Here is a 56,377-nt window from a genome sequence, read left to right on the forward strand (position 1 = left end):
CTGGCCGGTTACCGACGCCTGACCATCCGCTACGAACGCCGCGCCGATGCCTTCAAAGGCTTCCTCGCCCTCGCCGCCGCACTGACCTGCTTCAAGAAGCTCAAACAAGCCAAGTGAGACACGCTCTTAGACGACGGTTCACTGAGTGAGCACAAACGGCGCCGCCAAGCCTCGTTCGCAGAGTTGGGTGCGAACTGGGATGAAAATCCTACGTTTTCGCTGGCATGCGCGGCGACCTTACGAAGTCGTACCCGCTGGATGCGGTGTCGAACCGACATAAGAAGATGGCCAACCCGCCTCGATACTGAAACAAATAAACTCATGCCCTGCGGCGCTACTCGGCAACGGAACTGCTGACGGCTCGGCGTGTGCTAGCGCTTCCATGCACTGCCGGACGGCTGATATCAGTAGACTGCACTTCTCGATTCGGACTTCCGGCCATTGAGCATCGTGTTCGTGGTGAATCTTGACCGACTCAGTGAATCGCTCTCGTTTCCAGGCAAGCTCCTTATCTTTTCTGGCGTTATAAGTGTTGATGAGGGAGCTTACGATCGGCCCGGCTGCCCCTAATGCTGCGGCGGATAGCATGGCGAGGACGGCTAGCCAGAGCGGCGCCTCTACGGCCTTCACGCGAGCAGGATATTATGCAGCGTTAGCTGTATTCCTAAGGGAAGCTACACCTCGGTCTGTACTCCCCCAGATGGTTTGCGGTGGACTGAACAACGGGGCGGCCCAAGTGAGCCGCGTAACCTGTGCGTCGTGAGTGATAAGCGCGGTTCATGGCAGACGTTTGGTGAGCGGTTCGTCTATGACAACCGGTGGGTGCGGTTGGGGTTGGTTGACGTGCAGGCTCCCAACGGCAACCGTTGGGAGTACCACGTCGTTCACCTGGCCCGGATCGCGATTTCCCTGGTGGTGAATGACCGCGACGAGGTACTGATGCTGTGGCGGTACCGCTTTGCCACGGACCAGTGGGGTTATGAGCTGCTCGGTGGTCTGGTCGACGAGGGCGAGGACTCGGCTGCCACGGCTGCGCGGGAGGCGGCTGAGGAGAGCGGTTGGCGTCCGCTGGGGGAGGGTGAGCACCTCGTCAGCTTCGAGCCACTTCCAGGCCAGGTCACCGCGCCGACGGACATCTACCTGTGGCGCGGTGCCGAGCACATCGGCGACCCCACGGATACCGAGGAAGTCGGCCGCGTCGAGTGGGTGCCGCTGTCACGGGTCAACGAACTCGCCCAGCGGCAGCAGCTTCTCGGTTCGGGCACGTTGGTTGCGCTGCTGTACTACCTGAACTCACAGAAGTCGTGACCCGCTCGTCGGCAACACCAGACCGCGCAGTCGCCGTAGGTGCCGGTCGGACCTGATCTGCCTACCGAACTACCGCGCTTGGAGGGCGTATTGCTGAGCTTGGTCGCGGTCGTCGGAGGCGGCGTGCGCGAACGCGAGGAACGCTCGCCTGCGAGACGTGCGAACGTTCCGCCAGTTCGCGTTGGCGCAGCCCGAACTCGTGCATGCGCTCGTTGATTGCCCTCGCGACCGCCGCCCAGTCTTCGGTCACCTATTCCTCCGTGGTCCGCCTCGGAGGCGAGATCAACGCCCAGGCCAAGCCGCATGGGGCCGACCTCGCAAAATCGGCATCCGCCTGTCCATTTCACGCTGAAATCACTTCTTTCGCTGAAATCAACCCGAGCAGGTCACCGCGCGCTACCAGGTCTCCACGGGCCGGTAGGTGCGGCGAGCGAAGTGGTTCACACTCGCGGCGACGTATGTCAACCGTTGCGGCGCAAGCTATTCGCCGACTACCTAACCGACGCGCGGCAGACATGGACGCCCGGCGTGACGAGCTCTCTGGCATGGGTTCGGCAGGTCCCCGACTGCTCGCGTGGGTTGTCGTCGCGGCTGGCGGACGCACTCGCGGCCGAGGTAGAAGGCGGGGTGAAAACTCGTGAACGCTGACGACCGGGAATTCGTGAACACCTCGTCGCTCGTGCATAGGGGCCGTGCGACATGGAGGCTGCGGACCCGGTGGTGGATGGCGGAACACTCACGGGCCACGCAGCGGGGGAGGACACCGCACTCAGCATCGATCATGCGGCCGTGGTGAAAGCCATCGGCGCGGGCAGCGATCCTGAACCGGCGGCGGGCCTCCCGGAACCGCTCGCCTCCGTCGTCGAGTACCTCGACACGCACACGGACGACCGGGAGTTCGTGCCCACGGCCGAGCTGGTCGACGCACTCGACGTCGAACCCAACGCATTCGGACGGCAGATGAGCGACCTCGGCTGCTCGTCACAACGCAAGCGCGTCCCCACCGAGGACGGCAGAACACGGCAGGTGCGCGGCTACCTCATCGCCGACATTCGCGCTGCGGTCGAGGATTTGTGAGCCGTCACAAGCACTGGGCTCCCGTCACACCTGCCGTGACGGGAGCCCAGTCGTTTCTACCTGCGGAAACGGCGTCTGTGACACCTGTGGCGCCACCAGCGAGAGCCGTCACGATCACCCTTGGAGGGCCGTTCCGGTTGTGTTCGCGTGTCGTGGGCGGCTGTGCCGTCACGCGACTCAGCGAGCGCGTCGGCGAGCGAGTCGAGCTGCCGAACCAGGTGCGCCATCCGCCGCTCGATCGCGGCAAGCCGCCGCTCGATGTTGCCTTCCGGCTCGCTCATGCGCTTGCCTCCTCACCGTCGAGCAGTCGAGGCGGGGGAGCGTTATGCAGGCACGCCACGCACGGCATACCGGTCGGGCGGTCGAGCAACTCAAGCCGGCCCGGACCGAATTCGGTGCCACACAAGGCCGTCAACCGCGTCGGCTTCTCCCCGCGTGGCAGCACGAACACGTGACACACCCGCCGTGTCTCGCCAACGGTGCCCCGTAATGGGCGAGCCAGCACCAGTAGCTCGTCCATGCCTACCGCCTGCCGTGGTGTCCGGCGGACACGGACGCGTCGGGGTCGCAGCCCGTGCCTGCCGGGGAAGGGGTCCGGCCGTTCCGCGTGGAGGGCACCACGGCGGGGAAGGGAACGACCGGAGCTCGGAAACGCGTCAACGCGCGGCGGAGCGCGCCGTGACGCTGCAGCGGAACCGCCGTGGTCTGCCGGGCTGCGAGCAACTCTCGATTGCGCGCGAGACGATCGCTGCACGCCGCGCAGGTCGCCTCCGAGGCAAGCAGCATCGATCCGGGCCGTGTCACGTGCCCGCACACCGCCCGGAACAACCCATGGGCGCGGCGAGGCCCGTGCGCGAACTCCTCGTCGGTGACCGCATGCTCCAGCCCATCGACGTCGCAGCGATGCCAGACGACATACAACGACCGGCCCGTATCCAAGCTGATCCCCTCCCGAAGTTCGCAAGCTGATCACCAGCAGCCACGATCTGTGACAGCCTGAAACCAGCGTGCAATCAGCGGTGACGTCAGCAGAACGACACGGACCCGACACGAGGCCGACATATGGGGAGCACAGACCAGCCGGGCGCATCCGAGCCCTGGCGTCCGCGTACTGTCTTGGACCACCAGATACGCGACGTGCGCAAAGAGACGCTGCAGGAGTTCACCGAGTACGCCGAACGCTTCGCCCGCGACCACGGCGAACCCGGAACCCTCAGCCAACGACACCTGGAACGATTGGTCGCAGGCCAGGGACCGAATGGCAGACCCCTGGGCAAGCCCCGCCCGGCGACGGCACGGCTGCTGGAGCGCATCTTCGGCATGCCGATAGACGTCCTGCTTTCGCCGTACGTGCCGGGTGATAACCAGGCCGAGCTGGACACCAAAGAACAGGAGTTCCGTGCCCGACTGCGAACCTCAGCGCGTGTGGACACCGGAGTGATCGAGGTACTGCGGCAACAGCTCAACCTCATCCGGCGGCTGGACCGTCAACTCGGAGCCCGGGCAGTCCAGGCCGAAGTAGCGGCGAAGGTGCAGCAGGCCACTGAACTGATGCAGCACTCGACCATGCCGAGCACACGTGCCCGACTAGCGGCCTTGCTGTGCGAACTCTGCACCCTCGCAGGCTGGCAAGCCCTCGACCGCGCACAGATGGCCACCGCGTGGCGATACTACGAACAAGCCAAGGCCGCCGCGCGGGAGTCCGGAGACAAGTCGTTCGAAGCGCACGCTACGGCAGAACAGGCGTTCGTCCTGATCGATATGGGCGAGACTCAGGACGCGGTCGAAATGCTTGAACGTGTCCGTAAGGATGCGCGGCGTTACGCGCCGCGCATCCTTACATCGTGGCTGGCTGCTGCGTGCGGGGAGGCATACGCGGCGGACCACTGCTGCGTTGCAGCCCTCCGAGCCTTCGATGACGCCGACGAGTTGCTCTGTCCGCAGCCGCACGATGTGGCGGGCCCTCACGTCACGCTAGACGAGGTCCATCTCAAGAGGTGGCGCGGACATGCCCTCGCCCGTCTCGGATCGATTGAGGCGATTGTTGTGCTAAAAGATTGTCTCAGCCGCCTCGACCAGACTTTCGCCCGCGCACATGCTTCCTTGCAAGTGGACCTTGCCATTGCTATGAAGGGCAACAATATAGATGCTCGTCGACAGTACGAACGCGCATCTGTTCTAGTGAACGAGCTAGGGTCAGCACGGCAATGGCGAAGGCTGGCGAGTATGGTTTGATATTCCGATCAGGGATGCGAGACATCCTTGTCGTTGATTCCTTAATTCAGCTCGATCGCCCCCGTTGCCCCCATTTCAAGTAGTATGCAAATAGGGGTCAGAAATGTGAAGGGTAGACATTTCTTGAGTGGTTGACGGTGCGGGCTCTCCACCAGCAACGTCCCGCCTCCATCGGCTTGAGGTGGCCGGCCGCAGTGCGAGCGTTTGCCAAGCTTGCGCTCCCCGGTCCCGGAGCGGCTCGATAGATGAGGCTGGCTGGCTGTCCATGGTTTCGTCCATGAACCCTTGCCGTTCGCTGCCTCCAGAGCCTCACGGCAGTCAACGGGCACCGCTCCTACCAACGGTTACTACTCCTGACGGGTGATTTCGCGGTCTCACGATCCCTTGGCCGCGGGTTGCTGCCGGGGAGGGACTATCCCCGCGTGCCCGGGGCCGGCCAACGGCGAAGTCCGCGCCGACATCCGCTGGAGGGACTATCCCCGTGTGCGCGGGGCCGACGGGCCAGGGATGGGTCGCGGCGGCGCTTCGCGCGGACTATCCCCGCGTGCGCGGGGCCGACCGTGTGAACTGGCGTGACGATCAGATGAGCGTGGGACTATCCCCGCGTGCGCGGGGCCGACCGTGTGAACTGGCGTGACGATCAGATGAGCGTGGGACTATCCCCGCGTGCGCGGGGCCGACTCCGCGCCGGGACGCCGTGCCGGGCAGGAGCGAGGACTATCCCCGCGTGCGCGGGGCCGACACTTGTTGACCTGGGCGTTTACTCGGCCAAGGAACGATTTTCATTCAGTCTGCCACAGGGCGGGTAGGGGCTGGTCGTCGGTTCTCCAGCGGAGGTAGTCGTTGGATGGCGGGGCATGTGGGCGGGATCGACCGTCTGGGCAAGGGCTTGGTGCAACGAGATCGTTAGCATGCGGGGCTGACACATTCCCGGAGCTCTTCCCCCGACTTGCATGCAGCCGACGGTATCGCGAACCTCAGCGCGCGTGGTACCGAAATGATCGACTTGCCTGAGGCAACGTCTCAACCTCATCCGGCGTCTGAACCGCCAACTGAGAGCCCGAGTTGTGCAAGCCGAGATGCTGAGGGGGCAGCAGGCCACCGACCGCAAAGGCTGTGGAGGTCGCTCCGTCCGGAGCGGGACTTCGACGCGCTACGTTGCTGCCGAATCCAGGACCGAACAACGCCACGTTCCACCGCGCACACGATGCTGTGCCGAAAGGTGGTGGCGAACGTGGCGGCCATAGAACTCGGCCTGATCGTCGGATTCCTGACTATTGCGTCGCTCGGTACTAATTATGTGTGGACCATCTCTACTGGAATCTTGGATCTTGCGCAGGCGGTGCCTGCTTCGAGGTATCGCTGCGAGGGTCGACCGCCAGAGTCTGCCTCATGGACGTCGACCAGTACCAGGCATACCTCGACGGCGATGAGTACGAGTGGTTCGGTGGCTTCTACGACGTCAGCCCGGTTGTCTTGGAGGTGCCCTACGACGACCATTGGTACCTCGTCGTTGACAGCAACTACCGGAAAATCAAGGTCAAGGTCACCGAGATCTTCGACTGATCACTCACAACCCCTCCGCGATGAGAGACGACGCTGACTGCCGCGGTGGGGCAGCCATCGAAGAGACCGCAGGACGGTTGTTCACGGTTCGATCATGAATTCGTGACGTACTCTCTGCCCCGGCGCGAGTCATGCCTCAAAGCGTGGGGTCACGACCACGGCGTGTGGGGTTTGATCGGCGTGGGGATCGTCGCGGGAGCCGGGCATGCACGCTCGACTTGCGTCGACCGGGAAGGGCGGTTCGGGCGGCCGTGGCAGCGGCAGCCCGAGCGGCATGGCTACAGCCGTCGGAGACCGGCGAGCACATTTCGTACAGGCTCAGCCGCGGTGTAATGGGCTGATACAGCGCCGCCCGAGCTTTCCGTGGTGTCGGAGTCGGCGGTGGGGCACATGGTCGGCGTGGGGGCGAGGCATCGGAGTGGTCGCGTCGGGCCGTCGTCCACCACGGCACTGAGCACAGCGGTCGGGGCATCATCCGGCACCTGCCACCACCGTGCCGTCGAGTTCGTCGGCGCGAGTGATCATGTCGTCAGCCAGCATGCGTAGCGCTTGGCCGACTTCGCGGAGTCCGCGGGCGGGGAGTTCGCCGCCGTCCTGGGCGGCCATGAGCGCGAGCACGACTTCACCGATGCTCGCGTTCACTTGCCCGAGCCGCGCCAACAGCTCGCGGTCGCGGGCGATCACTGTTCACCACCCTCGTCACTCGACGCCGCGGCCGTGATCTCCTGCTCGTCCTCAGACCTGGTCGTGGCCGGCGTCGGTTCCTGCCCCGTCCACAATGCATGGCCCCCACCACGGCACGATCCGCTGTTCCAGCTCATACATGGAACGTAAGCCCGCACCGTCATGTCGTAGTAGGACGGAATGTTTTACTACCCGACCGGGCTATCCAGTGACGGAGAGGCGGCGGGCAAGGCTCCGAAGGCGCGACTGCCGGTCACGTTCCAGCAGCTCGCCGACGATGCGGCGTGGCAGCGTCTGGTGTCGAATCCAGTCGGGCCCCATCGATTCGGCCGTCAGCAACGCGTCCACGGCTTGTTGGGCATGGCCAAGACGGGCGTGCGCGAGCGCCTGGTCGGCGAGGTGCCGGCACCGGGACGCCAACGGCAGCGTGGTGCCACGCGGCATCCGTTTCGCGGCGTCGAGCGCGCCCGCGTAGTCCTCGGTGACCACGCCGACATCGACGGTCTGCATCACAACCTGGGACGGGCCGAAGTAGGTCTCGTAGTCGTGGCGGTCCACGCCCATGCGGCCTGCCACTGCGGTGGCCTGACTGACAAGGTGCTGCGCTTCACCGACGCGCCGCGCGCGGCCGGACGCTGTGGCCGCGGTGATGATGAGGCTGCCGTACGCGGACAGGTGCGGCAACGGAACGTCCCCGCGGGGGCTCGATCGTCTCTGCAGTGCGGACAGCGACGCGGTGGGACTCGTCGTAACGGCCCTGCACGAGGAGCTGCCACGCGATCGACCCGCGGATGGTGGCGGCAAGGAGCTCGTCGGAGCCGTGACCGCTGGTGTCGTGGGCGAGACGGATGGACTGCCAGGCGATGTCGGTCTGGCCGAGATGGACGAGGGTGCAGCCGGTGACCCAGTAGGCACGAGCAAGCAACTCAGCCACGGCGGATCGCTGGGCTGCATCGGCAGCGTGCATGGTGGCTCGCAACTGCGGCAACGTGGACGGCAGGATGGTGGCGAGGTGGTCGTACTGGCCACCCCAGTACGCCGACCAGGCGTAGTCGACGGCGCGGCGCGCATCGTCGAGCGTGATGGGCTCGCCTGTGATGTCGCCGATGAGGTCGTCGACGGGAGAGAGGGCCTGTCGAAGTGCGACCACGCCGCCGTCCGCTTCACCGGTGGGTACGGAGGCGCGCTGTCCGAGAAGCTCGGGCAGGGACACGTCGAGAGCGCGGGCGATCTTCGTGAGCGTGCCGATCGCGGCGGTCTTGCGGGTGCCTTGTTCCAGCTTGCGGATCACGTCCACCGACACGCTCGCAGCGTCCGCGAGTTGCTGTTGGGTGAGTAGCTTGCCGCGTAGGGCTTTGATGCGTGCGCCGATCTCCTGCATGGGGGTGCCCCCTTCGTCGCGTGGCCGGGACTCCTCCGCGTCGCCCCAGGGTTCCTCATGCGGGGCGCATCACGCGAAGGGTCCGCCGCACAGCGGAGCCAGGAGCCGATCGGTACGTCACCCCGAACAGCAAGCGGCCCCGGCACCGTGTGGTGTCCGGGGCCGCTTCGGCGAGCGCGGTTGCCATCTTCGTGTCGCCCACTTGACGAACCGCATGAGCAGGTAAATCACGGCGAGCACGAGCGCGACACGCCCGAGCAGCGGACCGAGCGAGTAACTGCCATCACTGTTGATCGCGACGACGACCAGGAACACGACGGCAGCGGCGATCACGAGCAGGTACAGCCCGTTTCCGATGATGTTGAGCAGCGCCTTCCGTTTCGCTTCCGGAGTGGGTGTGGAGTGTGCTCTCAGTGCTCCAGTGGAACGAGCACGTCCCAGAGTGGCCGTGGCGATCAGGGATCGAAGCGCACTGCGTCAGGACATCCCCGGGTGCGCGGGGCCGACGCCTTCATGACACCGACGTCGTCGGCCCGGGCCGGACCATCCCCGCGTGCGCGGGGCCGACGTGATCCAGCAGAAGCGCGTGGTGATGTAGGTGGGACCATCCCCGCGTGCGCGGGGCCGACTGCCCGGCTGGTGTGGACCAGCCCGAACGCGACGGACCATCCCCGCGTGCGCGGGGCCGACTCGGTCGTGGGGATGGCCACGGCCGGGTTTCTGGGACCATCCCCGCGTGCGCGGGGCCGACGCCGAGGCTCAGGCACATCAGCCACGGCCGAGCGGACCATCCCCGCGTGCGCGGGGCCGACCCACACGAACTCCTCATCCCGGTAGATGGCCAGGGACCATCCCCGCGTGCGCGGGGCCGACACTTGTTGACCTGGGCGTTTACTCGGCCAAGGAACGATTTTCATTCAGTCTGTCATGGGACGGGTAGGGGCTCATCCGTTCTCCGGCGGAGGTAGTCGTTGGTTGGCGGGGCATGGGCGGAGGTCGATCGCCTGGGCAAGGGCTCGGTGCAGTGAGCACGCGGGGCTGACACGTTCCCGTAGCCCCGACTTGCATGCAGCCGACGGTATCGCGAACGTCAGCGCGCGTGGTACCGAAATGATCGATGTCCTGAGGCAACGTCTCAACCTCATCCGGCGTCTGAACCGCCAACTGAGAGCCCGAGTTGTGCAGGCCGAGATATCGGCGGATGCAGCAGGTCACCGAGAGGCCGCGTCGGACGGTCATCGACCACGGCGGCTTCGGAGCGGTCGGGGCATCACTGAGCACCGACCACCGCCGTGGTGTCGAGTTCGTCGGCGCGAACGATCATGTCTTCGGCGAGAGTCCGCAATGCCCGGCCGACTTCGCGAAGCTCAGCCGAGGGAAGTTCGCCGCCGTCCTGCGCGGCCATGAGGGCGAGCACGACCTCGCCGATGCCGGCGTTCACCCGTCCCAGTCGCGTCAGGAGTTCGCGGTCGCGGGCGATCACCGTTCACCGCCCTCGTCGCTCGACGACACAGCCGCGACTTCCTGCTCGTCGTCAGTGGTTGCGGCCGGTGTCGGTTCCTGTCCCGTCCACATAGCACGGCCCCCGACGCGACATGATCCGCTGTTCCAACTCATGCGCGGACGGTAGGCGGGGCGGACGACCGCGCGCGGTACACGCCAGCACCCCACGTGGAGGGGGACATTCTGTCCCCTCGCACGGTCAGGTGAGAACGCCGAGCTGCGACGCGAGGCTTCGTGCGTCTTGCTGGATCAACCGGCCACCTGATGTCACCAACTCGGCGGCCAACCCCCGGGACAGCGGATGACAACGCATCGACTCCGTGCTCGCTGCCGTGGCGCGTTGCAGCGTGTGGAGCGCGCCGGTGTAGTCGTGTCGCTGGGCATACGCGCGGGCGGTTTCCAGCCACAGTCGGGCCTGACGATCACGAGACGGGATCGCGTCCGGGTCGACGGCGTCGGCCTTGTCGAGCGCAGTTCCACCCTTGCGGAGGTCGACGGCGACCGACACTCCGGTCAGGTCAGTGTTGGCGCGGCCGAACAACGTCCACGGATGCGCATAGCTGTGAGGGAGCCGCGGCACGATCGTGTCGGCGTCGTCGAGATACCGGAACGCGTCGCCTTCACGGCCGAGTCGCGCGGCCGTGATCGCCGCGTGCAGTCGACACGCACCCCACAGGGCACGAACGGTGTCGTCCTCGCCATCGAGATACGGTGCGAGCACGGCGGCCGCGTCGACCGCGAGCTGCAGCGCGTCTTCCTCACGGCCCGTCGCCCGCCACACGTTGCCCACAACCCATGCTGCGGCGGCAAGGCTCACCGGGTCGTCGGCCTGCTCGGCGGCCGTCAGGCACCGGTCAGCGGACAACCACAGCAACGCCGAGTCGGACACCCATGCCAACGCCTGCTCCGCCAGCGCGTATGCGGCGACGAGCGCGGTGTTCGCCGTGCGACGGTCGGGGCCGGTGAGCACACGGGCGGCCCGACGCGCATCCCGCAACAACGACGGCAGCACACGGCCGACATCGGCACGTGGCGTGGCCGAGGTGTGCCACACCCGCCAGGCATAGGCGGCCCGGTCGACCAGATCCGTCACGTCGTGATGCGCGTCCCGGTCGACCACGAGGACGGTCTCTTCGATCGCTTCCCGAATCGCGGGCACGGCTTCGTGACCTTCCCGGCGGACGGCGCTGACCGTGATCGCCTGATCTCCGGTGAGTGCGGCGACATCGTGCAGGCCGAGCGCGTCGGCCAGCTTCACCAGCATGCCCAGCCGGGGCGGCAGCAGGTGACCGCGCTCGACCTTCTTGAGCCAGTCGGGGGAACGGCCGACCAGACCGGCAAGGACCGGGCGGGACATTCCGCGTCGCTCCCGGTATGCCTGAATCCGGCCCCCAACGGGTTTCCCGGCGAGTTCATCGACGTGCACGCGGATCACCTCGTTCGCGTAGTCGTGTCCTCTTCGCGAAACCCCTGGCCAGGCTGCGGGCACTCTGCGAAGAGAATCACTCGTCAGGTTAGCGGTCGGTACTTGATTGGGCACGTAAAGCGGCCCCCCATCTCCGGGGCTGCGGCGACGAGCACAATCGCTGGTCTCGTGCCGCCCGTTTGACGGGCTGCGTAAGTAGACGGCGAGCGCGAGTGCGATACGCCCGAGCAACCAGCCGCCATGACAAGCGTTATTGCGTTGGGAAGCACGCAGCTGATTGCGCGAGCGACCCTTGGCGGTGGGTCTAGTCCACCGGCGCACAGTCAGGGGAGCAACGGTCTGCGTTGGGTTCGCCGAGAGCGTTTGTGACGAGTCGGTAGTTCGTAAACAGCCCTCGTGTGTGGGTCTGACGCGGTAGCCGCCGACCTCGAAGCCGCGAGCACCGAGTATTTCGGGGCCGCGGGGCCGATTCCTCCAAGGGAGTCAGCGTGTACGACGCGCTGGACCATCCCCGCGTGCGCGGGGCCGATGGCCAGCGGCGCGACCGTGAGCAGGCCTGTCGCTGGTCCATCCCCGCGTGCGCGGGGCCGATTGCTGACGAACGATCCGGAACAAGCTCGACAGTGGTCCATCCCCGCGTGCGCGCGGGGCCGATGGCCGTGGCGGCGTCGGGTTCTACGACGTCACAGGTCCATCCCCGCGTGCGCGGGGCCGATCACCACGACGCAGCGAAGCACGATCCCAAGACGGGTCCATCCCCGCGTGCGCGGGGCCGATTCGGCGTCGACGCGGACGGCGAAAACGAATCGCGGTCCATCCCCGCGTGCGCGGGGCCGATGGATGGAGACCCGTCGGAGATGACCCGGCAACTGGTCCATCCCCGCGTGCGCGGGGCCGATCCGCCGAGGACTCGCGCCAACTCGCCCGCGACCGGTCCATCCCCGCGTGCGCGGGGCCGATGCTCCGCTGTCGGTGACGGAGGCGGCCCTCGAGGGTCCATCCCCGCGTGCGCGGGGCCGATCGCGGGTGCCACGCCGCCCCGGCGGGTACCGGAGGTCCATCCCCGCGTGCGCGGGGCCGATTCTCGACGGGCACCCGCCCACCGGGGCGGGGCGGGTCCATCCCCGCGTGCGCGGGGCCGATCCCCTGATCCACCGCGGGAGAATGATCACGAAGGGTCCATCCCCGCGTGCGCGGGGCCGATCGTGAGCTCGCCCGCTGCTGGGGTCACATCACCGGTCCATCCCCGCGTGCGCGGGGCCGATACTTGTTGACCTGCGGGTTTACTCGGCCAAGGAACGGTTTTCATTCAGTCTGACACAGCGTGGGCGTGGGTTGTGCACGTGTTCTCCGAGAGGTCAACCCCCATGGTCGGGGCTTGTTGCTCTCTACGGTGCCCGATGTCCGCGGTGTGGCGTCGCAGGGGGCCAGTTCGTGTTCTCTTGCGGCGGTGAGAAGGGCTATCGGGCGTTTGTGGGTTTCCCTAGCTGGCTCGGGTGTCTGTGGTCAGTCGTTGGAGTTCGGTGAGTACGGACCGCAGGATCGGCAGTGTCGGCTCGTCGTTCTGGTGCAATGCCGCTTGTGCTTGCGCGATCACGTCGTCGCGCGGGAGGTCGGGCCACTGCCACGCGTCCCGTAGGTGTAGTTGAGTGGTCTGCTCTACCTCGGCCTCGGTTTCACCCGAATCCGCCAGCGGTGTCCTCCATGCACGCGGCCGACGCGCAGCTCGGCATCCTTCGCGGGGCCGACCTGGTATCGCTGCCGAAAGGGCGGACTGGACCATCCCCGCGTGCGCGGGGCCGACTGCCCGCCACACCTCGACCGGAACCTCTCCTGGTGGACCATCCCCGCGTGCGCGGGGCCGACGAGCCACTGGCCATCGGGGCCGCACCACTGCGGGGACCATCCCCGCGTGCGCGGGGCCGACGTACGCGGAGCAGGACGTGGTGATCAAGGGCGGGGACCATCCCCGCGTGCGCGGGGCCGACGACCCGCTCTCGGAGACGCTGGAGGCGCCGACGGGACCATCCCCGCGTGCGCGGGGCCGACACTTCTTGACCTGGGCCTTTATCCGGCCAACCGGTCGTTTTCATTCAGTCTGACACAGCGTGGGTGAGGGCCGTGCATCCGTCCTCCGCCGCATAGTCCGGGGTCCCTCGGTGTTGCCTCAACGGTGCCTGATATTCGTCGGAAGACGACGAGGGGGCGAATAAGCAGCGTTCGTTCTCGGTGGTGATCAGGGTGGAGCGCATGGGCGGCAAATGGAAAGCGTTCCATCGGACCTCGGGCGAGCTGGACGGTTCGCAGGGTTTCCAGCGTCGGTCAGCTGTTCGGTGAGCGCGTGGGAGGTTCCGGCAGCGACATCAGCGCGTCGATCACCTCGGTGAGGCTGCCCTCGGCCGACCAGATCACGTGGCCGTCGGCGCGGTCCCAGCGGCGGCCGGCGGCATCCTCACGGTCGCGCACCCGTAGCCCGTCGACATAACGGCCCGTCGCACGGCAACCGTTGATCTGCTGCAATTCCCCGTCATTGAGCTTGTGCTCGAACTGCCACCCGGCACGCACGAGGTCGCCGAGGCGCTGCAACGCAGGATCGGCGCGCGCCAGCTCGTCAACATTCACCGTGCCTGCCCTCGTCCTCGGCGGCCGTCGGCGGCGCATCCATCTCCACCTGCTCGTCGGCCTGCTCAGGTGCTGACGGCATGGGGTGCGATCCGGTTCTCGTGCCAGTCGGCACACGCCCCGGCCAGGACCGGCACACTCGGCTGTTCTTCATGACCGCGAAAGCTACGAGCAGCAGAAACCGGTCAGCGGTACAGTTCGTACCCTCACTCGTTCGGGCTAGGCAGGTATCCCGACGCGCTCACACAACGCCCGGACGTCGTCGCCGTGCCCGGTGGGCGGGCGACGGCGAAGGTCGACAAGCATCTCGCGGGCGAATCCGTTGTAGCGGATGGTTTCTGTCGCTGTCCGTTCGGCAGCGGCGAGCAGCGCCCACACCGCGTGCCGCTCGTCGCGTTGCTGATAGGCGCGCGCCACCTCGATCAGATGACGGCTTCGCCGTGGCACGGATGCGATCGTGGTCGGGTCGAGGGCGTCGGCCGCGCGGAGTGCTTCGGCTGGTCGTCGGAGTTCGACGCCGAGCGTGACCGCGTGGGCGCTCATCACCGAGCACGAGAAACTGGACTGGACATGCCGATACTCGGGGCCGAGGATGCGCGCGATCTGATCAGCGGCTTCCCAGTGGGCCCACGCCTCGCCATGTCGTCCTCGGCGCGCATGGACGTAGGCGATCTCGGCCTCCAACGCGCCGACCATGCCCCGCCAGTCGGCGGGCGCCGAGTCGAGGTGCGGCAGGAGTTGCCGGATGGCATCGTGAGCGAGAGTGAGCGCTTCGTCCCACCGACCCGCGTCGCGCAGTGCTTGCACCATCGCCCATGCGCCCCCTGCTGCGACGTATGGGTCGTCCGCTTCCTGCCCTTCGGTCACGGCCCGGTCCGCGACCATCCACACCAGTTCGGGCGCGGGCTGGTACGCCACATAGAAGTCGGCGAGCTGATACACGCCGGACAGCACACAGCGGGCGTTCCTGCGCTCGACGCCGCGGAGCAAGCGGACAGCGGCCTGCGCATCACGAATCAGGTCGGGTAGGAGGATGCCGAGCTGTGTCCGGTGGTCCGGCGAACTGTGCCGGACCTGCCACGCCTGGTCGAGCCGGTGCGCGAGGTGGGGCACGCTCGGCGGATCACCGGCAGGGGCCATGCGGTACTGAGTCAATGCGCTCTGCACGGCCGACAATGCGGCATGCCGGGAGCCTGCGAAACGTTCGACCGACACGGCGTGGCCATTTCCCGTGAGATCAGCGAGGTCCTCAAGACCGAGAGCCTGGGCGAGCTTGAGCAGCATCGGCAGCTTCGGCACCTGCAACCGTCCAGTCTCGACCGCCTTGACCCACTCAGCAGAGCGGCCGACAAGCCCCGCCAGCACCGGACGGGACATGCCAACGCGTTCGCGGTATCGCTGAATCCGCCGACCGATCGGGAAGTCGGCGTCCGGCTGCGGCGTCATCGCACCCACACCCTTCGCGGAGTCGCGTTCCCTTCGCAAGAGCCGGGGTTTGCCCGGGGTCTTCGGCTCCGCGAAGAGAGTGACTCAGAGAGTAGCGGACATCGTGTGATCGGTCGCACAACCGGCTCGGGGGCCAGGTGTGCGTCCGTGGTTGTCGCGCGCAGTTGTGGGACGGCGGTTGCAGGCTTTGTCGACGGGCTGATTCTGGGCCTCCCAGTGGAGGCGGGCATGGCAGGTGGGGAGGCGGCGGGCCGACATTCACCGCGTCCGGCGAACAGTCACAACTTCATAAAACATCCCCGCGTGTGCGGGGCCGACTGACTCCACATGTCGGCAGACCACAGGGGCACCGGACCATCCCCGCGTGCGCGGGGCCGACGACTCGGACTGGATGAACTCCGCGTTCGAGTACGGACCATCCCCGCGTGCGCGGGGCCGACCACGCCCTTGACACCGGCCGCAATGAGTACGTCGGACCATCCCCGCGTGCGCGGGGCCGACGGCGCGCGCCCTGCCGCGATCTCGCCGGTTGACGGACCATCCCCGCGTGCGCGGGGCCGACCGTCACCCTGTTCGTCGACGCCACCGACCCCGAGGACCATCCCCGCGTGCGCGGGGCCGACGCATCGTCACCGCGCAGGCACGAACGCACCACGGGACCATCCCCGCGTGCGCGGGGCCGACCGACCCGCACACTGAACTGCTCGCGTTGGAACTGGACCATCCCCGCGTGCGCGGGGCCGACGGCGAGGAAGCGGTCGACGCTGCCGCCCGCGAGGGACCATCCCCGCGTGCGCGGGGCCGACCCGAGGCGCGCGAAGCCGTCCTTGCCGGTCGCCGGACCATCCCCGCGTGCGCGGGGCCGACGCGCCCAGGGAGACGAGACCTCCGCCACCACCGGGACCATCCCCGCGTGCGCGGGGCCGACACTTGTTGACCTGGGCGTTTACTCGGCCAACGAGCGATTTTCATTCAGTCTGACACAGGGTCGGTAGGGCGTGGTCATCCGTTCTCTCCGGAAGGAGACAAGGTCAGTCTTCCCATGGTGAGTTCCCTCGGTGATGTCCCGGCTGACCCTCAGGGAGCGCGTTGCATCGCCGTTGTCATCGTGCCCTAGCGGAGCCTCAATCACCGATGCCTTGCCTCCCTGCCGTCCAGAGCAGCGCTGCGAGCGTGATCCCCGTCGGCGCGCGATCGGGCGTAGCGCAGCGATGACGTCGCCATGCTGTGTCAGCCTCCCGTCGCCGCGTCCTCTACTTCGTCGTCGGGCATGGGGGTGACCACGGGGTCCGGCAACAACTCCGACGGCAGGTCGTCCTTGTGTCCGACGAACGGCGCGCACAGTGGCAGGTGCGGCAGCAGGCGTACGTGCTCGCGGCGGCCGAGGACGTTCGCCGTTCCCCTGTACTGCTTGACTCGGTCGTCGTTGGGTTCCCAGTGGCGAATCCAGGCGACGGTCGGCTCTATTTTCTTGTCGTTGCGGGTCCAGGGAAGCGGGAACTCGACGTCGAGGGTGAGGACCGCCGCCCACCAGTACGGCACGTCGAGACGGACCCGCAGCCACCGGTGCCTGGTGAACGCCCACAGGTGAGTGGTGGCCGGGGGAGTGGCGGGCATCGGTTCGAGGTGGAAGCCGCCGGTGTCGGTCCAGGCCGCGGGCCAGTCCCGCGTGTGTTCGTGCAGCAGCGCCCAATCGGCATGTTCGTGGCGGCCGCTGCCGTACAGGGTCCAGGTGTGGGTCATGCGGCAATCTCCCCGGTGAGGCGGTCGGCCAGTGTGGTCAGGTCCGGGCGGGTCCACTCGGACGTGATTCTCACGGTGCCGAGGCCCGCTGTCGTGCGGCCTCCGATACCGACGAGCCCGTCGTGCAGGTCGGTGAGCACGGTGTCGATGAGCAGGCGGTCGACGTCGTCGAGTGGTTCGAGTGCGTAGACGCGCAGTCGGAATCGGCCCGCGGTGACCACTTCGTCCGTGAAGAGAAGTTGCTCGCGGGCGCCGCCGGTGAAGCGGTCGATGGCCACGTGTGTGCGCAGATCGGTCGTGGCGTTGTCGATGACACTGTCGGAGACGGCGATCTTGGCGCGACGCGCGTTCCGGCTTTCCCCACTGAAGCCGAAGAGGCGACACGGGTGGCACTCACCGCACCGGCGGTCGGCACAGGCTCCGGCACCGACGACGCGGCACACGTACTCGGCTCGCGACCGCAGATTGCCCTTCAGTGTGGAGCCGGGGACGACGAGTCGGCCGTCACTCCGGAGAACCTCGTTGATGATCGGGCGGTCGGAGGTGCTGTCGGCGGTGGGTTTTCCCGCGCTGATGTGCAGGCCGTCGATGATCTCGAACGTGACGTCGTAGTCGGGTTCGAGTGGGCGCTGCGGTTCCGCGAGCGGTTCCGGCGCGGGGTAGTCGTCGGGGAACCGCAGGTGCAGCCAGGTGTGCAGGCCGTGGACCGTGGTCAGGTCGTACTTGCGGTGGCCGAGGCCGACGACGGAACAGCGGCCCGCGTCGTGGCTGGCCCCGCGCCCGAGGCGGGGCCGCCACTCCTGAAGAGCTCGGAGGAACGGCTCTTCGCGTTGATCGGGGTTGTCCCAGCTCAACACGATGTCGAACTCCGTGCCCGCCGGGAGAACGGTGACTCCGTGCAGCATGGTGTTGGCCGGCGCGCCGCGTTCCCGGTCGATGGCGGTGCGGTGTCGCACGGTGCCGTTCGTGTCGCCGAGATACCGGGTGCCCAACACCTGGATGCTCGATGGGATGCGTTCGACGTCGTTGGCGATGCCGAACAGCGTTTTCTCCGGCAACAGCTCATCATAGGTGGCGCAGTGCGCGCGCAGGCTGCCCGCGACCGTGGTGCCGGGGAGATGGGGACGCCCCGTGGTGTCTCTGCGGAGCGGCAGCACGTTGTCCACATCGGGAAGGGCTTCCGGTGCGGTGACTCCGCCGGGTGTGTCCATGCGCAGTTTGACGGTGATCACCATGCTGATCATGTGTGAGCCTCCGGTCGCGGCGGGGCAACATACAGGGCGCCGAACCCTTCGCGGCGCCGGAGTCCGATGCCGCGGGCGGCGAGTGTTCGCCGTGCCTCCGGGCTCGGTGCTTCCGCGCAGCGGATGCGATAGGTGGAGCCGGCGGCCACCGCGCGTTCGACGGGTTTGGGCAGCCCGCTGGCGGCGTGCCAGCCTCCTACTTCGTCCCATCGGGTCCAGGCACCGACGACCTCGAGAGCCTCCACCCCGAGGACGTCGGACAGCTCACGCAGGTCGGGTTGGTCCGCGGGGAACCCGAAGTCGTCACAGAACGCGGCAGGGGCGGCCAGCCGCAGGATGACGTCCTGGCCCACGCACTCGACCGGATCGGGCTCGGCCGTGGTGTCGACGGCGAGGGTGACACTTCCTCGCAGGCTCCGTCGCGAACCGAACGACAGCGTGTGGATCGGCTCGTCGCCGCAGAACAGGGCACGTGTCGCCGGGCCGTGCAACCACCCGCTCAGACGCGCTTGTTCCTTCAGCATGCTCTGGGTGAACAGGTGGCCGTCGCGGGCGACTCCTTCCGCGGTCAGAGCCGTCGTGGTGCGGGTTTCGAGCGGCACACGACCGCGGGCTTGGCCCTTGCTGAAGACCAGCGGGTCCTCGCATTCGTCACACGTCGTGGCGTGCTCGTCGTAGGCGGCGTCCCATTCGCTGCGACAGTTTTCCGACGCGGCGTACTTGTGGCGTTTCACCGACAGCGGCACCGGAAGACTGGCCTCGGAGTGCAGGGGCCCGAAGCTGCCCGCTCCCTCGAACGTCTCCAGGAACTCGGGGAGTTGCGTGACCTCCCGGCCGCGTCGGCGAATCCACGCGGCGGCCAACGCTCCGCGCAGCACCGATCCGGGAACGTGGTTGTGGGTCTCCTGCCGGAAGTCGGCGCGGGCGTTACGGCCCGCGGCGACCGGTTGGGTGAGAGTGACCGTGATACGCGCGTACTCGCTCATGCCGACCTCAGTGCCAGGAAGCGTTCGACAGCCGCTTGGTCCAGTTCCTCGGTGGTGCAGGTGATGGTGACCCAGCCCAGTCCGCGTCGGCGGTCGGCGCCGAGCGAGCGGGTGGCTTGGCCCGCCACGGCGAGCACGAGGCGGTGGGTTTGCAGCGTCGCCTTGTCCAGCGGATGTCGCTGCGCGATCGTGAAACGCGCCGTCTCGGCGCCGATCTGCTCGGTGACGGCGAGCATGTCGGGTTTCGCGGCGTGGGTGTGTGAATCGACTGCTACCCGGGCCGCGGGGCGCGTCTGGTGCCATCCGTTGTCGGGGACGGCGTCGTGCCACAGCCACGGGCATTCGATGCTGGACGAACCGAACACCTCATGGACCACTCTGGTGTGGGGTTCGAGCAGCCGCAGTGCGGTGGCGCGCATGACGCCTTTGAGGCTGCTGCTGGGCAGTGGCCGGTGGGCATCGACTCCGGCGTCCAAACCGGGGCGAGCGTGCCCGGTGGAGACCCGGAACGGCGTGTGGAAGCGCACCTCGAATTCGAGTGTGGACATCTCGGTCATACGGTCCTCCACCACCGCACCATGCCGAGTGCGTCCTTGAGAAGGATGGGGCCTTCGAGGAACCGCTGCACCAGGCCCCACAACCCGAGGCGCTCCGCATGGGATTCCAGACGTTCCAGATCGTTGTCGCTTGCCAACAGGGCGAGGTTGGCGCGCGCTGAGGCGCCGAGTTCGGCCAGCGAATCAAGATCCGCCCAGGCGTCGACCAGCATGTCCAGTGCGGGGGCTTGGCGTTGGTCGGGCACCTGGTGATGGAGTGGGTGAGGTCCGTCGTGTGTGATGTCCTGCCACGCCAGCGACGCCCGCTTGCCGCGATGCTGTTCCTTGGCGTGGGAGAGCAGCTCTCCCGCCAGGTCCACGGCAGCGGACAGCGGGCTGGAACGGTGGTGAAACACGATGGCCGCTGACACCGTGGGCACCGGCAGTTCGACCAGTCCCGCGTCGGCGAGTTCTGCGGCCAGGGCGTCCTGAAACGTGGTTTGGAGTGTGCGCGCGAACGACCATGCTTCGTGCGCGGGGATGCTCACGAGCACGTCGTCTCCGCCCACGAGATGCGCGATGACCGGCATCGTCTCGTCGGTGTCGGCCGACATCCCCTCGATCGCGGCCAGCAGCGCCGACCAGGTGGCGTTCTCGATCGCCGAAGGCAGGTCGAAGGTCGTGCCGATGCCGTCACGCCGCAGGTCGCGAAGTTCCTTGTTGAGCTTGCCGACCGCGTTGCCGTCGGCGTAGACGGTGGCCAGGTGTGTGTTGTCGTTCTCCTTGCCCAGGAGGGCCAGATCCGGGAACTTGTCCGGCAGTGTGATGTCGCGGCCGTGCTGGGCTTTCCAACGCTTCAGCAGGTCGCGTTCGACACCGGGTGTCAATGCCGCGGTCTTGCTGCTGGTGAAGCCGGCGCAGCTGTGGCGCTTTGCGCAGTCCTCACACAACTGCACTTGTTTCCGGTCGTCTCCCGCTCCGACCATGGCTTCGCGGCCGGCAGGCCAGGAGCGGCACCAGTCGCAGGGTTTGCTCGCGGGCCACTCCGACACCGGCGCGGGCCAGTCGCGGGTGACGAGCGGTTCGTCGGCGGCATGCGCGTCCAGCGAGTCCTGCCCCTCCCACCGGGTGGAGCGCAGCGGGGCCGCGGGCAACGCCTCGCGGAGGTAGCGCACCACGTGGTGCTCGACGTCGTCCACGGCGTCGTCGCAAAGGAGTTCCAGCGCGATGACGCCGTCGATGTCGCCGTAGGCGGTGTTGCGTCGCGCCTTGTCGGTGATTTTGGTCAACATCGTGTCCACGGCCTCGGCCATGGTGGCCTCTCGGATCATGCGCGAGGCACCGCGTCGGCCGCGCAGGTGCGGGGTTCTGGCCAGCCAGGACTGGATCTGCACCACGGCCACGTCGAGGAAGAGCGTCACCGCCTGCCTCCCCGCGGCTTGCCGGGAAGTCGTTGCTGGTTGGGCAGCTCGCACGGGTCGGCCTCGTCGATGATCGGGAGCTCCTGGTTGTCGTCCGCGAGATCGGGCAGCGCTAGGAGCGGGTTCCCGCGGCGTTTGCCGTTCTTCTTCTGATACTCGGTGCCCGACGTCTGCTTCCAGAACGCGAACCCCGTGTCGAAGGCCTCGGAAGCCTGCGCGGGAGAGGACGACGAGTCACCCGGCGGATACCAGACCTTGTCGGCTTTGACGGCGTCGGGCTTGAGTGCCTTGGCGAGCAGCGGCCAGGTCTCGACCACCTCGGGGCAGTGCTGCTCCATCCATTCCCGGAACTGGCCGATCAGCGCCTCCATGTCGAGCTTGGCGGACGGGCAGGAAACGCCGTAACGGGTCCCGGTGCGCCACACGTCGCTGCTCGTGAGATCGACGCTGAGGGTGCAGGCGCCGAACCCGAACGGCTTTCCTCCGCCGATGTGCTGCCACACCTTCTCTTCGCCCAACAGGGTCGACGGTTGCAGCGTCGCCAACAGCCCACCGAGTTGAATCTCGTCCAGGTCGCTGAAGACGAGCGTGGCGCTGAACGTGTTGCCCTTCCGGAGGAAGGCGACGTCGGTGGTCAGCTCACTGCTGTGGTGAGGGCGTGCTTTGGCGCGGTAGGTCTGCAGGGAGCTTCCCAGTTCGGTGTGCCAGTAGTGTTTGCGCCCGCGCAGCGGCCGGGGCTGCGGCAGGTCGGCGGCCGAGCCCCATCCCCGCAGCGGCGGATCACCCGCGTTTCCCCGGACACGCTCGTCGTTCACCAGGTAGAACTGTCCTGATCCCGGTCGGGGAGCGCCCATGGGCGCGAGCTTGAGGGTCGCGATCGCGCTGTCCTTGCCCGCGCCGCCCTTCTTTTTCTTCGACTTGGCGCGTTTGACGAGCACCGCGTCGGAGAACCGCACATGCCCTCGGTAGGAGTTCTGCCGGGCTTCGGGGGTGTCCTTGCCTTCGGTGTCGGCCGAGCCGAACACCTGACAGCTCGGACACAGGCGCTCCCACTCTCGGCAGGCGTGGAATCCCGGATCGACGCGTTCGCCCGCGGAGATGCTGCCCGGATGACGCCAGATCATGGACAGTCGCAGCGACTCGATCTCGCCGTCGGAGTCGAGCCGAACCCAGACCGGCTGGCCTTCGTGCAGGCGACGGCTGGCGTAGTGGCGTCGGCCGATGACCCTGCCCTGGAACGTGACGTCCGCGAAGACGTCATCGGGGTCGCGTTTCTTCAGCTGTGCGGTGCGTAGATCGTCGGCGCCGTCGACGGCGTGCAGGAAGTCCTGCCACACCTCGTCGGGAACGGTCCGCGGGACCGCGCCGACCGGGTAGCGGCGCAACTGTGCCTTGTAGTTGCGCTTGTCTCTTTTGGCGGCGTTGCGGACCTTGGCGTCGCTGATGAACACCACCCACTCGCCGTCGTCGTCGCGGTACGCCTCGTCGGGCCTTCCCCTGGTGAACGTCACGGTCAGCCGTTCGCCGGATCTCAGCGGGGGACCGCCGCCCGCTGCCCGGACGAGTAGATCGTGGGGCAGTTTCGGCGGATCGTCCTCGTCCGGACACAGCAGCAGTGTCGGCGGAGCGTCTTCGCTGACGTGTTCGGCCACGATCGCCATCCGCAGCCCTTGGACGGTCTTGGCGGTGACCGAATCCCGGTAGCCGGGCACGAAATCGCTGTCGAACACCCGCAGGCAACTGCCGGTGATCGTTTCGTGCAGGGACCGCAGCGCCCCTTTCAACGACGACCCGGGAATGAACGGAGTGCCATCGGCCCGCCGCGGCACGTCGGGCGTCTTCTCGCTCCCGAAACCGCGAATCAAAACCCCGGTTTCAGTATGGACGGTCACTTTCAGTGTGCCGGACAGCAAGTCCGATCGACCGGAGTGTCCGTGGGGGCGAGCGCGGGTCGGTGGAGCATCGGGAAAGGGAACGAAGGTGTAGGGATTGACGAACTTTTCAGCCATGCCCCTGCCCCCTGCTGTCCGCGTCGCTCTGTCGAATCCGCTTTCCGGTGCGATGCGGTAGGTTACCGAAAGCGCACCGACTGTGAGGGGGTTTCGGTGAGAACCGTGCGCCAGGTCGTCCCGCGGCGGGGGCAGCTTCCCGTCGTGCTGTCGAACACGCTGATCGTCGTCTCCGCGGCTGTGCTCACCGCCGCGCTCGCGCTCGTCGTGGAGGACGCCATTCCCAAGGCAGGTGAGGGCGAGCCGGAGATCGTGCCGTTGCGGGCGGCGCTCCTGCTGGGAATGCTCGTGGTGCTACTGGTGGCGCTGGCGTGGAGGACGGTCGTGCACGATACGCGGGGAACCCTGTTCTACGTGCAGATCCTCAACGAGGGAATGGCCAACCGGCACACGGAGCCGTTGCGCGCGGCCCAGGCCGAGCACATGTCCCTGCGCACGGTGACGCGGTGGATCGACCTGGCCAGCCGCCGGCGGGGCGGTGTGGTGGACGTGGTGGAACCGTGCCACGAGGTCGGCCGGGCGCTGGAGGAGAGCGTCAACACCGACCGCGACGACACCGGCTACACCGTCGCGCCGAACCTGCTGTGGCCGATGTCGCTGGCCGTGGGCGCCCACCTGCCGCAAGGAGACAACCTGCGACTACTGGAGCTGGGGCAGGGATCGGGTGACATCGGGTTCGAGCTGAACTCGCCCGGCACGGGAAAGCTGAAGAGCGAATTGCACCCGGTGCCGGAGCCGAAGGGCGACCGGGTGGGGGTGTGGCTGGCGCTGACGGAGAGCGCGCGGTTTTGCGACGTCAACACGTTTGCCCAGTTCGGAGTGAGCACGGTGCACGTCGTCACCTACGGCGACAAACTCCCCGGACATGACGGTTATCAGCCCCGGTTCGACCGGGACGATCTTGCTTCTCTCGGCGCGGACGCCGCCGAGAAACTAAGGGAGATCAAAGCCCAGGCCGGTTCCCGGGAGCTGGTCGTGATCGCCATGGTGCCCAAGACCACCGCGTTGGCGATCGGTTGGCAGCTTTCCCAGATGAAGAAGTGCCCGTTCTTCCACAGCACCCATCTGATGGCTCACGACCCCAACACCAAGGCGTACGTCCCCATGCGGGTGCGGGAATCGCAGCCGACCACACCACCGACCGAACCGCTCACGGCGCTTCCGCCCAGCGGGAAGGCCGCGGGGAACGGGCATGACACGGAGGCCGCCGGTGCCGGCGACGGTCCGACTGACTCTTGACCTCGCCGGACGGCCACGGATCTACCCGGCGAGGCTGCACGGCGCGGCGTGCGCGTTGCTGGAAACCACCCGCGATGATCATCGCCGGCAGCACAAGCCGTTCGCGGTCGGCCCGCTGTACGACGTCGGCGGCCACACCCGTTGGCGGCTCGGCTGGCTCACCGACCACGACCCGCCACCTCTTCCGCGACTGGTCCGGTTCGGCGACACTCCGTGTCCGGTGTTGGACGTGCGCGTGGAGCAGACCAGCTACGCCGAACTCGCCCGCTCGGAACCTGCTCGTCACGCGCAACTGCGCATGACGAGCCCGCTGTATTTCTCTCGCAGCGGTCGCGACCACCCACTGCCGGATCCGGTGCTCATCGTGCGCAGCGCCGCCCAGCGATGGAACGCCCATGCGCCCGAAATGTTCACCATCGCCGACAAGCAAATCCGAGCGGTGACCGGCACGGTGTTCCTGCACGACATGGAAGGCGAGACGGTACGCACCCCGGTATCGGCGACCATGCACCAGACGGGCTTCCTCGGCTCCGTGAGGCTCGGACTGACCAAGTCCGCCGACCACGCCGCCCGCATGGTGTTCGCCGCGCTCCTGCGCTTCGCCGCCCTGGCCGGTGTCGGGGCCCAAACCACTCACGGCTTCGGCAGCATCCAACTGGAAGAGCTCTCCGCGTGATCTCCGGCAGTTGCAGGACGTCGCAACCGCCCAGTCAGAGGCCGGTACAGATCAACGACGAATCGCCGGAAAACCCGCCGGTCCTCGCAACCGGCATCGCCGCAGGTCAACGCCCTGTGGAAGGCGGAGGGAAGGCTGCCGCCGGACGGCATGTGGATCTTGCTTGTCCCGGTCCTCGCGACCGGCTACCATTTCCGCAGGTCACAAGGGGTGCCAAACCCGACCAGTCGCAAAGCCTCGCCCGACCTGAAGGGCATAGAAACATGTTTTCCGGTAGGCAATCCACTTTCTGCTCGTTGTCGCAAAGCCTCGCCCGACCTGAAGGGCATAGAAACGTTCCACGACATGTGCATGAACAGCGCGATCACGGCGGTCGCAAAGCCTCGCCCGACCTGAAGGGCATAGAAACTAGGAATCCCTGGAGCTCTTTATACAGTCTGTTAGAGTCGCAAAGCCTCGCCCGACCTGAAGGGCATAGAAACTCATGTTCATGATTCGGAGGAGATAACCTCTTGAGTGAAGTCGCAAAGCCTCGCCCGACCTGAAGGGCATAGAAACTCTTCAGCTCCTTGGCGTCGCAAAGCCTCGCCCGACCTGAAGGGCATAGAAACGGTAGAATCCTGCTGTGTCAGTCAGTGGGTTTCGTCGCAAAGCCTCGCCCGACCTGAAGGGCATAGAAACCTTTTATTCGGGAAGACGAAGATACGTCTCAGCAGGTCGCAAAGCCTCGCCCGATCTGAAGGGCATAGAAACGTTCACATCATGCGGAGTCAGGTTGACGATATGCGTCGCAAAGCCTCGCCCGATCTGAAGGGCATAGCTTCACAGTTGAATAGACGGGACGACATCTGACGCGTATCTGGGGGTGCCATGGGGGTGTTGTATTCTCGGGCTTTCACGCAGCAGGCGTTATTGGATGCGTGGGATCAGGTCCGGGATTCGGCGTTGGAGGATGGGCGTCCGGATTTCGAGGTGGAGCGGTTCGAGGCGGACGCCGCCCGGCTGATCAGTAAGTTAGCGGCCGAATTGCGGGAAGGCACGTGGCGGCCCTCGCCCGTGCGGCGGGTGGAGATCCCGAAACCGTCGGGTGGGGTGCGGCGGCTGGGAGTACCCGTCCTGGCGGATCGGATCGTGGAGCGCGCCTTGCTGGCGGTACTGGATCCCGAGATCGACCCGTTGCTGTTGCCGTGGAGCTTCGCCTACCGGCGGGGCCTCGGGCCGCGCGATGCGGTGGCGGCGTTGACCGAAGTCCGCGATACCGGCGCGACATGGGTAGCTCGTGCCGACATCAAGGACTGCTTCGAGCGCATTCCTCAGTGGGAAGTGCTGCGCCGTCTACGGGAAGTGGTCGACGACCAGCGGGTGATCCACCTGGTGGGCATGCTGCTGGACCGCCGAGTCCGAGGCGGCCGGACAAATCCAGACGACCGCGGGCGCGGGCTCCACCAAGGCAGCGTGCTCTCCCCGCTGCTGAGCAACCTGTATTTGGATGTGTTCGATCGAGCGATGCTGGAGGAAGGCTGGCGGGTGATCCGCTACGGCGACGACTTCGCCATCCCGGTCACCAGCCGGTCGGAAGGGGAACAGGCGCTGCGGGCGGCGAGCACCCGGTTGGAAGACCTCCGGCTGGAGCTCAACACTGGTAAATGCCACGTTGCCTCGTTCGAGGACGGGGTTCGGTTCCTCGGTGAGACTCTCACCGCTTCCACGCTGGCGGCCTCGGAGATGCTGTCCCACCCCACCGAGACCGTTGTCTACGTGGACCGCCAGGGCAGCCTCGTCCGCGTGCGAGGAGACCGCCTGATCGTCGTGGACGGCGACGAATCGTTGTTGCGGCTGAATCTGCGGCGGGTACGGCAGGTGGTGTGCTTCGGGCGTGTCGGACTCACCACCACGTTCCTGCACCGGGCAGCACAACGTGGCATCGAGGTCGTGCTGCTCACCGAGCAGGGCACCCTCGGCAGCAGGCTCACACCACCGACGACCTCCGACCCGACAGTGCGCCGCGCCCAGTACCGGGCCGCTGACGATGCGACACGGACTCGTCGCCTTGCCGCCGCCTTCGTCGACGGCAAGATCGACAACATGCGGGTGTCGCTGCTGCGTGCCGCCCGACGCCGCGAAGACGGCGACGCTTCCGCGGCCGCGGAACGGCTGCGCGAAGCAGGACAACGGTTGAGCGATGCCGCAGACCTCGACGCGGTGCTGGGGTGGGAAGGCAGCTCCACGCGGGAATACATGCAGGGGCTGCGGCGACTGCTCGATCCGGAGTGGGACTTCCACGGGCGACGTCGCAGGCCACCGACCGATCCGGTCAACGCCATGCTCTCCTACGGCTACACGCTGCTGTGTCACGAGGCGATCGCCGCAGCGGAAGCCGCCGGACTCGACCCGATGGTCGGTTTCCTGCACCGGCACCGCTGGGGACGGCCCGCGCTCGCGCTAGACCTCATGGAGGAGTTCCGGCCGATGACCGTGGACGTCGCCGTGTGGCGCTGTATCAGCACGCGGCAGGTGCGGCCCGACCAGTTCACCACCGAGCCCGACACCGGATGCCGCATGGGCGACGACGCCAAGCACACCTTCCTCGCCGCCTACGAAAAACGCATGCTCACCCTGATTTCCCACCACGGCACAGGACGCCGGGTCTCCTACCGGGTGGCGCTGTCCCTACAGGCGAAAGCACTCGCCAAATCGCTGCTCGACCCGGACGAGCCGTACCGGGCGCTGCGATGGAAATGAGGAAACAGTGATCGTGGTCGTGGCCTACGACATCGTCGACGACCGGCGTCGCGAGGACGTCGCGATGCTGCTGTCGGGATACGGGCCCCGGGTGCAACTGTCAGTGTTCGAATGCGAGGTGCGCGACCGCGACGAACTCCGTGCCCTGCGCGCCGCGCTCAGAGAATGCATCGACCCCCTGGAAGACCAGGTACGCCTGTATCCCACCACCGCACGAAGCTTCGAAGAGCGCTACATCATCGGAGCTCGCACCGTCGAAGAACGAGCCGACTACTGGATCGTCCGATGAGGTGGTACAGGCTGCCCCGTGGAGGCCGGGATTCGCGTCGGTCCTCGCAAAAGCGTCTGCGCAGGTCAAGCCCGATGAGAACAGTGAGTACGGGGTGGTGGAGTGCGATCCGCCAACCACCGTTGGAGCGGTCCTCGCAACCCGCTACCATCACCGCAGGTCAACACCCGCGCCGGACCCCCCATCCGTCGCAAAGCCTCGCCCGGTTTGAAGGGCATAGAAACGCTCGAGCTCAGCCGGAGTCAAGCTCACTCCGTCCTGTCGCAAAGCCTCGCCCGGTTTGAAGGGCATAGAAACACCTCCTCGCGCATTTCCCCTTGTAGGAATCCCTGGAGCTCGTCGCAAAGCCTCGCCCGATTTGAAGGGCATAGAAACGTCCTTCGCACCTGGTGCAGGTGCAGCAGCCCGGGTGTCGCAAAGCCTCGCCCGATTTGAAGGGCATAGAAACGGTAGACCTCGTCAAACTTCTCTACGAGTTTTCGGGTCGCAAAGCCTCGCCCGGCTTGAAGGGCATAGGGTCTTGTCGAAATCGGTGTCGCATCCGGTGCTTTCCTTTGTTGTAAACTTTGCTGAGGATGAAACTCGCGTGCCCCGGTTTGTGTGTGCAAAAATCCAGGAAGGCCTGATGTGGAAGTGGCTTGCAGCGGCTGGATAGGCACTTGTAGGAGTATCGAAACGATATATTGCTGACAAGTCGTAGTCCGCGTGACTTCTTACCGTAAAGGCGTGTGAACAGCGGCTGCTGCACTGTGTACGGAACCCTCGATGGATCGGGTTCTGGCTTGCCACGCTGGGGGCACTCGACGTGTGAACTGCTGGCACGAAGTGCTTCACAAGGGCGGACAGGTGCAGGTTGTCAGCGCGAAGACGACCTGGCGGGCCGGCCCGCGGGCACCGACAGGGAGCACAGACAGGCCGGACGGTGCATCACCGTGATGCAGGCGGGCAACGCCTTCCGATGTCACTGCTCTCGCCGCAGCCATCCCACTCGACGGAACCGTGACTCGAAACGCACATCCGTTTCCCTGAACACCGTGTTTCTGTTACCGGGATCGCGGTCGTCCGTGCCGGAACGTCGAGTCAGCGTTTGCGGCATGGCACTCGCCGCTTCGCCAAGACCGGAGGAAGAAGGCCGCCGTGGCGCAAGGACTGAACGTTCACTACCTGGTCGAACACGCCGACAACCCCGTCACCGTGAACACGCCCGACGAGGTTCGTACGTCGCTCCGCGCCGTCAGGGACGCCTACCCGGCCGGCCGTCCCGTGCTCCTCACTGTGGTCGTGGCCGATGACCCGTGGAAGTCCGAACTCTCTGTCGGAATCGACGGAGAAGGGCGTATTGCACTACTCCGGGGAGGGCACCCCACCCAACGGCGTTTACAGCGAGAATCCGACCCCCTCCAACCCCTCTCCAGTGATCTACTACTACGTCTCGGCCGACACTGAGTTCCCGGCCAACGCGGAAATCCCATTCTCAACAGTGGAAGCAGCCGTGGTCGAGTACCTGACCACAGAAGGCGAGCAACCGGCAGCCGTGAATTGGCAAACCACCATGTGAGCTGCCACCCCCGAGGATCGGGCCGGAGAGCTATGGCACGAGCTGCTGTAGTCCGTGTAGCAGGCGTTGGAGTGTGGGTAGGTCGGTGGAGTGGGCGCGGCGCAGCGCGTGGCGTGCCTCGGCGGTGGTCTCGTCGGGATCGACGGTCGGCCATGCCGGTAGGTGTCCGAAGTGGAGGCCGGTGGTCGGCTGGGCATCTATCACGGCGGGGATGGTTTCGGTGGTGGGTTCGTGGCTGTCCAGCGCCCAGAACTGTGTGGTGGGCGGGTCGTCGCACTCGGGGTGGAGTACGGCGGTGGGCGCGTCATACATCGACGGTGTCCTGGTGGGTGAGTAGGTGGTGGGCGAGTTCGGCGACGTGGCGGCCGACGGCGTGGAAGTGGCGGGTGTCGTGGGGTGCGGCGTCCGCGAGGTGGGCAAGGGCTCCGATGACTTCGTAGGCGTGGCACCACAGCTCGCGGGCGGGGCCGTCCTCGACAACCGGCGCCCATTCGGCGGGGCGGGCGGCTTCGAGGATTCCGGCGGCGCGGTCGTGGAGGTCCTCCCGTCTGCCGTCCATGGCGCGACACATGTCGGCGAGAGTGTCGGCGAGGGTGTGCCATTGGCTGCGGGTGAGGAGGGCGTGGGGAGTTTCGCGGCCTCCCGTGAGCGCGGGTTGCGGGTTGATCTCGTCGGCGCGGGCGAGCATGTCGGTGCCGAGCGCGCACAACGCCTCGCCCACCTCACGCAAATCCCGTGCGGGGAGTTCACCGCCGTTCTGGCCGGCCATGAGCGCGAGCGCGACTTCCCCGAGGCCGCCGTTCACCCGACGCAACCGCGCCAACAGACGCCGGTCCGACTCGATCACTGCGCGCCCTCCGTTTCAGCGGCGAGGGCCGGGATCTCCTCCGGCGGGAAACCCTCGCGTACCCGCCACTCGCGGTCACAGCGCCAGCAGGTCTGGTCGAACCACATTCCCGGCGCCATGTCCTGAGTCCGGGGCGTCACGGTCGCCCCGCACAAGGTGGTGAGCGGCTGCCCGACCGCAGGTCGCTCGGCGTCGGTGTCGTAAGCGTGCCGCCGTCCGTCGGCCTGCTGCCACAGATATCGCTGCATGGGAGCCTCCGTCTCAGTAGGATCGAGACAACAGTCTTGATTCATGAATCAAGATGGCTGATTCGTGAATCATGTGGCAATACTCCGAACGGCTGAACGTCGTGTGTCTCGATCGTGCTCTATCGTTTGATTCATGAGCGGAATCAACCCGGATGCGTTGGCGTACGTGCTTGGCGGTGAGATCCGTGCTCACCGGGAAGCCGCCCGCCTGGTGCAACGCGAACTTGCGCGCCGAGTGGGTGTCTCGCACAGCATGGTTGTTCGCTGGGAGCGCGGCATCCGTGTTCCCGACGCGGCCCATCTCGTGAAGTTTGCCGATGTGTTGGGCCTCTCCGCAGTTGACCGTGATCGCCTAACGCAGCTCGCCCGCGAGGCCGCAGACGAACCTGTCAATGAGGTGTCGGCGGGTGAGCGTGGTCAGGCCGACGCGCTAACTACGTTGATCGAATTCGAACGTTCGGCAACCGCGATCACGGACGTTTCACCCCTGTTGGTGCCGGGCTTGATGCAGACCAGCGACTACGCGCGCATCGTGCTCGGTCGTGCAGCGGACGTTGAGACCCGGACAGCCGTGCGTGTCGGGCGGCGCGATGTCCTCACCCGCAGGCGGAACCCCGTTCAGTACACGGCGATGATCCTTGAGTCTGTGCTGCACCAACGCATAGGTAGTGAAGTCATGGCAGATCAGCTACGGCTGATCTACACGCTGGCTGATCTTCCGAACGTGTGTGTCCGTATCATCCCCGACGCGGTTGGGCTTACACGGGCGCACATGGGTGCGTTCATGCTGATCGAATTCGCTAAAGCTGAGCCGATCGTTCACCTGGAACACCTGTCGACGACAGCTTTTCTACGGGATCGGGCAGACGTGGAGGCGCACATGGGAGCGCGAACGGACCTTGATCAGGTGGCGATGAGCCCGGACGATTCGATCGAGCTCATCGCGGATGTCATCGAAAAAATGGAGACGACACAATGGCGGTACACGAGGCGTTCGGCGAATGGCGTAAATCGTCGTTCAGTGGCGAACAGACGAACTGTGTGGAGTTCCGCCGCACGCCAGACGGGGTGGAGGTCCGTAACTCGAAGCGGCCTGACGCTGGGACTGTCGCCTACACCGACAGCGAGTGGAAGGCGTTCATCGCTGGCGCGAAGAACGGCGAGTTCGATATCTGAAGCCGTCTTTGCACGCTGGCCCGCACCTCGGTCATGGTGCGGGTTGGCTTGTCGCGCAGCCGCTTTTTCCGAGGCCATCCCCGACCGTGAGACCGGGGAGCCTTTGCTCTCAGCGGTCTGAAAAGACGGTGGCCGGTTACCGGGACGCGGTCGATACCCTGTGCCGGTCGGCGATGAGCCCCGCCGAATCCATGCAGCTCATCGCCGATGCCCTCGAACAGAAGGAGACGCAACCGTGAGCGGACAGCGCAAGCACGACGGCGCCTGGCGCAAATCGTCGTTCAGTGGCGGGCAGACTGACTGTGTGGAGTTCCGTCGCACGCCGGACGGGGTGGAAGTCCGTAACTCCAAGCGGCCCGAGGCCGGGACCGTCGCCTACACCGACAGTGAGTGGAAGGCGTTCATCGCCGGCGCGAAGAACGGCGAGTTCGACATCTGAACCGTCCCTGCAAGTCAACCCGCACCTCGGTCATGGTGCGGGTTGACTTGTCGTGCAGCCTCTTTTCCGAGGCCCTCCCCGATCTGAGAGCAGGGGCATCTGCCCTCAGCGGTCTGGTCGAGCGACGGCCCCGGCATCAGCGCCGTCATCATGGCGCTCGCGGACGCCTTCTACGAGGCCGCGCTCGATCAGCGGACGGAGCTGTGAGAAGTCCGGTTCTGCACGGGAAGCCCACGCCGCCACAGGAAGCGCCCCAGACCACCCGCCCGGCATCGTTCCTGGTCAACACCACCGGCCACAAGTGGCCGCTCCGTGGCCTTCCCGTGGTCCCGGGTGGCGCTGAGTATGGGTGTCACCGCGGACTGGTGCCGTGAAACGGAACGCGGCGGCGGCCACACAAACAGTCCGCTATCGGAAACGACCGTCACGACTGGGGAGACAAACGAATGAGGACCACCACAGGCCGGCGACTGCTCGGGCTCCTCGGGGGCGCTGCGCTCGTCGCCACCGTCGGCAGCACACCCGCGTGGGCCATACCGGCCGACGACCACGCGGAAACGCAGGCCGTTCTCGACGCCTACCACGCCAACACGGGCCCGGGCGCCGCCGTCCACGCGGGGGACAGCACCGAGAGCTGGACCCTCTCCAGCGGGACCGCCACGGTCTTCGAGGATCGGCCGATCACGTCGACCGATCACTTCCGGATCGCCAGTCAGACCAAGACGTTCACGGCGGCCGTGGTGCTCCAGCTCTTCGACGAGGGCAGGGTCGACCTCGACGCGCCGATCGAGCAGTACCTGCCCGGCGTGGTCACCGGGAACTTCGACGGCACCGTCATCACGGTGCGGCAGTTGCTCAACCACACCTCGGGACTCCCGCGCGAGGTCGCGGGCGCGGCCGCGAACCCGGACGGCACGTACGAGTTGGCCGCCTTGGTGGCCTCGGCGATGGACGACGCCCCGCAGTCCGCGCCCGGCGAAGCGCTCAACTACTCCAACATCGGCTATCTCGTCCTGGGCATGCTGATCGAGGACCTCACCGGCCAGGACGTCGGCGACGCGATCACCGAGCGGATCATCGAACCGCTCGGCCTGACCGGCACGTCGTTCCCCGAGCCCGGCGATCGGGAACTCCCGGCGCCGTACGTGAACGGTTACCAAGGTTTCAAGGTGGGAGGGGTATACGTCTGGCTCGACTGGACGACCCGGATCGAGCTGTCGGCGTGGAGTTCGGCCGGCGCGATGGCGTCCACCTTCGAGGATCTGGCGACCTTCTACCGCGCGCTTCTCGACGGTGACGTGATCTCCGAGGCGGCGCTCGACGACATGCGTGGTACGCCGAACTCCATCTACGGGTTGGGCTTGTTCGCACAGGAGCTGTCCTGTGGCGGGGTCGCCTGGGGGCACAATGGCCGACTGGCGACCGGACATGCGTCGCGCACGATGGTGACCGAGGACGGTCGCTTCGCCTCGGTCCTGGCCAACACCGTCGGTCTCATCCAGCCGAGCGACCCGTCGGAAGCCGACGTCGTCGACGCCGCCCTCTGCGAAGGGCAGTGACGACTCGACAAGGCCTCCCGACGCGCGCTCGGTAGGGAATCCTTGTCAGGACCGCATCGCATGTTCCCGTGCATCGAGCGTCGTGTGGCGGGCACCCGGCCAGCGTGGGTGCCCGCCTTCGGCGTTCGAAGTACGTGTGGCCCAACGATCTGATGCGCACGCAGTTATAGAACGAACACTGTCTGTAAGATCACTTGGTCGACTGAGTTGAGCGCTCGGCAGGTGGGTCGCTACGCCGCCAACCGCCACCGTGGCCAGGGGGCGTGTCAGCTGAGCCTCGTTGAGTGAGAGGGCGGACAGTATGTCGGGTACGTGGAGATCGTGGCGGCGGTGCTGGCAACGGCTGTGCTTGTAGCGAGTTGTAGCACGGCTGCCGAGGACCAAGCGGACGCCGCCGATGGTCGGGCGACAAGCGGGAGGGACACGGCCGAGGTCGAGAAAGACAGCGCCGACGACGTGCTCGGATTCGGTGAGAGCTATGAGGGCGCGATCCGCACTACGGTCAGCGAACCCGAAGAATTCACCACGAGCGCGACAGCGCAGCCGAAACAGAACGCACCGGCGTGGGGTGTGACGATCGAGTACGAGAACACGTTGGACCGCCCGTTCCCGATTGCCGTCCTCGACGTGTCCGGCTACGTCGGTGACACGAAGGTGAAGGCGGCCTTTGACTCGGCGCAGGACTGGGACGGTGGCCTGAGCGCGGGTCGGCTCGCGCCAGGTACGCGCGTGGAAGTTCGCTATGCCTTCTTGGTGGACGACAACGAGGGACCGAAAATGGTTGTGGTGTCGTCGATGGACGGGTCGACGACGGCCACGTTCAAGGATGGGGTGTGACACGGCCCGGACCAAGGAACGACCGCCGCCGTGGCGAGGAGGAGTCCCGTGAGCTACCGACCTGTCCTGCCCACCCTGCCGCTGGTCCTGCCTCGCGGCCACCTGGCGTTTCCGTCCGTGACGCGGCTCGACGACGGGCGGCTGTTGCTGGTGTGGCGTCGCGGCAGCGATCACTACCTCGCCCGCGACGGCGTGATCGAGGCCGCTGTCAGCGACGACCTCGGTGTGACCTGGACGCAGATCGACGGGCTCGCCGACCCGGACGATCTGCGTGACCCGTGTGTCGCGAACATCGGCGGCACCGTGTGGCTGACGTACTTCAAGGGCAGGCGCGAGTCCCGGGCCGCCGGGGCGTTCGTGCGCCGCAGCGACGATCACGGCGCGACGTGGGGACCCGAGTACCGGATCGACCCGGACCTGCATCAGGCGGCTCTCTGCGCGCCGCTCGTCCAGCTCCCGGACGGACGACTGCTGGCGGTGTACTACGGCCGCCACTCCGGCGAGACGTTCGACAGCGTGTGGGCGGCCACCAGCGTCGACGGGCGGACCTGGACGTCGCAGCGCCTCGTGCGGGGCACCGCGCGCTCCTACCAGGAGCCGTGGGCGGCACGGCGCGGAGACGAGCTGACCGTGACCTTCCGGTGGGGCGGGGCGGACGGCGTGGGCGGTGTCCAGTCGCGTGACGGCGGCACGACGTGGGGCACACCCGTGCGCCTGTTCACCGGCACCGGTCGGCCGTCGGCGTGCTGGGACGGCGACCGGCTGGTCATCGTCTACCGCGGCGAGCACGGACACGCGACGATGCGGTCGCTGCGCGGCGATGTGCTGTCCGCGCCGAGGATCGTGCATCGGGCGGCGCCTGGCGGCATGATGACCTACGCCCATCCGCTCGTCGTCGACGGTGAGCTGTTCTGCCCGCTGTCCACAGAGGACCCCAACGGGGTGGAGTCCGAGTTGCGGCTGACCTACCTCTCCACGGGCGGGCAGACGCCGCTGGGCTGGGTGCCCACCGGCACCCTCGCCGTGCTCACCGACTACGACACCACTCTGGCCGCGGAGGTGTTCGACCGGCCCGACGGCCCGCCACCGGGCTGGCGCGACCTGCGCGGCTCCGCGACCGTCCGCGACGGAGTGCTGGTCTCCACCGCCGCCGACGGCAATCCCGACGTGGCCGTTCTGCCCACCGGGTCGGCCGAGGTCACCGTCAGCGCGGACCTGCGCTGGACCGGCATGTCCGGCACCGGCGTCGTGGTTCGCGCCGTCGATGCGCAGAACTATCTGTGGTTCACGGCCGAGTCGGGTGGGACCGTGCTGCGCCTGTACAAGCGGCAGGGCGGCACCGTCACCAAACTCGCCGGCGTCTACGGCGACACCGCCGCGAACGTGTGGCACCGCTACCGCGTCGACGTGCGCGGCCCGCTGGTGCGCTGTTTCCTCGACGACGAACCGGTCCTCGACCACGCTCTCACCAGCGCCGACCAGGCGCGGTTCGGGCGCGCGCACCGGCACGGCGTCGTCCTCAACGCCCCGGACGGCGGAACGCACGCGTGTCGCCGCTTCACCGTGCACGCGTAGCCGCAATCGCACCGCCTGCCGACCGGGAGGCGAACCCGCCGCCGTCCGACAGGAGCCGCATGGGGACAGTCAGCTGCGCGGCTTCCGCCGGAGTGCGACGGAGGTAGGCGGCGAGGACGCGGGCGAGGTGGGCGTCGCTGATCGGCATGCGTTCAGCCTCTCGCCGCCCACGCTCGGCAGTCCAGTTCTTCGGTTCGGGAGCGAGCGGAGGTCGTCGCGGGTGCTGCGGCACCTACACCCAGCGCGCACCGGCGGGTAATCCCAGCCGCTGCGAGCGGGCGTTCGCGAGCAGTTCCATGAGGGCCAGTGCGGTTCGCGAGAGGGGCCGCGCGGGGTCGTGCACGAGGCAGATGTCGCGTTCGACGACTGGTTCGACCAGGGGGCGGGAGTCGACGTCGGCGAACGTCATCATCGGCAGCACGAGCCCGGGAACGGCGGAGACGCCCAGGCCCGACGCGGTGAGTCCCGCGACGGCACCGACGTTGCGGGCCTGGGTCACCGTGCCGAGGGCGACGTCGTGGCGGGACAGCGTCCGGTCGACGTAGGCGCGGATGCTGCTGGTCGGGTCGAAGGCGACGAAGTCCTCGCCGGAGAGGTCGGCCCAGGTCAGCTCGTCGCACGCGGCGAAGCGGTGGCCGGGCGGGAAGACGCAGACGAACCGGTCGACGGCGATGCGCTGCGTGTGCAGCGTGTCGGGCACGGTGGTGGCGACCGTGACCGCGAGGTCGGCGCTGCCGCGCGCGACGTGGTCGAGGACGTCCTGGGACAGCCCGTCGAGAACGGACACCACCACGTCGGGGTGGGCGGCCCGGAACGCGGCGAGCACGTGGGGCAGCAGGGTCGCGGCGAGCGAAGGCAGCGCCGCGATCGACACCGAACCCCGGGTTCCGGCCAGATAGCCCTCGAAGTGGTTCATGGCGGTGTCGAACTCGGTCAGCAGGCGACGGGCGAGAGTCAGGAACTGCTCGCCGTCCGCGGTGGGCCGCACCCTGCGGGTGGTGCGCTCGAAGAGGCTCACCCCGAGTTGGCGCTCGACTTCCAGCACCGTGCGGCTCATGGACGACTGGGCGACGTGGAGGGCGCGGGCCGCGCCGGTGTAGCCGCCCGCGTCGGCGACCGCGACCACGGCGCGGAGGTGCCGGATGCCGATATCGATGCCCATGACGCATCAATGTATGCGAAATTGCCGTTGGACTTGAATAGTGCCCGGCCTCACACTCATGCCCAGGCACTGTCGCCGACCTTCCTCGGCGGCAGTGCGCTCCGAGTCGCCGAGGGAGAGGTCCGGGTCGATGTTGTCCCTGATGGGTTTTCTGACCATCGGCGTGATTCTCGCTGTGTTGCTGACCAACCGGGTCGCCGCGGTGGTCGCGCTGGCGGGCGTCCCGATCGTCGGTGGGTTGATCGCCGGGTTCTCGCCCGAGGAGATCGGCGGTTTCGTCTCCGACGGCCTCGGCGGAGTCGTCGGCGTCACCACCATGTTCGTCTTCGCGATCATCTACTTCGGACTGATGCGCGACGCGGGGATGTTCGACCCGATCATCAACCGCATCGTGTCGCTGGCCGGGAACGCGCCCGTCACGGTGTGCGTGGCGACGACGCTGCTGGCATGTGCGGCGCACCTCGACGGTGCCGGAGCCACGACGTTTCTGATCACCATCCCGGCCATGGCGCCGCTGTTCGACCGCCTCGGCATGAGCAGGCTCGTGCTCACCACGTGCGTCGGACTCGGCGCGGGCGTGATGAATCTGCTGCCGTGGGGCGGCCCGACCGCCCGCGCCGCCGCGGCGACGAACGTGCCCGTCAACGACCTGTGGGTTCCGCTCATCCCGGCGCAGGCCGCCGGAGTGGTGGCGGCCCTGGCCGTCGCGTGGCTGCTCGGGCGGCGCGAGCAGCGCAGGCTCGCCGGGCTTGCCGAGCACACGCACCAGGCGCAGGGCGTGACCGCCGGTGCGGGTAGCTCGGGCAGCGTTGTCACCGGCCCCGTGTCCGGCGGCGCCGGTGGGGAGGGAGCGGCCGGGAAGGACTCCGGGGAGGAGCTGCGCCGCCCGCGCCTGTTCTGGTTCAACATCGCCCTGACGGTCGCGGTCATCGCCTGCCTCGTGGCCGCGGTCGCGCCACCGGAGCTGTTGTTCCTGGTGGCGACGCTGATCGCGTTGCTGGTGAACTACCCGGGCCTGAAGCGGCAGACCGCCCGGATCGAGGCCCATTCCACCGGTGCCATGCTGATGGCCACCACGTTGCTCGCCGCCGGGGTCTTCCTCGGCATCCTCGAAGGCAGCGGCATGATCGAGGCGATGGCGTCGACGGCCGCCGGGCTGATCCCGGAAGGAGCCGCGCCCGCCCTGCCGCTGATCGTCGGTGTCCTCGGGGTGCCGCTGAGCCTCGTGTTCGGGCCCGACGCGTACTACTTCGGGGTCATGCCGGTGCTGATCGGCGTGGGCGAGCAGTTCGGGGTGGCCGGGGTCGACATCGCGATGGCGTCGTTGCTCGGGGAAGAGACCGTGGGCTTCCCGATCAGCCCGTTGACCGGAGCGTTCTACCTGCTCGTCGGGCTCGGCGGGGTCGAGATCGGACGACACATCCGCCATCTCCTCGGGTGGGCGTGGCTCGTGAGCATCGTGATGCTGCTCGTCGCCGTCGCCACCGGGGCAGTGCCGCTGTGGGCAGCATGAGGGGGAACACCATGAGGAAGACCGTGCGCGTGGGCGCCGGAGCCGGGTTCGCCGGCGACCGCATCGACCCGGCCGTGGAGCTGGCACGCCGGGGCGAGCTGGACTACCTGATCTTCGAGTGCCTCGGTGAGCGCACCGTCGCCGCCGCCCACGCACGACGGCTGAGCGACCCGCACGTCGGCTACGACCCGCTGCTGGCAGCCCGACTGCGCGCCGTCCTGCCGCACACCAGCCGCGCCGGCACGCGGGTGGTCACCAACTCCGGTGCCGCGAACCCGGAGGCCGCGGGACAGCTCGCCGCGCGCGTCGCGACCGAGCTCGACGTGCCCGCGCGGATCGCGGTGGTCACCGGGGACGACGTGCTCGACGTCGTGCGCCGCGTCGACCCGGTGGTGTGGGAGACCGGCGCGCCGCTGTCGGCCTGTGCCGAGGAGCTGATCTCGGCCAACGCCTACCTCGGCACGGAACCGGTCGTGGCCGCTCTCGACCAGGGCGCCGACGTGGTCGTCACCGGACGCCTCGCCGACCCGGCGTTGTTCCTGGGGCCGCTGCTCCACACCCACGGCTGGGCCGCCGACGACTGGGGCCGGCTCGGCGCGGGCACCGCGGTGGGACACCTGCTGGAGTGCGCGGGGCAGCTCACCGGCGGGTACTTCGCCGACCCCGTCACCAAACCGGTGCCCGACCTCGCCCGCCTGGGGTTCCCCTTCGCCGACGTCGCCGAGGACGGCACGGCCGAACTCGGCAAGCTCACCGACACCGGGGGTCGACTCGACACCCGCACCTGCGCCGAACAACTGCTGTACGAAGTGGACGATCCCGGCGCGTACCCGACTCCCGACGTCGTCGCCGACTTCACCGGGGTGCGGTTCACCGAGACCGGCGAGAACCGTGTGCACGTGTCCGGAGCCACCGGACGGCCCCGGCCGGACCAGCTCAAGGTCACCCTCGGGTTCCGGGGCGGTTGGCTGGGGGAGGGACAGATCAGCTACGCGGGCCCGCGTGCGCTCGACCGCGCCCGCCTGGCCGCCGACGTCGTGCGCGAGCGGCTCGTCCGCGTGCACGGGGTGGAGGACAGCGCCATCACCGTCGAGTACATCGGCGCGGGCGCGGCGTTTCGCGGTCTCGCCGCCGACGCGCAGCCGTTCGAGGTGCGCCTGCGGGTGTCGGCGCGCGTCGCCGACGCCGCGCACGCCGAGGTGATCGGCTGGGAGGTCGAGTCCCTCTACACCAACGGCCCCGCGGCGGGTGGTGGCGTCACCCGCCGCGCCCGCGAGACCGTCGTCGTCCGCTCGTGTCTGGTGCCGCGCGAGCTGGTGTCCCCGTCCGCCCACCTGCTGGAGGCCTGATGCCCACGCTCGACGACCTCGCCGACGTCCGCGCGGGGGACAAGGGTGACGCGCTGATGCTGGCGGTGTTCCCGCGCGACCCGGCCGATGTCGACCTGCTGTCGACCCACCTCACCGCGGAGGTCGTGGCACGCCACTTCGGCCCTGCCGTCACCGGCCCGGTGACGCGCACCGTGCTGCCGCACCTGCCCGCCCTCGTGTTCGCGATCCCCGGTGTCCTCGCCGGTGGGGTCACCGGGTCCACCGTCCTCGACGGACACGGCAAGACGCTCAGCTACCACCTGCTCGGGGTGGAACTACCGAGCTGACCACCGGCCCGGCCCGGGAACTTCCCCGGGCCGGGCCGAGGTGATCAGACGCGCGTCACGCCGATCGTGTGCGCGGTGGTGAACTCCTCGATGGCCCAGTCGCCGTTGAAGCGGCCCAGCCCGGAGTTGCGTTCCCCGCCGAACGCGACGTGGGCCTCGTCCTGCACGGTCATCTCGTTGACGAACGTCATCCCGGCCTTCACCCGCTGCGCGAAGCGCACCCCGCGGTCGAGGTCCTGGGTGAACACGGCCGAGGACAGCCCGAACACATGGTCGTTGGCCAGTTCGAGCGCGTGCTCCTCGTCGTCGGCCTTCAGGATCGCCACCATCGGCCCGAAGATCTCCTCGCGCGCGATCTCCATGTCCGGGGTGACGTCGACGAAGACGTGCGGCGGCACGACCCGGCCGGTGATCTCGCCTCCGACAAGTTTGCGCGCCCCGGCGCGTTCGGCCTCGGCGATCTTGTCCCGCAGGGTCTTGAGCTGCGCGTCGTTGACCACCGGACCGACCAGCGTGCCGTCGGCGGCCGGGTCGCCGTGGGGGACGGCACGGGCGGCTTCCGCGAACTTGGCGACGAACTCGTCATAGACGGGCGCCTGCACGATGATCCGGTTCACCGACATGCAGATCTGGCCCGAGTGCAGGAACGTGCCCGGCACGGCCTGCCCGACGGCGGCGTCGAGGTTCGCGTCGTCCAGCACCACCAGCGGCGCGTTGCCGCCCAGCTCCAACGACGTCTTCTTCAGGTAGGTGCCGCTGGAGGCGATCGTCCCGACCTGCTGACCCACCGGGGTGGAGCCGGTGAAGGAGATCAGCCGGGGCACCGGGTGGGCGACGAAGTCGTCACCGATCTCCGACCCGGCGCCGATCACCACCGACAGCACACCCTCGGGCAGCCCGGCCTCTTCGAAGATCCGCGCGAGCACCAACCCACCCGTCACCGGGGTGTCGGAAGCGGGCTTGACCACGACGGCGTTGCCGAGCGCCAGCGCCGGAGCGACCGAGCGCTGCGACAGGTGCAGCGGGAAGTTCCACGGGCTGATGACACCGACGACGCCGACCGGCTTGCGGTAGACGCGCATCTCCCGGCCCGGCGTGTCCGACGGATGGATCGTGCCGTGCACGCGGGTCGGGAAGGACGCGGCCTCGGTGGTGATGCCGACGGCCAGCGACACCTCCTTCTCGGCCTTGATCCGCGTGGAGCCGGACTCCCGCACCAGCCACTCCACGATCTCCGCGCGCCGTTCCTCCAGCAGCGCGGCGGCCCGCCGGATCACCGCAGCCCGCTGCGTCGGCGCGGTCGCCGCCCACTCGGCCTGCGCGGCCTCGGCGGCCCGGTAGGCGTCGTCGAGATCCTCCGTCGAGGCGTGGCGGATCTCGGTGAGCACCGTGTCGTCGAAGGGGTTGGTGTCGATGTTCACCCGCTCCGAGCGGCCCTGCCGCCACTGGCCCGCGATGAACTGGGTGTCCATCCGCCGGCCGGCGAATGTCGCGTCGAACGTCGTGTCCGTCATGGTGAGTCCTCTGCCGTTGGTGGTTGATGGGTGGGGATCAGGGCGAGGGCCAGCCGGTGTAGCCCTCGGCGAGGAAGGTCGATCCGGCCCGCGACCGGACCACGGACCGCAGCTCGGCCACCTGACGACGCACCGCGAAGTCGTCGGCGCCGGGCTGCCGGTGCAGCATCGACGTCATCCAGTAGGAGAAGTGCTGCGCCCGCCACACGCGGTCGAGCGCCCGCCGCGAGTAGTCGTCGAGCACGTCGTCGTCGTTCGTGGCGAGTGCCCGCTCCAGCACCTCGGCGAGGATGCGGACGTCGGCCAGCGCGAGGTTCAGTCCCTTGGCACCCGTGGGCGGGACGGTGTGCGCGGCGTCGCCCGCCAGCAGCAGGTTGCCGTAGCGCATCGGCTCGACGACGTTGCTGCGGAACCGCAACACCGACTTGTCGACCACCGGCCCCTCCACGAGGTCGTGGCCGTGGGGTCGCACCCGCGCCTGCAACTCCGACCAGATCCGGTCGTCGCTCCAGTCGTCGACGTCCTCGTCGGGATCGCACTGGAAGTACATGCGTTGCAGGGTCTCGGTGCGTTGACTGATCAGCGCGAAACCCCGCTCGGAGTGGCTGTAGATCAACTCCGGCGCGCTCTTCGGTGCCTCGCAGAGAATGCCGAACCACGCGAACGGATACTCCGTGCGGTACTGGCGGAGGTGCTCGGCCGGGATCCGGTGCCGACACAGGCTGTGCGAGCCGTCGGCGCCGACGAGGTAGCGGCAGTGCACCTCCCGAGAGGTGCCGTCGGAGTCGGTGTAGCGGATGACCGGAGTGGCCGTGAGGTCGTGCACCGAGGTGTCGCGGACCCCGAACCGCACGTCGCCACCCGCCGCGTCCCGCGCGTTCGCGAGGTCGACGAACACCTCCGTCTGCGGATACAACCACACCGAAGCGCCGACCAGTTCCTGGAAATCGACGCGGTGCGACTCCCCGCCGAAGGCGAGTTGGATGCCGTGGTGTTCGTCGCCCTCGGCCAGCACCCGGTCGGAGACACCGGTCTCGGTGAGCGACCGGACGCTGTCGGCCTCCAGGATGCCGGCGCGGATCGTGCGTTCGATCTCGTCGCGGCTGCGATGGTCGACGACGACCGAGTCGATGCCCCGCAAGGCCAGCAGATGCGACAGCATGAGCCCCGCGGGTCCCGCGCCGACGATGCCGACCTGGGTCGTGGTCCGCGGCGCGCTCACGCGTCGTGCTCCGTCTCGTCGGCGAGGACCTGCTGGGCGACGGCGAAACCGTGGTTGGCCGTGGGCACGCCGCAGTAGATCGCGCTCTGCAGGATCACCTCGCCGATCTCGTCGACGGTCAACCCGTTGCGGCGGGCGGCACGCACGTGCATGGCGAACTCGTCCCAGTGCCCGCGCGCGAGCAACGTGCTCAACACGGCCACGCTGCGCATCCGCCGGTCGAGGCCGGGACGCGTCCAGACGCTGCCCCACGCGTAGCGGGTGATCAGGGCCTGGAAGTCCTCGGTGAACGGCGTCGTGCGGGCCTGGGCGCGATCGACGTGGTCGTCGCCGAGCACCTCGCGACGCACACGCATCCCGGCGGCGTAGGGGTCGGGAACTTCCTCGGGCATCGAAGACCTCCGTCGGGTCGGGGATGGGCGGGTCAGCCGTGGTCGGTGGCGTGGTGGCGGGCCAGGACGTCGTCGACGAACCGGCCCGCGACACCGAGGTAGTCCGCCGGGTCACCGGGTCGGCCGCGTTCGGCCAGCAGGTCGTCGGCGGCGCCCTCGGCGTGCGCGCGCAGGGCCGTGACGTCGACCCGCAACCCGCTCACCAGCTCGGCCGCCTGCGACGCGGCGGTGGTGGTGAGGTCGAGCAGTCGACGCAGAGCGGGCCACTCGGCGTGCCAGGCACCGTCGGGTCGTTGGTCGACGGCCTGCGCGGCGGCGGCGTGCAGCGTCGCGCCGAGCTGCGGTGCTTGCAGCGCGGCGGCGCGCACCAGCACCGACAGCACCGGGTTCTGTTTGTGCGGCATGGTCGACGACCCGCCTCGACCGGGCGCGGCACCTTCCCGCACCTCACCGATCTCCGGCCTGCCCAGCAGCGTGACATCGGCGGCGACCACCCCGAGCACGTCGCACACGCCGACGAGTGCGTCGCCGACGTCGGTGATCGGGCGTCGCCGCGTGTGCCAGGGCAGTCCCGGCCACCGCAGGCCGAGTTCGGCGGCGAAGGTGCGTGCCACCACCAGCGGATCGGGGGCGAACTCGCCGACCAGCGCGAGCGTTCCCGCCGCGCCCCCGCACTGCACCGGAAGCCCCGCCCGCACGCGCCGGACGGCGTCGAGGGCGTCGAGGACACCGGCGAGCCATTGGGCGGCGGTGAGGCCGAACGTCACCGGCACCGCGTGCTGCGTGAGCGTCCGGCCCGGCATGACGTCGTCGCGATGCCGGGCGGCCAGCATGGCCAGGGCGTCCGACGCCGTGTGCAGCTCGTCGGCGACGCGGTCGAGCACGCCCCGCGCGAGCAGCACGAGTGCCGTGTCGAGCACGTCCTGACTCGTCAGTCCACGATGGACCCACCGTGCGAGCCGGTCGTCGCCGACGCTCGCGCGCAATGCCTTGACCAGCGGGACCACCGGGTTGCCCGCGCCTTCGGCGTCGCGTGCCAACGCCACCACGTCGAGGTCGGCGGTGGCGAGCCGCTCGGCCGTGCGTGCGGCGTCCCCGGCGTCGAGCACACCCGAGTCGGCGAGTGCGTGCAGCCAGGCGATCTCCACCGCGCGCAACGCGGCGAGCAGGGCGGCGTCGTCGACCAGCCCGGCGGCCCGATGCGCTCCGGGTTCCAGCAGCCCGCTCATCGGTCGTGCGCCGGGAAGGTCAGGAACACGGTCTCGTGCTCGCCCTGCAGGTGGATGTCGTGGACCAGGTCCCCGCGCTCGTCGCGGGTGGCCACGAGCGTGCGGCGACGGTCCGGCGGCAACGAGTCGAGCAGCGGGTCCGCGTCGGTGCCGGGGAGGTAGACGCGGGTGAAGAGCCGGTCGAGCAGGCCCCGGGCGAACACGGTGACCGCGAAGAACGCCGCCGTGCCCGGGCGCGTGGGAGCGGGCTCGACGGTGGTGATCGCGTAGCGGCCCCCGGCGTCGGTGGCCACGCGCGCCCACCCGGTGAACACGCCGTCGCGTCGCAGCGAGCCCTCGACCCGGGGAACTTGCCCGGCGGCATCCGCTTGACGGAACTCCAGCAACGCGTCGGGCACGGGTGCACCGGCACCGTCGCGGACCGTGCCGTGCAGGCGCACCGTCCCGGGCCCGCCCGGGGGAGCCGGGTGTGGACCACCGGCGTAGGGCAGCGCGTAGTGGAAGAACGGGCCGACGGTCTGGCCGGGAGTCGGGACGAGCTCAGGCATCGTCGGCCTCCTCGATCGGAGTGGCGTGCGTGCCGGTCAACACGATGTCCCAGCGATACCCCGTGGCCCACTCGTGCGTGGTGAGCTCGTGGTCGTAGGTCGCGACGAGCCGATCGCGGGCCTTCTGGTCGGTGATCGACTGGTAGATCGGGTCGAACGCGAACAGCGGGTCGCCCGGGAAGTACATCTGCGTCACCAGCCGCTGCGTGAACTCCCGGCCGAACAGCGAGAAGTGGATGTGTGCGGGCCGCCAGGCGTTGTGGTGGTTGCGCCACGGATACGGGCCCGGCTTGATCGTGGTGAACCGATACCAGCCGTCGTCGTCGGTCAGGCAGCGCCCCGCTCCGTGGAAGTGCGGGTCGAGCGGCGCGGGATGCTGGTCGCGTTTGTGCACGTAGCGGCCCGCGGCGTTGGCCTGCCAGATCTCCACGAGCTGTCCGCGCACCGGGTGTCCGTCGGCGTCGAGCACCCGCCCGGTGACCACGATCCGCTCCCCGATGGGCTCGCCTTGCGGGTGCAGGGTGAGGTCCGCCTCCGTCGGGTCCACGTCCGACTGACCGAACACCGGGGCCGCCAGCTCGACGTCCTCGGGGTCCACCACGAGGGGACGCTTCGTGGGGTGTCGCAGCAGCGAGCTGCGATACGGGGGGAAGTCCAGCCGGGGCCGGGTCTCGCCGGGGTCGGCCGCTGCGTGGATCCGAGCGATCTCCTCGGAGATCGTCCGCTGCGTTGCGGGCGTCATGCGCACATCGTGAGGTGATCCCCCACCCTACGACTACAGTGACCTTTCACTGAGTGAGAGGACCTCGCATGGCCGGCAACGTGTCCACACCCGGGGCCACGGTCGTCTCCCGCGTGTTGTCCGTGCTCTACGCGTTCGACGACGCCCACCGCCGCCTCACCGCCACCGAGGTGGCGCGTCGAGCCGACTTGCCCGTCCCGACCGCGCACCGGCTGCTCCGGGAACTGCTGGCGGGCGAGGCCGTCACTCGCGGCGCCGACGGCCGGTACGCCATCGGCCGACGCCTGTGGGACGTCGGCATGCTCGCCCCGGAACAGACCGAGCTGCAGCAGCTCGCCTCACCGTTCCTCAGCGACATCCACGCGGCCACGCGCGCGACCGTGCACCTCGCCGTCCGCGACGGCACCGAGGCCCTCTATCTCGACCGGCTCGCGGGCCGGGCGTCGGTGCCGGTGGTCAGCCGCGCCGGGTCACGGCTGCCCCTCCACGCCACCGGCGTCGGCAAGGTGCTCCTCGCGCACGCCCCCGAGGAGGTCCGCGAGGACTACCTCGCCGGACCCCTGCGCCGACCGACCCCGCACACCGTCACCCACCCCGACCGCCTGCGACGACAGCTCGCGGCCGCGCGCCGCGACGGCTACGCGACCACCGTCGACGAGATGACCCTCGGCGCGTGCTCGATCGCCGTGCCGATCATGCGATCCGGCGACGACGACGTCGTGGCGGCGCTGGGCATCGTCGTGCCCACGCTCAAACGCGAACGCACCCGGCTGCTCGTCGCGCTCCAGGTCGCCGCCCGAGGCATCGGACGCAGCCTGCCGTGAGCGTCGCGCGCCGTCAGTCGGCGCGGCTGCACGCAAGGTGATGCCGGTGGTCCGGAGTGGATCGACGGGCCGCGGTGTGCCGAGCGATGTCGGCGGGTAGTCCCTCGCCGATGTGGTCCTCCACCCTCGGCTCGATGCTCGGCGGCGTCTTCGGCACGCTCGCCGGAGTGCGTCGCGGCAAACCGCTGCACCCGCGCGGCGCGGTGTTCGACGCGGTGGTGCGGCGCACCGGGTCGCCGCGCTCCTGGGGCGCGGCGTGGTTGGACGAGCAGGGCGAGGACCACGGTCTGGTCCGCCTCTCGCGGTCGGCCGGACTTCCGCCGCCGCTGCCCGACGTCCTCGGGCTGGCGTTGACGTTCGGTGACCGTCACGACGTGCTGCTCGCGACCACCGGGCTGCGGCCGGGAACGCGATTCACCCTGCTGCCGAGGCGGCGGGACCCGTTCGCGGTGCCCTACGGATCACTGCTGCCTTACCGCACCCCGAGAGGCCTGACGCTGCTCGCCGCCGTGCCGACGCCACCCCGCCGATTCCGGCTGCTCGCTGCCACTCCCACCGGGAAATGGGAGCCGTTCGCGACGCTCGACCTCACCGACCGCCACGTCGTCGACGAGACGATCCGCTTCGACCCGGTCCTGCACCTCCCGCCGGGGTTGTCCTGGCCACCGGCCCTCACGCGGCTGCGCGAACCCGCCTACGCCGCCGCCCGCCGGGCGTGAACCTCACCGCGGTTGGTCGTGGGGACAGTGGTAGGCGGTGCGACCGCCGACCGTGCTGGTCACCACCGGTTCACCGCAGTCACGGCACCGCTGCTGCTTGTAGACCTTCCGGGCCTCGGCCTCGGGGACGGCGGCCCGGTCGGCGACGTCCACCGTGACGATGCGGCCGTCCTCGACCGACTGCGCCATCATGCGCCGCAGCTCCGCCCACAGCCGTCGCGCGTCGGAGTCGGTCAGTTCCCGGCACGGTCGGGTGGGCGCGATGCCGACGGCGTGCAGGGCCTCGTTGCGGAAGACGTTGCCCACCCCGGAGACCACGGACTGGTCGAGCAACGCCGCGCCGACGGCTCCCGGGGCGTCGCGCAGCGCGGCCACGGCTGCTTCGTCGTCGGTGTCCGAGCGCAGCGGGTCCGGGCCAAGGTCCCGCACCAGCGCCCGCATCTCGTCGGCGGTGAGCAACTCGCAGCGGGACGGCGCGATCAGGTCCCAGGCCACGTCGTCGGTCGCGAGCCGCAACCGCACCTGCGGCAGCGCCGGTCGGGTCGGGTCGGAGAATCGCAGCCACTTGCCGCGCATCCCGAGGTGGACGTGGATCTCGTCGTCCGAGCCGAGTCCGACGAAGAGGTGCTTGCCGTGGGCGTCGGTGCGGCGCAGCGCCTCACCGTCCACCCGCGCGGCCTGGGCGGCGAACCGGCCCTGGGGCGAGGTCACCGACAACCGTCGTCCGTCGAGGTCAGCGGCCAGCTCACGGGCCAGCCGATGGACGACGTGTCCCTCGGGCATTCCTCACCTCGTCGACGTCTCCGGTTTCAGGAATGCCGCGGTGTCGAAGTAGGTGGCGAACCGGCGGATGCGGCCTTCGTCGTCGAAGTACAGCAGCGACGTCCCGCGATACTCGATCGGCCGACCGCTGGTGAGCGTGCCGCGCGAGACCCATTCGAGCACCCCCAGGTCGTCCGCCTCCGACACCTGGGTGAACTCGGTGGTGACCTCGGTGAACGGCGAGCGGTATCGGTCCCAGAACCGCGTGACGTCGCCGGCCTCGTCGTCGCCCGTCACCACCTGTGGTCGCACCAGCTCCGGTTCCGGAGCGAACAACTCCCGCAACCGCGAGCTGTCCCCGGTGTCCTCCAGGTGCCGCAACGCCTCGGCGAAGCGGTCGGCTCGTGCGTGCGCGCTCGTCATGCAGCGGACGTACCCGTGGGGGAGGCGGGGAAACCGATGTGCGCGTCTGCCTCAAGTGTTCCGGACAGGCCCGGCGGAGGTGCCGAACGAGTCACTGCTCCCCTCACGTTCGGTGAATGCGACGTCACGCCGGCGTCTTCGTGGTACCACCTCTGGGCCGACGCGATCGAGTGCGCGGAGGAAGCACGATCCGTGCGGGGATCTTGTGTTGATGGCACAAGGCCAGCAGGCCCGTGCCGTCGATCAACTGCAGTGGTTTTCCGTTCGCGAACTCGTGACTCGACGGTCCGAACCCTGCGGTGGTGATGAGAATGCCCTTGGTTGCTCCCTCGTGCTGCACGGTCCCGTAGAGGTCGCGGACGGCGGCGGGCTGCACCGTCTTGGTGTAGCGCTTCGCTTGGATCACGAACTTCCCGCCGGTGATCGGACTGGGGTCGAAGGCGACGCAGTCGACACCGCCGTCACCGTCTGCCCTGAACACCTTCGTGTCGAACCCCATGCGGGTGAACAGGTTCTGAATGAAGTGCTCGAATTCCTTCGCGGAGAGGTCTACCAGGTTGGGCCTGCGGTCGATCTCACTGATGATGTCGACCGGGTCGACGATTCGTGGATCAGCCATGTCGAAACTCATGACCGGCGTCACCGGGACCAGTTCCTCCGGGTGGGGCGATACGGTTGCCGCGAAGTGCTTGGTGACGCACGTGACGGCGTCGAGTTGATCCAGTACCAGAGCTTGGTAGTGTTCCCGCGTGGCGCGCAGGGTGATCAAACACCGCTGCACACGTTGGCCAGTTGCGCGATCGACATCCTCGACGACACCGTTGAAGGTGACCGTGTCGACGAGCTCCGCGGGGTCGGACTCGAAGATCGCACGGAGGGCGACGAGAGCGATCTGTGCGGAGAGCTGCTGATAAGCCCGACGAATATCCATGGCGGCGCGTGCGCTGGAATCGATGCTGTCGCGACTCTTGACGTACTTGAACGACCGTTCTCGAGGGATGATGTCGGTGCCGGGCAAGCGCCACTCGACCGCCAACAAAGTGGATTCGGGCACGTAGCCCACTTTGCGTTCGGCGGGGCATCCCGAAGGGAGCTTGATCGCGTCGACGACTCGCTGGTAGTAGCCACTGACGGCATGCCGGTCAGCGGCGTGGACTCCTTGCGCGAGTTCGTCGACCTTCGCGTTGTGGGCAGCCACTCGCCGCTTCTTGGCCTCCTGTTTCGCGGCGTGGGCCTTCCTCTTCTCCCGGACTCGCTGTTGGCGTGCTGTCTCCGCTTCCTCGTACTCTCGCATCGCTTCGTCGAACAATCGTTCGGCGATCGCTCTGCGGGAGGCATATCGCGAATCGCCGCCGAACAGACGCCCGATCGCTCCCGGTGGTCGCGGCGCGAAGTCAGCCCAAAGCGGTCGCCGAAGGGGACGTGCGTCCGCTCCGAGCTCTACCTCCTCGGAGACAGCGCGCCTCTTCATGCTCTTGAAGTCGAGCGGGCGAACGGGAGTCGCCAAAGCGGTGGTCAGTATCCCCGTGAGCTCCGACATTCGAGCTTCGGCCGCCTTGGTTCGAGTTTCTGCTTCTGCGACTCGGCGTTTCTGATAGGCCACCTGCGCGGCCTTCTCCTCAGCTTTGCGTAAGCGTTCCGCTTCGCGTCGAGCCCGCTCCGCTTCGCGGCGTGCGGCGGCTTGCTGCCGCTCGCGCTCCGAACGCTTCTGTGCCATCGACAGGTCCTATCGATCGACCGGCTACGTCCGAACCTGAACGTAGCCAGATTTGTCGATCACGTCGCCGGCGGCGACGACATCGCACTCGGACGGACCTTGGTCGATCTGCCGATCGGGGCAGCGCCCCCTAGCGCCGACACGGCGTGTGACAGCAGCGAAGGAGCGGAGTCGCGAAACCGCGATCCGACTTGCAGAAAAATGCGGTTGCGGCCAGCCCCGCCGTCGTCACCGGTGCGGACCGGCGAGAGTCGCTCCGGGACGCCCTCGCGCGCTGCTAGGTTCGCGGCATGCTCCTTCCCACCACCGTCCCGGGCGTCGTCGACGGCCGCGCCGCACAGCTGTTGCAACCGCGTTGGTCGCGGGCGCGGGGAGCGCTGTCGGCGGCCTTGGTCGGCTGTCCCTGGGTGATCGTCGTCCTCTGCGCGGTCGCGGCGGCCGTCGCCGGTGCCACGGGTGGGGCGATGGCGTGGGCGGCCGTGGGCGCGGTGTTGGCCGCCGTGCCCGCCGTCGTGTTGACCGCGAGCGTGCGGAACCTGGTGTTCCAGCCGCCTCGCTGGGTGCGCGCCGCCGCCCTCGGCTGCGGGGCGCAGTTGGTGGTCGGCGTGCTGCCCGTGGTCGGCGTGGCGGCGGGTGCGGGGGGATCGGGCGCCGCCGTCGCGACGGTGGTCCTCGTGGTGTCGCTCGGCGTCGTGGTCGCCGCCGTGGCCCTCGCCTCCCGTGCCGTGCGGACGTTGTTGACACCTGTGTCGTGGGAGTTGGGCGCGACGCCGTTCACCGTCGCGCTGCGGGCGCGCCTGCACGACACCGGGATGCTGACCGGCTCGGTGTCCCTGGGAACGCAGAGCATCGAGTGGGCCGCCCGGCAGTACCGCGCCGTCGGCCACGCCTCCGTCCCCTTCCATGCGGTGCGGGACGTCCGACCGACGACGTTGCCGAGCACGGCGGGTCCGATGCCGTGGCTGCGCCTGTCCGACGGGAGCACCGCCTGCGCCACCCCCGGCCCCGCCGTGCTCGTGGACACCGACTCCGGAGCGGTGACCCTGCCGGTCGACGACCCCGCGCTCGTCGTCGCGATGCTGCACGCCCGCCTGGCGCTGTGGCGCGGCGGCATGGCGTGAATCGGGAAACCCGCCTACCTGCGTCGGACTGCCCTGCTACGTTCTGCGGACACGTGGAGCAAGACGAGAGGTAGTCATCATGCTGGGCGGAAATCCCACCGAAGCCGGAGAACGGCTGGAGCGGTTCGCCGAGACCCTGCAGAAGAAGGCGCAGGGCTACACCGCTCTGCACCAGCAGCTCGGTTCTGCCAGCGTGACCGAACGTTCGGCCGGTGGCGAGGTCGAGGTGACCGTCGACGGCAACGGTGTGTTGACGCGGCTGGAGCTGAGCGAACGGACCCGCGGCATGGACCCGGCCTCGGTGTCCGCCACGATCATGGGTTGCCTGCGGCAGGCGCAGGCTCGACTGCGCGAACAGGTCGCGTCGCTCGTCTCCGAGACGGTCGGTGACGACGACCCCGCAGGCAGCAACATCGTCAACCAGTACGCCGAACGCTTCCCGTATTCCGTGGACGAGGAGGAGACGGCGCGCCAGGAGCCCCGCTCTTCGCTGGGCCGACTCGGCGAGGAGACCGATGCCGATCGGCGGGAACCGCGTCGGCCTCGGCCGCGTCGGTATGACGAGGACGACGAGGATCTGGGTGGCGGATCCATCCTGCGGTAGGGAGGAACAGCGATGGGAGACTCGTTCCGGGTCGACCCGGACGAGGTCCGCGCGCACGCGAACACCGTGCGGGACTTCGAGAGCCGAGCGGGGACGGCGGCCGACGCCGGATCTCACCTGGCTGGTCTGGACGACGCCTACGGCGTGCTGTGCCAGCCGTTCGGTTCGATGGTGTCGGGCCCGCAGGAGCGTGGGGTGGAGGCGCTGAACCAGGCCCGCGAGTTCACGCGGCAGCTCGCGGAGAACCTCGACACGGCGGCGCAGAAGTACGAGGAGTACGAGGAGCGCGTGGTCGAGATCCTGGAGAAGGTGAACCGTGAGCTGGAGTCGGCGCGCTTGAAGCTCGTGGAGTCGTCGGGCGTCGTGGTGCCGTCCGAGAGCAGGGTGGTGCCGGAACGATGAGCAACCCGTTGATCGAGGACGACACCGACCCCGACAAGTTCTACGCCGAGGACCGCGCCGACGGCGATCCGTTCACCAAGATGGACGTCCCGAGCCAGGACGGTGGCACGGGGTTCATGACCGGTATCACGCCGTTCGAGGCGGGTTGGGCGGTTGCCGAGGGCATCGACAAGGGCGACTACAAGCTGGCTGTCAGCGGGCTGGTCGCCGGTGGTCTCGACGTCGCCTCGGCGATCAGCGACCCGATCGGTTTCGTCGCCGGTCAGGTGATCTCGTGGATGCTCGAACACATCGAGCCCGCGCGCAAGGCGCTCGACGACCTGGCCGGCAACCCCGACATGGTGAAGGCCTACTCGCAGTCGTGGACCAACGTCGAAGAAGAGCTCACCGCACTCGGCGAGGACGTCAAGAGCGCGGCTCCGTCCGAGACGCAGGGCTGGACCGGCGGCGCCGCCGACGCCTACCGCGCGAAGGCGGAGGAACTGGCGGGCGTGTTCGGTGGTGCGGCCGGTGCCGCGCACGGCCTCGCCGGGATCACGATGGGCATGGCCGAGGTCGTCAACGGTGTCCGCACGGCGGTGCGTGACCTGCTGGCGAGCATCGCGGGCTCCCTGGTGAGCTGGACCATCGAGCTGCTCTGCTCGGTCGGCACGGCCGCGCCCTTGGTCGCGGCTCAGGCGACCACCGCCATCGCGCGCGTCACCAGCATGGTGGGCAAGCTGCTCACCGCGCTCGGCAAGGCGATGACCGACGCGATCACGTGGCTGACGGTGCTGCGCGACGTACTCGACGGTCTGCTGCGCGCCATCAACGCGATGCAGGAGAGCGCGAAGACCGCTCCCCGGTGACGAGAGCCGAGGCTCGCGGCGTGTCGGCCGATGTGGACGGACGTCACGTCCCGTCCGGCCGCAGCCGGTCGTACTTGTCGGCACGACCGCGAGCCAGCTCCACCGGATACTTCGCCGCGTTGACGCGCAGTTTCTCCTCCGACGCCGCCATCAGGTCGACGTCGAGCACGTCGGCGAGGCGCACCAGATAGGCCAGCACGTCGGCCAGTTCGTGCCGCACCTGCTCGGCCGTGCGCGGGTCGGACATCACGTCCCGCGACTCCTCCGGTGTCAACCACTGGAAGATCTCCGTCAGCTCGCCCACCTCGCCCGACAACGCCATGGCGAGGTTCTTCGGCGTGTGGAAGCGGTGCCAGTCGCGCTCGTCGGCGAACTCACGCAGGCGACGCTGCAGCTCGGCGAACTCCATGCCCACCCACCCTACGGACCCACGCGGGGAAGTGGGTCAACCGGCCGTCTTCTCCAGGAACGCCTGCGTCTCCGCGTCGGTCGAGTACAGACACACTCCCCGCATGCCTCGGGTCAGCAGCACCTTGTACGTGTTGCGAATCAGCCGATCGAAGTGCAACTCGTCGGCCTTCTTCACGGCAGGGTCGTGCGAGTGCTCGCGTCGTGACACCCATTGGTCGCCACGGCGCACGAAGTCGGGGCCGAGTATGACGCCCGCCCAGTCGTACTCGAAGCCCTGAGCGGTGTAGATACAACCCACCTGACCGAATCCTCGAGGATCGGATGCCCAGTAGTAGGACTCCGGTGCGTCGGGCACACGCTTGTCCGGCTTGGCGTTCCAGGGACGGCTCCAGTCGCCGATGGCGACGTCGTGGACGAGCTGCTTGCCGTCCGCCGTCGTCAACGGATCGCTCCACTTCCAGCAATAGCCGGCGGCGAGCCGTGCCGTGCCACCGTGCTGGGCGGCCTGTGTCGACAACCAGGACTCCATTGCCGCGGGAGACGAGGCAGTGGCGACGACGAAGTCGTCGTCGGGTTCGGCCAGCTGGCTCCACGGCGTCGGTTCCGCCCGGCCGAGCCCGAGAAGTCGCGCGACCCACGTGTCGTACGCGGCCGAGCCACCGCATCGGAACTGTCCGTGCAGTCGCACGACGTCCACCACGCAGCCCCTGGCTTCAGCGGCGGCGCGAATTTCCTCGAGAGAGCCCATTTCTCCCGGCCTCACGGTTTGGTGCTGGTCCAGGAGGAACACCGGAACCCACGCGACGTCGATGAGCTCGTCGATCTGACGTCCGGCGCGGTCCCGGACCTCCCGTCGCGTGTACCGGTTGACACTGGTCTCACGGATGCGGTGGGCCTCGTCGCAGATCAGCACGTCGAGGTCCCGTGGCTCGGCGTCGATGTAGTCGTTGAAGTACTTGAACAGGCGCTGAACTCGGGTGTTGCGGCGTCCGGCGGTCTTGCGCATCGTCCTCGTGAACGCCGAGGAGCCGGTCGCGTGGTGCACGCTGCGACCACGCCTGGCGAGCTCACCGAGGAGGCTGAGAGCGATGGCGCTCTTGCCGGAGCCGGGGCCGCCCAGCACGATGACGACAGTCCGGGTGTTGGAGGCGCGGGCTCTGTCCACCGCCCTCTGCACCAATTCGAACGCCACCTTCTGTTCGTCCAGGAGCACGAACTGTTCGCGTTCCTGGATTTCCTTGGCTGCGAGATTCAGTAGTGGCTTCGACGGTGCATGGGCGAAGTTGAGGAAGTCGTCCGCTGCGGCGAGGGCTGCTTCTCGGGCGCCGTCCGTGGCGAGGACAGCGCGAAGGTGCTGTATCAGCTCGGCTCTGTCGTCGAGGGTGAAGAGTCTGCCGTACTCGGTCGGCTGGTACTGGGTCAGTGACGCGACGAGTGACGTCCGTGCGTTGTGGAGGTAGGCGATGCCGTGCACGGCATGAGGTCGCTCCGCGAGCGCCGGGGTCGAATCCACCAGGTATTCGCAATAGTCGCGCACCTGCGTGACCGGGTGAAGGTGTGGGTCTGGCCCGAGGCCGGGCACGTGCACGAGGTCGTAGGCGATGAGCTCGGCACGGGACCACTGCTTCAGCTCGACCAGGACGTAACTGGACTCGCCTGTCCGGGGATGGATCCCGCAGAGTACGACGTCGACCCGCTTGGGACTGTGCGGCAGCTTGTGTTCGAGAAGAACTTCGACATGGCCCAACCCGGCATCGACGAGGTCGGTGAGCAGCACGGGGAGGCTGCGTCGCCACGCGCGCTCTTCACCGGCACTCGCACGCGAATCGAATTGGAACGCGGCTTGTTCGGACAACAGAGTGTGCAGCCGGTCGGCCTTCGCTTCGTCGAGCAGATCCACCGCACTCCTGCGGACGAGCGCCACCTTCTACCCCCACTGGGCACGCGTGAGTTACGCGCGGGTGGGGGCAGCGACGAAGTCTCGACTTCGGTGCCCGTCGGGCCGCGATCTTGCGACGTCATGGTACCGCGCGGGAGATCACGTTCGTGGAGGGTCGGCGGACCGCCCGACGTCCATGACCGGCCTGTCAGGAGCCGGCCGAAGCGACTGCGGAGCAATTTCGGTGGCCGCTGTCAATACCTGTTCTTGTCGGTTGCCGTTGGTAGAATATCCAGGTAAGGCAGGCAGATCGGCA

At 68.1% G+C, this 56,377-nt stretch carries 52 protein-coding genes, 3 pseudogenes and 5 CRISPR repeat arrays; of the genes and pseudogenes, 26 read left to right on the top strand and 29 right to left on the bottom strand.

Going from position 1 to position 56,377, the window contains the following annotated elements; all coding sequences use genetic code 11:
* Together JAV51_RS13420 and JAV51_RS13425 are read left to right on the top strand one after the other, a co-directional pair.
* A pseudogene (locus JAV51_RS13420) lies at nucleotides 1-117 on the top strand (IS5/IS1182 family transposase); the annotation flags it as partial.
* Between the two features lie 642 nt (nucleotides 118-759).
* Nucleotides 760-1,308, top strand: coding sequence for an NUDIX domain-containing protein (locus JAV51_RS13425; RefSeq protein ID WP_197321051.1), 549 nt, complete (start codon nucleotides 760-762; stop codon nucleotides 1,306-1,308).
* A gap of 138 nt (nucleotides 1,309-1,446) precedes the next feature.
* Here the strand turns inward: JAV51_RS13425 and JAV51_RS20260 are convergent.
* Nucleotides 1,447-1,558 (bottom strand): annotated as a pseudogene (locus JAV51_RS20260) (XRE family transcriptional regulator); the annotation flags it as partial.
* 449 nt (nucleotides 1,559-2,007) lie between these two features.
* Between JAV51_RS20260 and JAV51_RS13430 the strand changes: the two are divergent.
* From JAV51_RS13430 to JAV51_RS13440, 3 genes are all read left to right on the top strand, one after another.
* On the top strand, nucleotides 2,008-2,385 hold the full coding sequence (locus JAV51_RS13430) for a hypothetical protein (protein ID WP_231642184.1): 378 nt from the start codon (nucleotides 2,008-2,010) through the stop codon (nucleotides 2,383-2,385).
* A 1,137-nt stretch (nucleotides 2,386-3,522) separates the two neighbouring features.
* Nucleotides 3,523-4,620, top strand: coding sequence for a hypothetical protein (locus JAV51_RS13435; protein ID WP_307845880.1), 1,098 nt, complete (start codon nucleotides 3,523-3,525; stop codon nucleotides 4,618-4,620).
* 1,302 nt (nucleotides 4,621-5,922) lie between these two features.
* Nucleotides 5,923-6,186 carry a DUF1883 domain-containing protein gene (locus JAV51_RS13440; protein WP_197321053.1) on the top strand — a complete coding sequence of 88 codons (264 nt, stop codon included), beginning with the start codon at nucleotides 5,923-5,925 and terminating at the stop codon, nucleotides 6,184-6,186.
* Between the two features lie 471 nt (nucleotides 6,187-6,657).
* Here JAV51_RS13440 and JAV51_RS13445 read toward each other — a convergent pair whose 3' ends face one another.
* The 13 genes from JAV51_RS13445 to JAV51_RS13500 form a co-directional block, all read right to left on the bottom strand.
* The gene (locus tag JAV51_RS13445; protein ID WP_197321054.1) at nucleotides 6,658-6,870 is read right to left on the bottom strand and encodes a hypothetical protein; all 213 of its coding nucleotides are present in this window, start codon (nucleotides 6,868-6,870) and stop codon (nucleotides 6,658-6,660) included.
* Between the two features lie 201 nt (nucleotides 6,871-7,071).
* Nucleotides 7,072-7,554 carry a hypothetical protein gene (locus tag JAV51_RS20275; RefSeq protein ID WP_231642312.1) on the bottom strand — a complete coding sequence of 161 codons (483 nt, stop codon included), beginning with the start codon at nucleotides 7,552-7,554 and terminating at the stop codon, nucleotides 7,072-7,074.
* A complete protein-coding gene (locus tag JAV51_RS13450; protein WP_231642186.1) occupies nucleotides 7,478-8,251 on the bottom strand; it encodes a helix-turn-helix domain-containing protein in 774 nt (257 codons plus the stop codon). The genes JAV51_RS20275 and JAV51_RS13450 overlap by 77 nt, the downstream gene beginning before the upstream one ends.
* 479 nt (nucleotides 8,252-8,730) lie before the next feature.
* Nucleotides 8,731-9,124: direct repeats of the CRISPR family, unit length 28 nt; unit sequence GGACCATCCCCGCGTGCGCGGGGCCGAC.
* A gap of 397 nt (nucleotides 9,125-9,521) precedes the next feature.
* Nucleotides 9,522-9,734: a hypothetical protein gene (locus JAV51_RS13455; protein WP_197321055.1), complete on the bottom strand. Its 213-nt coding sequence runs from the start codon at nucleotides 9,732-9,734 to the stop codon at nucleotides 9,522-9,524.
* A 219-nt stretch (nucleotides 9,735-9,953) separates the two neighbouring features.
* Complete coding sequence (locus tag JAV51_RS13460) at nucleotides 9,954-11,243, bottom strand: helix-turn-helix transcriptional regulator (RefSeq protein WP_307845881.1); 1,290 nt, start codon at nucleotides 11,241-11,243, stop codon at nucleotides 9,954-9,956.
* A 371-nt stretch (nucleotides 11,244-11,614) separates the two neighbouring features.
* A CRISPR array of direct repeats spans nucleotides 11,615-12,445; the repeat unit is 28 nt; unit sequence GGTCCATCCCCGCGTGCGCGGGGCCGAT.
* 456 nt (nucleotides 12,446-12,901) lie between these two features.
* Nucleotides 12,902-13,229: direct repeats of the CRISPR family, unit length 28 nt; unit sequence GGACCATCCCCGCGTGCGCGGGGCCGAC.
* A gap of 273 nt (nucleotides 13,230-13,502) precedes the next feature.
* Entirely contained in the window at nucleotides 13,503-13,802 is a 300-nt protein-coding gene (locus JAV51_RS13465) for a hypothetical protein (protein WP_197321057.1), read from the bottom strand.
* A gap of 219 nt (nucleotides 13,803-14,021) precedes the next feature.
* On the bottom strand, nucleotides 14,022-15,248 hold the full coding sequence (locus tag JAV51_RS13470) for a helix-turn-helix transcriptional regulator (RefSeq protein WP_197321058.1): 1,227 nt from the start codon (nucleotides 15,246-15,248) through the stop codon (nucleotides 14,022-14,024).
* Between the two features lie 290 nt (nucleotides 15,249-15,538).
* Nucleotides 15,539-16,176: direct repeats of the CRISPR family, unit length 28 nt; unit sequence GGACCATCCCCGCGTGCGCGGGGCCGAC.
* Nucleotides 16,177-16,478: 302 nt separating this feature from the next.
* Nucleotides 16,479-16,991, bottom strand: coding sequence for a hypothetical protein (locus JAV51_RS13475; RefSeq protein ID WP_197321059.1), 513 nt, complete (start codon nucleotides 16,989-16,991; stop codon nucleotides 16,479-16,481).
* Complete coding sequence (locus tag JAV51_RS13480) at nucleotides 16,988-18,235, bottom strand: RAMP superfamily CRISPR-associated protein (protein ID WP_197321060.1); 1,248 nt, start codon at nucleotides 18,233-18,235, stop codon at nucleotides 16,988-16,990. The genes JAV51_RS13475 and JAV51_RS13480 overlap by 4 nt, the downstream gene beginning before the upstream one ends.
* The gene (locus JAV51_RS13485; RefSeq protein ID WP_197321061.1) at nucleotides 18,232-19,221 is read right to left on the bottom strand and encodes a type III-B CRISPR module-associated Cmr3 family protein; all 990 of its coding nucleotides are present in this window, start codon (nucleotides 19,219-19,221) and stop codon (nucleotides 18,232-18,234) included. Before JAV51_RS13485 ends, JAV51_RS13480 begins: the two co-directional genes overlap by 4 nt.
* A complete protein-coding gene (locus JAV51_RS13490; RefSeq protein WP_197321062.1) occupies nucleotides 19,218-19,778 on the bottom strand; it encodes an RAMP superfamily CRISPR-associated protein in 561 nt (186 codons plus the stop codon). The genes JAV51_RS13485 and JAV51_RS13490 overlap by 4 nt, the downstream gene beginning before the upstream one ends.
* Nucleotides 19,775-21,178, bottom strand: a complete 1,404-nt coding sequence (locus tag JAV51_RS13495) for a hypothetical protein (protein ID WP_197321063.1) — start codon at nucleotides 21,176-21,178, stop codon at nucleotides 19,775-19,777. Before JAV51_RS13495 ends, JAV51_RS13490 begins: the two co-directional genes overlap by 4 nt.
* On the bottom strand, nucleotides 21,175-23,187 hold the full coding sequence (locus JAV51_RS13500; protein WP_197321064.1) for a TIGR03986 family CRISPR-associated RAMP protein: 2,013 nt from the start codon (nucleotides 23,185-23,187) through the stop codon (nucleotides 21,175-21,177). The genes JAV51_RS13495 and JAV51_RS13500 overlap by 4 nt, the downstream gene beginning before the upstream one ends.
* A 105-nt stretch (nucleotides 23,188-23,292) precedes the next feature.
* Between JAV51_RS13500 and JAV51_RS13505 the strand changes: the two genes are divergently transcribed.
* The 6 genes from JAV51_RS13505 to JAV51_RS20280 all read left to right on the top strand — a co-directional run bounded on the left by JAV51_RS13505 (nucleotide 23,293) and on the right by JAV51_RS20280 (nucleotide 29,691).
* Nucleotides 23,293-24,426: a hypothetical protein gene (locus tag JAV51_RS13505; protein WP_231642189.1), complete on the top strand. Its 1,134-nt coding sequence runs from the start codon at nucleotides 23,293-23,295 to the stop codon at nucleotides 24,424-24,426.
* 55 nt (nucleotides 24,427-24,481) lie between these two features.
* On the top strand, nucleotides 24,482-25,102 hold the full coding sequence (gene cas6 / locus JAV51_RS13510) for a CRISPR system precrRNA processing endoribonuclease RAMP protein Cas6 (RefSeq protein ID WP_197321066.1): 621 nt from the start codon (nucleotides 24,482-24,484) through the stop codon (nucleotides 25,100-25,102).
* Nucleotides 25,103-25,328: 226 nt separating this feature from the next.
* Nucleotides 25,329-25,927: a CRISPR direct-repeat array (repeat unit 30 nt; unit sequence GCAAAGCCTCGCCCGACCTGAAGGGCATAG).
* 120 nt (nucleotides 25,928-26,047) lie between these two features.
* Complete coding sequence (cas1, locus tag JAV51_RS13515; protein ID WP_197321067.1) at nucleotides 26,048-27,844, top strand: CRISPR-associated endonuclease Cas1; 1,797 nt, start codon at nucleotides 26,048-26,050, stop codon at nucleotides 27,842-27,844.
* A 19-nt stretch (nucleotides 27,845-27,863) separates the two neighbouring features.
* Nucleotides 27,864-28,133, top strand: a complete 270-nt coding sequence (cas2, locus tag JAV51_RS13520) for a CRISPR-associated endonuclease Cas2 (protein ID WP_197321068.1) — start codon at nucleotides 27,864-27,866, stop codon at nucleotides 28,131-28,133.
* A gap of 1,137 nt (nucleotides 28,134-29,270) precedes the next feature.
* Nucleotides 29,271-29,579 (top strand): Imm1 family immunity protein, encoded by a 309-nt coding sequence (locus JAV51_RS20550; RefSeq protein WP_197321069.1) that lies wholly within the window; start codon nucleotides 29,271-29,273, stop codon nucleotides 29,577-29,579.
* The gene (locus JAV51_RS20280; RefSeq protein WP_374059043.1) at nucleotides 29,473-29,691 is read left to right on the top strand and encodes an Imm1 family immunity protein; all 219 of its coding nucleotides are present in this window, start codon (nucleotides 29,473-29,475) and stop codon (nucleotides 29,689-29,691) included. The genes JAV51_RS20550 and JAV51_RS20280 overlap by 107 nt, the downstream gene beginning before the upstream one ends.
* A 30-nt stretch (nucleotides 29,692-29,721) precedes the next feature.
* On the opposite strand, the gene JAV51_RS13535 is transcribed toward JAV51_RS20280, so the two are convergent.
* Genes JAV51_RS13535 through JAV51_RS13550 form a run of 3 tightly spaced genes read right to left on the bottom strand, consistent with a single transcriptional unit; the run spans nucleotide 29,722 to nucleotide 30,786 of the window.
* Nucleotides 29,722-30,003, bottom strand: coding sequence for a hypothetical protein (locus JAV51_RS13535; protein ID WP_197321071.1), 282 nt, complete (start codon nucleotides 30,001-30,003; stop codon nucleotides 29,722-29,724).
* Nucleotides 29,996-30,538 (bottom strand): hypothetical protein, encoded by a 543-nt coding sequence (locus JAV51_RS20285; protein ID WP_231642190.1) that lies wholly within the window; start codon nucleotides 30,536-30,538, stop codon nucleotides 29,996-29,998. The genes JAV51_RS13535 and JAV51_RS20285 overlap by 8 nt, the downstream gene beginning before the upstream one ends.
* Nucleotides 30,535-30,786 carry a zinc finger protein gene (locus tag JAV51_RS13550; RefSeq protein WP_197321072.1) on the bottom strand — a complete coding sequence of 84 codons (252 nt, stop codon included), beginning with the start codon at nucleotides 30,784-30,786 and terminating at the stop codon, nucleotides 30,535-30,537. The genes JAV51_RS20285 and JAV51_RS13550 overlap by 4 nt, the downstream gene beginning before the upstream one ends.
* 133 nt (nucleotides 30,787-30,919) lie before the next feature.
* Between JAV51_RS13550 and JAV51_RS13555 the strand changes: the two are divergent.
* The 6 genes and pseudogenes from JAV51_RS13555 to JAV51_RS13580 all read left to right on the top strand — a co-directional run.
* Nucleotides 30,920-31,720: pseudogene (locus JAV51_RS13555) on the top strand (helix-turn-helix domain-containing protein); the annotation flags it as partial.
* Nucleotides 31,721-31,761: 41 nt separating this feature from the next.
* On the top strand, nucleotides 31,762-31,962 hold the full coding sequence (locus tag JAV51_RS13560; RefSeq protein ID WP_197321277.1) for a DUF397 domain-containing protein: 201 nt from the start codon (nucleotides 31,762-31,764) through the stop codon (nucleotides 31,960-31,962).
* 235 nt (nucleotides 31,963-32,197) lie between these two features.
* Nucleotides 32,198-32,401, top strand: a complete 204-nt coding sequence (locus JAV51_RS13565; protein ID WP_197321073.1) for a DUF397 domain-containing protein — start codon at nucleotides 32,198-32,200, stop codon at nucleotides 32,399-32,401.
* A 446-nt stretch (nucleotides 32,402-32,847) separates the two neighbouring features.
* Nucleotides 32,848-33,960 carry a serine hydrolase gene (locus JAV51_RS13570; RefSeq protein WP_197321074.1) on the top strand — a complete coding sequence of 371 codons (1,113 nt, stop codon included), beginning with the start codon at nucleotides 32,848-32,850 and terminating at the stop codon, nucleotides 33,958-33,960.
* 312 nt (nucleotides 33,961-34,272) lie between these two features.
* Nucleotides 34,273-34,797 (top strand): hypothetical protein, encoded by a 525-nt coding sequence (locus JAV51_RS13575; RefSeq protein ID WP_197321075.1) that lies wholly within the window; start codon nucleotides 34,273-34,275, stop codon nucleotides 34,795-34,797.
* A gap of 48 nt (nucleotides 34,798-34,845) precedes the next feature.
* The gene (locus JAV51_RS13580) at nucleotides 34,846-36,372 is read left to right on the top strand and encodes an exo-alpha-sialidase (protein ID WP_197321076.1); all 1,527 of its coding nucleotides are present in this window, start codon (nucleotides 34,846-34,848) and stop codon (nucleotides 36,370-36,372) included.
* Nucleotides 36,373-36,604: 232 nt separating this feature from the next.
* Here the strand turns inward: JAV51_RS13580 and JAV51_RS13585 are convergent, their stop codons facing one another.
* A complete protein-coding gene (locus tag JAV51_RS13585) occupies nucleotides 36,605-37,534 on the bottom strand; it encodes a LysR family transcriptional regulator (protein WP_197321077.1) in 930 nt (309 codons plus the stop codon).
* Nucleotides 37,535-37,664: 130 nt separating this feature from the next.
* Here JAV51_RS13585 and JAV51_RS13590 point away from each other — a divergent pair, with 130 nt between their 5' ends.
* Genes JAV51_RS13590 through JAV51_RS13600 form a run of 3 tightly spaced genes read left to right on the top strand, consistent with a single transcriptional unit; the run spans nucleotide 37,665 to nucleotide 40,704 of the window.
* Nucleotides 37,665-39,047, top strand: coding sequence for a CitMHS family transporter (locus JAV51_RS13590; RefSeq protein ID WP_197321078.1), 1,383 nt, complete (start codon nucleotides 37,665-37,667; stop codon nucleotides 39,045-39,047).
* 11 nt (nucleotides 39,048-39,058) lie between these two features.
* Nucleotides 39,059-40,396: an acyclic terpene utilization AtuA family protein gene (locus JAV51_RS13595; protein WP_197321079.1), complete on the top strand. Its 1,338-nt coding sequence runs from the start codon at nucleotides 39,059-39,061 to the stop codon at nucleotides 40,394-40,396.
* Nucleotides 40,396-40,704 (top strand): hypothetical protein, encoded by a 309-nt coding sequence (locus JAV51_RS13600; protein WP_197321080.1) that lies wholly within the window; start codon nucleotides 40,396-40,398, stop codon nucleotides 40,702-40,704. The genes JAV51_RS13595 and JAV51_RS13600 overlap by 1 nt, the downstream gene beginning before the upstream one ends.
* A gap of 44 nt (nucleotides 40,705-40,748) precedes the next feature.
* On the opposite strand, the gene JAV51_RS13605 is transcribed toward JAV51_RS13600, so the two are convergent.
* The 6 genes from JAV51_RS13605 to pcaH are packed head-to-tail and all read right to left on the bottom strand — an operon-like array spanning nucleotide 40,749 to nucleotide 46,351.
* Complete coding sequence (locus JAV51_RS13605; RefSeq protein ID WP_197321081.1) at nucleotides 40,749-42,218, bottom strand: aldehyde dehydrogenase family protein; 1,470 nt, start codon at nucleotides 42,216-42,218, stop codon at nucleotides 40,749-40,751.
* A gap of 37 nt (nucleotides 42,219-42,255) precedes the next feature.
* Complete coding sequence (locus JAV51_RS13610) at nucleotides 42,256-43,440, bottom strand: 4-hydroxybenzoate 3-monooxygenase (RefSeq protein ID WP_197321082.1); 1,185 nt, start codon at nucleotides 43,438-43,440, stop codon at nucleotides 42,256-42,258.
* Nucleotides 43,437-43,832: a 4-carboxymuconolactone decarboxylase gene (gene pcaC, locus JAV51_RS13615; RefSeq protein ID WP_197321083.1), complete on the bottom strand. Its 396-nt coding sequence runs from the start codon at nucleotides 43,830-43,832 to the stop codon at nucleotides 43,437-43,439. Before pcaC ends, JAV51_RS13610 begins: the two co-directional genes overlap by 4 nt.
* 32 nt (nucleotides 43,833-43,864) lie before the next feature.
* A complete protein-coding gene (locus JAV51_RS13620) occupies nucleotides 43,865-45,061 on the bottom strand; it encodes a lyase family protein (protein WP_197321084.1) in 1,197 nt (398 codons plus the stop codon).
* Nucleotides 45,058-45,609, bottom strand: coding sequence for a protocatechuate 3,4-dioxygenase subunit alpha (gene pcaG, locus JAV51_RS13625; protein ID WP_197321085.1), 552 nt, complete (start codon nucleotides 45,607-45,609; stop codon nucleotides 45,058-45,060). Before pcaG ends, JAV51_RS13620 begins: the two co-directional genes overlap by 4 nt.
* Nucleotides 45,602-46,351: a protocatechuate 3,4-dioxygenase subunit beta gene (gene pcaH, locus JAV51_RS13630; RefSeq protein ID WP_197321086.1), complete on the bottom strand. Its 750-nt coding sequence runs from the start codon at nucleotides 46,349-46,351 to the stop codon at nucleotides 45,602-45,604. The genes pcaG and pcaH overlap by 8 nt, the downstream gene beginning before the upstream one ends.
* A gap of 68 nt (nucleotides 46,352-46,419) precedes the next feature.
* Between pcaH and JAV51_RS13635 the strand changes: the two genes are divergently transcribed.
* Nucleotides 46,420-47,175, top strand: coding sequence for an IclR family transcriptional regulator (locus tag JAV51_RS13635; protein WP_197321087.1), 756 nt, complete (start codon nucleotides 46,420-46,422; stop codon nucleotides 47,173-47,175).
* 110 nt (nucleotides 47,176-47,285) lie between these two features.
* Entirely contained in the window at nucleotides 47,286-47,894 is a 609-nt protein-coding gene (locus JAV51_RS13640; protein ID WP_197321088.1) for a hypothetical protein, read from the top strand.
* Nucleotides 47,895-47,897: 3 nt separating this feature from the next.
* On the opposite strand, the gene JAV51_RS13645 is transcribed toward JAV51_RS13640, so the two are convergent.
* The 3 genes from JAV51_RS13645 to JAV51_RS13655 form a co-directional block, all read right to left on the bottom strand.
* Nucleotides 47,898-48,677: an Fpg/Nei family DNA glycosylase gene (locus JAV51_RS13645; protein WP_197321089.1), complete on the bottom strand. Its 780-nt coding sequence runs from the start codon at nucleotides 48,675-48,677 to the stop codon at nucleotides 47,898-47,900.
* A 3-nt stretch (nucleotides 48,678-48,680) separates the two neighbouring features.
* Nucleotides 48,681-49,079, bottom strand: coding sequence for a nuclear transport factor 2 family protein (locus JAV51_RS13650; RefSeq protein ID WP_197321090.1), 399 nt, complete (start codon nucleotides 49,077-49,079; stop codon nucleotides 48,681-48,683).
* A 124-nt stretch (nucleotides 49,080-49,203) separates the two neighbouring features.
* A complete protein-coding gene (locus JAV51_RS13655; protein ID WP_197321091.1) occupies nucleotides 49,204-50,796 on the bottom strand; it encodes a restriction endonuclease in 1,593 nt (530 codons plus the stop codon).
* A gap of 290 nt (nucleotides 50,797-51,086) precedes the next feature.
* Between JAV51_RS13655 and JAV51_RS13660 the strand changes: the two genes are divergently transcribed.
* From JAV51_RS13660 to JAV51_RS13675, 4 genes are all read left to right on the top strand, one after another.
* Nucleotides 51,087-51,917 carry a hypothetical protein gene (locus JAV51_RS13660; protein WP_197321092.1) on the top strand — a complete coding sequence of 277 codons (831 nt, stop codon included), beginning with the start codon at nucleotides 51,087-51,089 and terminating at the stop codon, nucleotides 51,915-51,917.
* 79 nt (nucleotides 51,918-51,996) lie between these two features.
* A complete protein-coding gene (locus JAV51_RS13665) occupies nucleotides 51,997-52,521 on the top strand; it encodes a YbaB/EbfC family nucleoid-associated protein (RefSeq protein WP_197321093.1) in 525 nt (174 codons plus the stop codon).
* Between the two features lie 12 nt (nucleotides 52,522-52,533).
* Complete coding sequence (locus tag JAV51_RS13670) at nucleotides 52,534-52,923, top strand: type VII secretion target (RefSeq protein ID WP_197321094.1); 390 nt, start codon at nucleotides 52,534-52,536, stop codon at nucleotides 52,921-52,923.
* Nucleotides 52,920-53,771, top strand: coding sequence for an EspA/EspE family type VII secretion system effector (locus JAV51_RS13675; RefSeq protein WP_197321095.1), 852 nt, complete (start codon nucleotides 52,920-52,922; stop codon nucleotides 53,769-53,771). The genes JAV51_RS13670 and JAV51_RS13675 overlap by 4 nt, the downstream gene beginning before the upstream one ends.
* A gap of 43 nt (nucleotides 53,772-53,814) precedes the next feature.
* On the opposite strand, the gene JAV51_RS13680 is transcribed toward JAV51_RS13675, so the two are convergent.
* A complete protein-coding gene (locus tag JAV51_RS13680; protein ID WP_197321096.1) occupies nucleotides 53,815-54,180 on the bottom strand; it encodes a nucleotide pyrophosphohydrolase in 366 nt (121 codons plus the stop codon).
* 36 nt (nucleotides 54,181-54,216) lie between these two features.
* On the bottom strand, nucleotides 54,217-56,082 hold the full coding sequence (locus JAV51_RS13685; protein ID WP_197321097.1) for a DUF2075 domain-containing protein: 1,866 nt from the start codon (nucleotides 56,080-56,082) through the stop codon (nucleotides 54,217-54,219).
* Between the last annotated feature and the right edge of the window lie 295 nt (nucleotides 56,083-56,377).

Source organism: Saccharomonospora sp. NB11 (genome assembly GCF_015910535.1).
In the GTDB taxonomy this organism is placed as follows: Bacteria; Actinomycetota; Actinomycetes; order Mycobacteriales; family Pseudonocardiaceae; genus Saccharomonospora.

Coding starts and splice junctions, on each gene's coding strand:
- JAV51_RS13430 (WP_231642184.1), top strand. CDS start 2,008: ATGGAGGCTGCGGACCCGGTGGTGGATGGCGGAACACTCACGGGCCAC.
- JAV51_RS13560 (WP_197321277.1), top strand. CDS start 31,762: ATGGCGGTACACGAGGCGTTCGGCGAATGGCGTAAATCGTCGTTCAGT.
- JAV51_RS13595 (WP_197321079.1), top strand. CDS start 39,059: ATGAGGAAGACCGTGCGCGTGGGCGCCGGAGCCGGGTTCGCCGGCGAC.
- JAV51_RS13590 (WP_197321078.1), top strand. CDS start 37,665: ATGTTGTCCCTGATGGGTTTTCTGACCATCGGCGTGATTCTCGCTGTG.
- JAV51_RS13490 (WP_197321062.1), bottom strand. CDS start 19,778: ATGACCGAGATGTCCACACTCGAATTCGAGGTGCGCTTCCACACGCCG.
- JAV51_RS13645 (WP_197321089.1), bottom strand. CDS start 48,677: ATGCCCGAGGGACACGTCGTCCATCGGCTGGCCCGTGAGCTGGCCGCT.
- JAV51_RS13675 (WP_197321095.1), top strand. CDS start 52,920: ATGAGCAACCCGTTGATCGAGGACGACACCGACCCCGACAAGTTCTAC.
- JAV51_RS13660 (WP_197321092.1), top strand. CDS start 51,087: ATGCTCCTTCCCACCACCGTCCCGGGCGTCGTCGACGGCCGCGCCGCA.
- JAV51_RS13605 (WP_197321081.1), bottom strand. CDS start 42,218: ATGACGGACACGACGTTCGACGCGACATTCGCCGGCCGGCGGATGGAC.
- JAV51_RS13475 (WP_197321059.1), bottom strand. CDS start 16,991: ATGACCCACACCTGGACCCTGTACGGCAGCGGCCGCCACGAACATGCC.
- JAV51_RS13635 (WP_197321087.1), top strand. CDS start 46,420: ATGGCCGGCAACGTGTCCACACCCGGGGCCACGGTCGTCTCCCGCGTG.
- JAV51_RS13500 (WP_197321064.1), bottom strand. CDS start 23,187: ATGGCTGAAAAGTTCGTCAATCCCTACACCTTCGTTCCCTTTCCCGAT.
- JAV51_RS13585 (WP_197321077.1), bottom strand. CDS start 37,534: ATGGGCATCGATATCGGCATCCGGCACCTCCGCGCCGTGGTCGCGGTC.
- JAV51_RS13470 (WP_197321058.1), bottom strand. CDS start 15,248: ATGACGCCGCAGCCGGACGCCGACTTCCCGATCGGTCGGCGGATTCAG.
- JAV51_RS13650 (WP_197321090.1), bottom strand. CDS start 49,079: ATGACGAGCGCGCACGCACGAGCCGACCGCTTCGCCGAGGCGTTGCGG.
- pcaC (WP_197321083.1), bottom strand. CDS start 43,832: ATGCCCGAGGAAGTTCCCGACCCCTACGCCGCCGGGATGCGTGTGCGT.
- JAV51_RS13570 (WP_197321074.1), top strand. CDS start 32,848: ATGAGGACCACCACAGGCCGGCGACTGCTCGGGCTCCTCGGGGGCGCT.
- pcaG (WP_197321085.1), bottom strand. CDS start 45,609: ATGCCTGAGCTCGTCCCGACTCCCGGCCAGACCGTCGGCCCGTTCTTC.
- JAV51_RS13600 (WP_197321080.1), top strand. CDS start 40,396: ATGCCCACGCTCGACGACCTCGCCGACGTCCGCGCGGGGGACAAGGGT.
- JAV51_RS13680 (WP_197321096.1), bottom strand. CDS start 54,180: ATGGAGTTCGCCGAGCTGCAGCGTCGCCTGCGTGAGTTCGCCGACGAG.
- JAV51_RS13450 (WP_231642186.1), bottom strand. CDS start 8,251: ATGCAGGAGATCGGCGCACGCATCAAAGCCCTACGCGGCAAGCTACTC.
- JAV51_RS13480 (WP_197321060.1), bottom strand. CDS start 18,235: ATGATCAGCATGGTGATCACCGTCAAACTGCGCATGGACACACCCGGC.
- JAV51_RS13655 (WP_197321091.1), bottom strand. CDS start 50,796: ATGGCACAGAAGCGTTCGGAGCGCGAGCGGCAGCAAGCCGCCGCACGC.
- JAV51_RS13670 (WP_197321094.1), top strand. CDS start 52,534: ATGGGAGACTCGTTCCGGGTCGACCCGGACGAGGTCCGCGCGCACGCG.
- JAV51_RS13665 (WP_197321093.1), top strand. CDS start 51,997: ATGCTGGGCGGAAATCCCACCGAAGCCGGAGAACGGCTGGAGCGGTTC.
- pcaH (WP_197321086.1), bottom strand. CDS start 46,351: ATGACGCCCGCAACGCAGCGGACGATCTCCGAGGAGATCGCTCGGATC.
- JAV51_RS13620 (WP_197321084.1), bottom strand. CDS start 45,061: ATGAGCGGGCTGCTGGAACCCGGAGCGCATCGGGCCGCCGGGCTGGTC.
- JAV51_RS13535 (WP_197321071.1), bottom strand. CDS start 30,003: ATGTATGACGCGCCCACCGCCGTACTCCACCCCGAGTGCGACGACCCG.
- JAV51_RS13640 (WP_197321088.1), top strand. CDS start 47,286: ATGTGGTCCTCCACCCTCGGCTCGATGCTCGGCGGCGTCTTCGGCACG.
- JAV51_RS13550 (WP_197321072.1), bottom strand. CDS start 30,786: ATGCAGCGATATCTGTGGCAGCAGGCCGACGGACGGCGGCACGCTTAC.
- JAV51_RS13485 (WP_197321061.1), bottom strand. CDS start 19,221: ATGAGCGAGTACGCGCGTATCACGGTCACTCTCACCCAACCGGTCGCC.